Here is a 55,944-nt window from a genome sequence, read left to right on the forward strand (position 1 = left end):
CCGGCCGACGCGAGCGCCGCGGCACCGATGGCCGCGAGCCTGCCGCCGATCCGGCGACCGCACCGGCCGCGCCGGTCGGCCAGCGACGCACAGCCGGTCGTCGCCACGCCGCGGGACGACAACCACCGTGCGACGGCCCCCGCGAAAGCGGCGGACGCCGGCACCGCTCATTAACGGAGAAAGGCATGCAATTCGACAAGCGCGCCTGGCTCGACAAGATCAAGCAGATGTTCGCGGGCTTCGACCGCCCGCTCGCCCTCATCGTGTTCCTGCTGCTGTGCGTCGGCATCGTCACGCTGTACAGCGCGTCGATCGACGTGCCGGGCCGCGTCGAGGACCAGTTGCGCAACATCCTGCTGACGTTCGTGCTGATGTGGGTGATCGCCAACATCCCGCCGACCACGCTGATGCGCTTCGCGGTCCCGCTCTATACGTTCGGGGTCGCGCTGCTGATTGCCGTCGCGCTGTTCGGGATGACCAAGAAGGGCGCGAAGCGCTGGCTGAACGTCGGCGTCGTGATCCAGCCGTCGGAAATCCTGAAGATCGCGACGCCGCTGATGCTCGCGTGGTACTACCAGCGCCGCGAAGGCGGGCTGCGCTGGTACGACTTCGTCGCCGCGTTCGGGATCCTGATGGTGCCGGTCGGGCTGATCGCGAAGCAGCCCGACCTCGGCACGGGCCTGCTCGTGTTCGCGGCCGGCTTCTTCGTGATCTACCTCGCCGGCCTGTCGTTCAAGCTGATCGTGCCCGTGCTCGTCGCGGGCGTGATCGCGGTCGGCTCGATCGCCGTGTTCGAGGAACGCATCTGCCAGCCCGAAGTGCAGTGGCCGCTGATGCACGACTACCAGAAGCACCGTGTGTGCACGCTGCTCGACCCGACGTCCGACCCGCTCGGCAAGGGCTTCCACACGATCCAGGCCGTGATCGCGATCGGCTCGGGCGGCGCGCTCGGCAAGGGCTACCTGAAAGGCACGCAGGCGCACCTCGAATTCATTCCGGAAAAGCACACCGACTTCATCTTCGCGGTGTTCTCGGAGGAATGGGGGCTCGCCGGCGGGCTCGTGCTGCTGACGCTGTACATGGCGCTGATCGCGCGCGGCCTCTACATCGCCGCGCAGGGCGCGACGCAGTTCGGCCGGCTGCTCGCGGGCTCGCTCACGCTCGCGTTCTTCGTCTACGCGTTCGTCAACATCGGGATGGTGAGCGGCGTGCTGCCAGTCGTCGGCGTGCCGCTGCCGTTCATGAGCTACGGCGGCACCGCGCTCACGACGCTCGGCATCGCGATCGGGATGATCATGAGCGTCGGGCGGCAGCGGCGGCTGATGAAGAGCTGACCGCGCGGCCTGCACCGCGATACGCGAAAACGGCGCCCCGGCGCCGTTTTTCATTGGGCGAGGGCCGCTTACTGCGGCGGCGCGTGCGCCTTGCCTTGCTGCGCCGCGCCGGCGCCCGATGCCGGCGTCGGCGCCTTCAGCCGCGCACTCAGCTCCTTGAATTTCAGCCCGGCCGTCTCGTCGCCCTGCGCGGCCGCCGCCGCGTAATACGCGCGCGCGATGTTCAGGTTCTGCGCGACGCCGTCGCCGCCACGCTCGTAGAACGACGCGGTCACGTACTGCGCGACGGGCTCGCCCGCGTCGGCGGCCTGCTTGTACCACACGAACGCCTGCCGGTTGTCGCGCGGCGTGCCGCGCCCGTCGAGGAACTGGTTCGCGAGCGACAGCTCGGCCTGCACGTGCCCCTGCTTCGCGGCCCGCAGGAACCAGCGATGCGCTTCAGTCGGGTTGCGCGCGACGAACTCGCCGTCGTCGAACATCCGGCCGTACACGTACTGCGCATGCGACATGTTCGCTTCCGCCGCGCGCTTCAGCCAGCGCAGTCCTTCGTCGACGTTCGCCGTCACGCCTTCGCCCGTCAGCAGCATCATCGCGTAGTTGAACTGCGCGAGGCGATCGCCGCGCTCCGCCGCATCGTGGAACTGCACGAGCGCCGCGCGATAGTCGCCGGCGTTGTAGTCGGCGACCGCCGATTGCGTCTCGTGCGACGGATCGGGCTTCGCTTGCGGCGCGCCCTGCGCGGCGGCCGCCGCCCACACGGTCCACAGCCCGACCATCGCCCCGATCCGCACTCGCCTGCGGCACACAGCGCCTCCTCCGTTCATGACCGTACCTCCTGCAACGCCTGCCGCGTCGCGCGCAACAGCCAGCTCACGTCGGCCGATACCGTGATCATCCGGTATCCGGCGTCGCGATATTGGCGCGCGGCCGCCGTATCGCCGGCGAAGATGCCGACCGCGACCCCCGCCTGCTTGCCGGCCGCGAGCACGCGCGCCATCGCGGTTTCGACGTCCGGGTGGCGGATATCGCCGAGATGCCCGAGGCTCGCCGCGAGATCGGCCGGGCCGACGAACAGGCAATCGACGCCGGGCGTCGCCGCGATCCGCTCGACTTCGGCGACGCCGCGCGCCGATTCGACCTGCACGACCACCGCGACTTGTGTATTCGCCGTCTGCAGGTAGTCGCGGCGCATGCCGAATGCCGCCGCGCGCACCATGCCCGCCACGCCGCGCAGCCCGTCGGGCGATTCGGGCGACGGGAAGCGCGTGAGCCGCACCGCGTGCGCGGCGTCGTCGGGCGTCTCGATACACGGGAACATCAGCGTGCGCGCGCCGGCGTCGAGCGCGCGCTTCACGAGCCACGGCTCGCGCGCCGGCACGCGCACGACCGGCTCGCTCGGCAGGTGCGCCGCGGCGATCGCGCGCAGTTGCGACGCCACGTCGCGACTGTCGTTCGGCGCATGCTCCATGTCGATGCAGAGCCAGTCGTAACCGGCATGCGCGAGCGCTTCCGCGGCCGAGTCGCTGCCGAGCGACAGCCACAGGCCGTACAGCGGCTCGTCACCGTCGCGCAGGCGTTGTTTGAGGGAATTGGTGAGCGTGCTCATCGATACGGCCTCCGGGACGGAACGGCAATCGAACGGGACAAGCAACAGGCGCGGCGAAACGCACCCCGCCGGGCAATCGAAGCACGGCGGCGGCGGCAGATCGCGCGCCGGAGAACGTGAGTCGGGGCGGGACGGCCAATCTGACAGCGCGGGCCGCGCGATGGCTCACGCGAGCGTGTTTCGGTGCCGCACGACGATCATAGCGCGGCGGGTGCTCGATGCGGGAACAGACGGGGGAAGCCGTGCCGGCGCAGGACCAAGGGAAGCGACGCCGCCAGACGCGGTGACGGGCAGCCCGCGCCGGACGGCGGGCTGCCGGGGGGCAGGCAGGATCAGCGGCCGGGCTGGCGCTCGACGTCGGCCCAGCAGTTCGGCGTCTCGTACAGGCGCACGCGCTCGAGGCGCAGGTTCACGCCGTAGTGCGCGTCGTACACGTTCGCGAGGAGGTCGAACGCGATCGCCGCGAGGTTCTCGACGGTCGGGATCCGGTCGATCACGACCGTCTTGTGGTCGGCCATCTGCTCGAGGAACGAGCGCACGACGTCGTCGCGCGCATAGACCAGGAACGCGTGGTCCCACTTGCTGACGAGGTGCTCCATCGCGAGCGCCTTCACGTCGGCGAAATCCATCACCATGCCGCGGTCGGGCGCGCCCTCGGTATCGACGAGATCGCCGCGCAGCGTGATTTCGAGCACGTAGCGATGGCCGTGCAGGTTCCTGCACTGGCTGCGGTGATCGGGGATGCGGTGGCCCGCGTCGAATTCGAGTTTTCGGGTAATCAGCACGATGTCAAAAGCCGTGGCTCAAGGAATGTTCAGATATTTGTGGGTCTGCATCGACAGCCGCCACTGCGGATGACGCTTGCACCAGTCGATCGCGAGCTTCGTGTTGAGGTCGCGCGACGGGCCGTCCATCGGCTGCACGAGAAAATACTCGAAATCGAGCTTCGCGTAGTCGGCCAGCCGCTGGTTGTCCTGCGGCACGACGACCTTCAGTTCGTTGCCCTTCGTGACGACGAGCGGCGCATCGGCCTTCGGGCTCACGCAGATCCAGTCGATCGTGTCGAGCACCGGCAGCGAACCGTTGGTCTCGATCGCGATCTCGAAGCCGGCCGCATGCAGCGCGTCGACGAGCGGCTGGTCGAGCTGCAGCATCGGCTCGCCGCCCGTGCAGACGACGAAGCGGTGCGCTTCGCCGTCCGGCCACAGGCCGGCGATCGTCGCGACGAGCGCGGCGGCATCCTTGAACTTGCCGCCGTTCTCGCCGTCGGTGCCGACGAAATCCGTATCGCAGAAGCGGCACACGGCCTCCGCACGATCCTCTTCGCGGCCCGACCACAGGTTGCAGCCGGCGAACCGGCAGAACACGGCCGGCCGGCCCGCATTCGCGCCCTCGCCCTGCAACGTGTAGAAAATTTCCTTGACCGCGTAAGTCATCGTGCTTCGTCCGGCTCGCGCCGCTCGTTGTCGATCAGAATCCGTTGTCCATCAAGCGCTGCCCGCGCGAGCCGCGTCACAGCGGCGCTTCGGTCACCCGCTCGCCCTTCAGGTAGGCCTCGTAGCCGCGCTTGCGCAGCTTGCAGGCCGGGCATTCGCCGCAGCCGAAACCCCAGTCGTGCAGCTCCGCGCGCTCGCCCACGTAGCACGTATGCGTCTCGACGCGGATCAGTTCGACAAGCGCGTCGCCGCCGAGCTGTTCGGCAAGCTGCCAGGTCTGCGCCTTGTCGAGCCACATCAGCGGCGTCTCCAGCACCATGCGCGTATCCATCCCGAGATTCAGCGCGACCTGCAGCGCCTTCATCGTGTCGTCGCGGCAGTCCGGATAGCCGGAGAAATCGGTTTCGCACATCCCGCCGACCAGCACGCGCAGCCCGCGGCGATAGGCGATCGCCGCGGCGATCGTCATGAACATCAGGTTGCGGCCCGGCACGAACGTGTTCGGCAGGCCGTTCGCCGTCGTTTCGATCTCGATCGTACGCGTCATCGCGGTATCGCTGATCGCGCCGAGCACCGACAGGTCGATCATGTGATCGTCGCCGAGCCGGTCCGACCACGCCGGAAACGTGTGCTTCAGCGCTTCGCGCACGCCTTCGCGGCACTCGAGTTCGACGCGATGACGCTGGCCGTAGTCGAAGCCGAGCGTCTCGACCGTCTGGTAGCGTTCGAGGGCCCATGCCACGCACGTGGCGGAGTCCTGCCCGCCGGAAAACAACACGAGCGCGCCGTCTTTAGCGTCTGTCCGAATCACCGTGATACTCCGTGAATGTGTAGGCTCGCGTCGCACTGCGCCCCGAGGCCGGCTGCCGCCGGGCGGCCGACGCGGCCGGCCTGCGCCGGCCCGACCAGTATAGGCAGCGCGGTGGGCCGCGAATGCGGCGGCGCGCTTATACCGCTCATCGCGCGGCATCGTGGCCGCGCGCCACGGCAGGCGCGCCGCGGGCAGCCTGCCATGCGCATGAAGCGATGCGCTAAGTCATTGAGCGGGCACGGATTTTATCATGCCCCGGCGAATGCTGCCGGGCCCGCCGATCACGACGCGCGATATCCACCACAAACGAAAAACCCCAAGAACCTTCCGATTCTTGGGGTTTTAAATGCTGGTGGCCTGGGACGGAATCGAACCATCGACACGCGGATTTTCAATCCGCTGCTCTACCAACTGAGCTACCGGGCCAACGAAGAATGAAAGTATATCGAGCTATTCGCCCCCGAGCAAGTGCTTTCGCGAAATATTTTACAGCGCACCTTCGGACGGCTTCTTGCCGAGCTCGACGCCGAGCTGCTTGAGCTTGCGATACAGGTGCGTGCGCTCGAGGCCCGTCTTCTCCGCGACGCGCGTCATGCTGCCGTTCTCGCGCGCGAGGTGATATTCGAAGTACGCGCGCTCGAACGCATCGCGCGCCTCGCGCAACGGGATGTCGAACGGAATCGCGGCCGTCTGGCCCGCGAGGCCGAGCGCCGACGCCATGTCGTCGCCGAGCGTCGGCAGCGCCGCCGCGGACGCGACCGCCGCCGGCCCCGCGGCCTGCCCGCCGCCCGCCTTCGCCGCCGTGTTCGCGGACACCGGCGCGGCGCCGCGCGCAAGACCGTGCTCGACCGACTTCAGCAGCTTCTGCAGCGCGATCGGTTTCTCGAGGAAATCGAGCGCACCGATCTTCGTCGCCTCGACGGCGGTATCGATCGTCGCGTGCCCGGACATCATGATCACGGGCATCGTCAGCAGCCCCTGCGCCGCCCATTCCTTGAGCAGCGTGACGCCGTCGGTATCGGGCATCCAGATATCGAGCAGCACGAGATCGGGCGCCTGATTCAGCCGGTATTCCCGCGCGGCCTGCGCGTTCTCCGCCGCCTCGACGACATGTCCTTCATCGCTGAGGATCTCCGAGAGCAATTCCCGGATGCCCATTTCATCATCTACCACCAGGATGGTTGCCATTTACGCTGCCTTTGTCTGCTCACTTGCTTTTGTCTTGGCGGGAGTCGCCCCGTCCTGCGCACCGGGTTCGGCGCCTGGCGTATCGCTCGCCATCTGCAGGAACAGGATCGACACCTGCGCACCCTCGACGGTCTCGCCGTGCATGCGATTGCGCAGATCGATCCGCGCGCCGTGCTCGTCAACGATTTTCTTGACCGTGGCCAGCCCGAGCCCCGTGCCCTTCGCCTTCGTCGTCACGTAAGGCTCGAACGCGCGGGTCAGGATGCGTGCCGGAAAACCGGGCCCGTTGTCGGACACGGTCAGACGTACCGCGACGCGCGTTTTGCCCTCGGCGTCTGGGCCGCCATATTCTACTGTCTTGGTTTCGATCAACACACGCGGATGCGCGGACTCCGCAACCGAATCCTGCGCATTCTGCAGCAGGTTGTGAATCACCTGGCGCAATTGCGTCGCGTCACCGCGAATCACCGGCAGCGACGGCGCGAGTTCGGCGACGATCGGGTTCTTGCCTTCGCCGACGCCGTACAGCCCGAGCACCTCGCTCGCCAGTTCGTTCAACTGCAGGTTCGCGAGCACCGCCGGCGGCGTGCGCGCGTATTCGCGGAAATCGTCGACCATCCGCTTCATCGCGGCGACCTGGTTCACGATCATCGTCGCGCCGCGCTTGAGCACGTCCGCGTCGGGCGGTGAAAGCTTGTCCGACAGCTTCATCTGCAGCCGCTCGGCCGACAGCTGGATCGGCGTCAGCGGATTCTTGATCTCGTGCGCGAGCCGCCGCGCGACCTCGCCCCACGCGACCGAACGCTGCGCGGAAATCACGTCGGAGATGTCGTCGAACACGACGACGTAGCCGGACGTCTGCGGATCGTCGGCCTGGCCCTCGACCGTCGACACGAGCCGCGTGCCGCGCACGAGCAGCGTCAGCGGATCGGTTTCGCCCGGCACCTCGATCGCGAACTGCTGCTGCCAGTGGCCGCGATCGCCGCTGCCGCCGTCGGACGCCGCCTCGCGATCGGCGAACGCCTTGCGCACCATCGCGCCGAACCCGGCGGCCACGCCGATCCGGTCGAGCGTCGTGCCGATCAGCGAGTTGAACGGCTGCCGGAAGATCCGCTCGGCGCCGCGATTGGCCGTCGTCAGCCGGAACTGGCGGTCGAGCACGAACACGCCGGCCGTCAGGTTCGCGAGGATGCTCTCGAGATACGTCTTCGAATGCTCGAGCGCGATGCGGTTCTTCTCGACCGCGAGCCGCGCCTCCGACAACTGGCGCGTCATCGCGTTGAACGACTGCGTGAGGAAGCCGAGCTCGTCGCGCGTCTTGATCTCGCGCTTCGGCGTGTAGTCGCCTTCCGTGATCTCCTTCGTGCCCTGCGCGAGCAGGAACAGCGGCCGCGCGAGCTGCTGGCCGAGCGCGAGCGCGAGCATCATCGCGATGAAAGTCGCGAGGAACAGCGCGAGCGTCAGCGTGCCGATGTACATCTTGCGCAGGCCCGTGCGGCCGAGCGACTTTTCCTGGTACTCGCGGTACGCGCGCTGCACGGCGTCCGCGTTGTGCGCGAGGCCGGGCGGCACCGGCTGCGTGAGCTGCAGGAACCGCTCCGCCGGCTGCAGCAGCGACGTCGTCGCGTCGGGAATCGGCCGCACGACGCGCAGCCGCAGTGCGCCCTTCGCGCCGTGCGCACGCGGGTCGCCGTCGACTTCGCCCTCGATCGCCGCATACGCGCCGTGTTCGCGCGCCTGGCTCAGCATCAGCGGCGTCGGCAGGTCATCCGGAATCAGCGCCGCGAAATTGCCCGATGCCTGCGCGATGATGTGCAGGTCGGGCGCCGCGCCCGAGCCGCCGCGGCTCGGCTCGACGATCGTCGCGTCCTGCACCCCGAACTGGTCGCGCAGCCGCAGCAGCGTGAGCGTCGTGCCGTTCGTGTTCGCATCGACGCTCGCGAGCTGGTCGGACATCAGCCGCGCCTTCGTCTGCAGATCGGACAGCGACGCATCGAGCATCCCGCGGCCGAGGTTCAGGCCGGCCGTCAGCGCGGTCTCGACGTTCACGTCGAACCACGATTCGATACTGCGCGACACGAACTGGTACGACACGATGTAGATGATCCCGCCCGGCACCACGCCGACGAGCGCGAAGAACACCGCGAGCTTCGCGAGCAGCCGCGTGCCGAACTTGCCCTTCCTCAGGCGCACGACGATCATCCCGATCAGCCCGAGCACCACGAGCAGGAACACGAGCGCGACGACGATGTTCGTCGCGTACAGCCACGAGTAGTAGCGGTCGAAGAATTCGGTGTTCGCGCTCGCGGCCGCGAGCAGCACGAGCAGCAGCAGCGCGGTCAGCGCGACCGTCGAGACGATCACGCGGATGAGGAGACTCTTCCCGCTGGCCGCGCGGCGCACTTTATTTAGCACGTTCGGTCACCGTGAAGTTGAAGCGCTTCCAGTCCGACCCGAGCGTCCAGTCGCGGTTGTTCACGGCATCGACCTGGAACGGCTTCGGCATCAGCGCCGTATCGAGCTGCATCCGCACCGACGCCGTGTAGGTTTCGCCCGCGCGCACCTGGTTGCGGTCGATCACGTGCCACGACGTGATGTGCCGGACCACCGCGAGCGCATCCTTCAGCGACGGGAAGCCGAGCTGCAGGCCGCCCGTCGACACGCGGTATTCGCGCGTGAGCGGCTGGAACGACAGGCGGATCGTCTGCGTGACCGCCACCGGCTGCTCGTCGAACCAGTACCAGCGCGCGCGGCTCAGCTCGAAGTCCGTCGTGAAGTAAAGCGGGATGCCCTTGTTGACGGCATCCTCGAGGTTCGGATTCAGCTCGAAGTCGAACCGTGCGTCGAGACTCCAGCCGCTTCCGTCGGACTGGAGCGACGCGCGCTGCACGGCGATCGATTCGGCATGCGCCGGCCGGACGACGGCCAGACACAGCGTCAACGCGACCAGCAAGACGGCCGCGAGCCGAAGGGGAAAAAGGTGTTTGATCGTCACCGTTTCTGAAACCGCGCGTAGAAAAATCCGTCGTGATCGGTGTTCTGGTCGAGTGCGCCGGCGGCCGCCCGTCCCTGCACGCCGCCCGGCAGCAGTTGGCCGGGGGCGTCCAATCGTACCGCATCTTCACAGGCCGCTTCAAACCAGCGGGCCTGCAATTCGCCTTCCTCGGGGAAGATCGAGCAGGTCACGTAAAGCAGTTCGCCGCCCGGCTTCACGAGCGGCCACAGCGCCGACAGGATGCGACGCTGCTCCGCGACCAGCGCCGGGATGTCGGCCTCGCGGCGCAGCCAGCGGATGTCGGGGTGCCGCCGCACGATGCCGGACGCCGAGCACGGCACGTCGGCCAGGATGCGATCGAACGGACGTCCGTCGTACCACGCGTCAGGTGCGCCCGCGTCGCCGACGCACACGTTCGCGGCGAGCGACAGGCGCACGAGATTCTCGCCGATCCGCGCAGCGCGCGTCGGGTCGCTTTCGAGCGCCACGACGTCCGCATCGGCGAGTTCGAGAATATGGCCCGTCTTGCCGCCGGGCGCCGCGCATGCATCGAGCACGCGCATGCCGTCGCGCGCGCCGAGCCATTCGGCCGCGAGCTGCGCGCCCGCGTCCTGCACCGACACCACGCCGTCGGCGAATCCCGGAATGCGTTCGACCGGCAGCGCCGACGCGAGCCGCACCGCATGCCGGCCGATCGCGGTCGCGTCGATCCCGTTCGCACGCAGCGTGTCGAGATACGCGTCCACGCTCGCGCGGCGCGCGTTCACGCGCAGCGTCAGCGGACCCTGACGCTCGCCCGCCGCGAGAATCGCCTGCCACGCGTCGGGCCATGCGCGCTTCACCGCATCGACCCACCATTCGCGGTAATTCCAGCGCGCGACCGGGTCGTCCTGCATCGCGGCGACGAGCGCGTCGCGCTCGCGCAGGAAACGGCGCAGCACCGCGTTGACCATTCCCTTCGCGAACGCGAATTCGCGCCGCGCACCGATGACGGTGACGGCCTGGTCGACCACCGTGAACGCCGGGTACGCGGCCTCGTCCGCCGGGTCGAGCAGCAGCGCGAACGCGCCGGCGAGCACCGCGTGCACGTGCGCGGGCGGCGCCTTGCTGACGAACTTGCCGATCAGCCAGTCCGCGCTGCCCAGGCGGCGCATCGTCCGGTAGGCGACGTCCTGCGTCGCGCCGCGCGCGAGTGCCTGCGCACCGGACGGCATCTGCGCGAATACCGCCGACAGCGCCGCCGGCAACGCGGTGCCGCGTCGCACCGCATCGACCGCCTGCGCGGCCGCGTCGAGCGCGAAGCCGAGCGAATCGGGCGCCAGGTGCAGCGCAGCCAGGCGCGCCGGGCGGCCGGAGGAGGTCGGAGCGGAAGAACGGGGTCGTGTCATCGGTGCGGAATCGGCAAACAGGCGCGGCAATCGGGCGCGGCAATCGGGTGCGGCAATCGGGTGCGGCAAAGAAATGCGGCAAACGGCGGGATCGCAACCGCCAGATGGCCCGGCGATCCCAAACCGCGCATTGTAGCGTGCAGCCATGCCGCCCCTTTGGCCCCTTTACGGCGCGCACAAATGAAACACCCCGCAGCGCGAAGCATGCGGGGTGGCGAGCAACGCCGCGCGGCAACGGCCGCACGGGTCGCCGACGGTCACTCGAAGCGGCCGGTGCGCGCCATCTCCATCAGGCGCGCGATGCGCTCCTCGGTGGCCGGGTGCGTCGAGAACAGGTTCTGCAGGCCGCCGCCGTGCAGCGGGTTCATGATCATCATCTGGGCGGTGGCCGGGTGCGCCTCGGCCGCCTGGAACGGGATGCCCGCCGCATAGCGATGGATCTTGTCGAGCGCGGTGGCGAGCGACTGCGGATCGCCGGAAATCTGCGCGCCGCCGCGGTCCGCCTCGAACTCGCGGGCCCGCGAAATCGCCATCTGGATCAACGCGCCGGCGATCGGCGCGAGCAGCGCGACCGCGATCCCCGCGATCGGGTTGGCCGGCCGGCCGTTCTCGTCGCGCCCGCCAAAGAACATCGCGAAGTTCGCGAGCGCCGAGATCGCGCCCGCCATCGTCGCGGTGATCGTCGAGATCAGGATGTCGCGGTGCTTCACGTGCGCAAGCTCGTGCGCCATCACGCCGCGCATCTCGCGCTCCGACAGCACGCGCAGGATGCCCGTCGTCGCGGCGACCGCCGCGTGCTCGGGGTTGCGGCCCGTCGCGAACGCGTTCGGTGCGTCCTCGTTGATCAGGTAGACGCGCGGCATCGGCAGGTTCGCGCGCGTGGCGAGCTCGCGCACCATCCGGTAGAACTGCGGCGCCGTGTTCTCGTCGACTTCCTGCGCGTTGTACATGCGCAGCACCATCTTGTCCGAGAACCAGTACGAGAAGAAATTCATGCCGAGCGCGAACAGCAGCGCGATCGTCATGCCGCGCGAGCCGCCGATCATCCCGCCGATCACGATGAACAGGGCCGTGATCGCGGCCATCAGCATCGCCGTTTTGACCCAATTGAACATACCCACTCCTTATCCGTCAGGGGACCCGCCGCGCATCGCAGCGCACGGCGGAAAATTGTAAGCAATTTGTTAGATAAGGTCTCGCCGGAAAAATTCAATCTCAGCGTTGCGAAGCTGCAAGACGAAGGCCGAGGCCGACAAAAGCGCTGCCCACGGTACGGTCGAGCCACTTCTTGACGCCCGGCTTGCCGGAAAAGCGCTGCGTGACGCTGCCCGCCACCCACGCGACCAGGCTCGTCCACACCGTGCTCATCGCGACGAACACCGCGCCGAGGGTCAGGAACGCCCAAGCCTTGTGCGGGCTGTCGGCCGACACGAACTGCGGAAAGAACGATACGAAGAACAGCACGACCTTCGGATTCAGCACGTTGGTCCAGAAACCCTGCATGAACAGCTGGCGCAGCGGCTTGGCGGCCGCGGCCTGCGCGGCTTCGGCGCCCGACGGCGCGGCGGCCTGCTTCGCGATGATCATCCGCACGCCGAGATAGATCAGGTACGCGGCGCCAACCAGCTTGATCACCGTGAACGCGGTTGCCGACGCCGCCAGCAGCGCGGTCAGCCCGAACGCGCAGGCGAGCGCGTGGACGCAGCAGCCGGCCGAAATGCCGAACGCCGACATCAGCCCGGCACCGCGCCCCTGCGCGACGCTGCGGCCGACGATGTAGGCCGTATCGGGACCGGGCGTGATGTTCAGCAGGAAAACCGCGAACACGAAGAAGCCGAAATGGGTGATGCCGAACATGAAAACCTCGAAACCGGAGAGCGCAGGGAAATTCTACGCGCGGCTGGGGCCCCGCGCGACTCGGCCGTCCGGCCGGTTGCGCCGGGCCGGCAGACCGGGTCGAATGCCGCTCGGGCCGTGTCAGTCAGCGTCCGGCAGCGCGAAACGCTGGCCGGCGGCGAGCGGCGAACCGGCGAGGAATTCCCGCGCGGGCAGCCGCTTGCCGCCCGGTTTCTGCAACTGGGTCACGCGCAGCGCGCCGCTGCCGCATGCGACCACGACGCCTTCCGGCGCGGCTTCGACGATCGTGCCGGGGGCTGCGTCGGCATTCGTGCCGCGCGCCGCCACAGGCTCCGCGGCCCAGAGCTTGATGGCCGCGCCGTCGAGCGTCGCGACGCCGCCTGGGAACGGATCGAACGCACGCACCTGGCGCGCGAGCACGTCGGCAGGCTTGCGCCAGTCGAGCGCCGCTTCGTGCTTGCCGATCTTTTCCGCGTAGGTCACGCCGTCAGCCGGCTGCGGCGTCGCCGGCAGCGTACCGTCGCGCTCGAGCCGCACCAGCGCGTCGACGATCAGCCGCGCGCCGTCGGCGGCGAGGCGGTCGTGCAGCGTCGCCGTCGTATCGTCGGGCGCGATCGCGATGCGCGCCTCCTCGATCATCGCGCCGGTGTCGAGACCGACATCCATCTGCATCAGCGTGACGCCCGTCTCGGCGTCGCCGGCTTCGATCGCACGATGGATCGGCGCGGCGCCCCGCCAGCGCGGCAGCAGCGACGCGTGAATGTTGATGCAGCCGGCGCGCGGAATGTCGAGCACTTCCTGCGGCAGCAGCAGGCCGTACGCGGCCACCACCATCACGTCGTGCGGCGTCGCGCGCAGCAGTTCGATCGCGTCGGCCGCCTCCGCCGGGTACTTGCCCGCGCGGCGCAGCGACGGCGGCTGCGCGACGGTCATCCCGTGCTCGACGGCGTAGCGTTTCACGGCGCTTGCCTGGAGTTTCATCCCGCGCCCGGCCGGGCGATCGGGCTGGGTGAGCACGAGCGGCACCGGAAAACCGGCCTCGTGGATCGCGGCAAGAGCGGCAGCGGCAAATTCCGGCGTGCCGGCAAAAATCACGCGCAACGTATGGGTCATGACAGCGTTCGGAGTCGGGCTGGGCGCACGCGCATCACATCGCGCGTTCGAGTTTCTTCATCTTCGTCTTGATACGCGTCTGTTTGAGCGGCGACAGGTATTCGACGAACACGCGGCCCATCAGGTGATCCATCTCGTGCTGGACGCACACCGCGAGCAACCCTTCGCAGTCGAGCTCGAACGTCTCGCCCTGCTCGTTGAGCGCACGTACGCGCACGTGGTCGGGGCGCTCGACTTCGTCGTAGATGCCGGGCACCGACAGGCAGCCTTCTTCATAGGTCTGCTTTGCGTCGCTCGACCACACGATTTCCGGATTGATGAACGCGCGCAGCTCGTTCTTTTCCTCGGAGACGTCGATCACGATCACGCGCTCGTGCACGTCGACCTGCGTGGCCGCCAGGCCGATGCCGGGCGCCGCGTACATGGTCTCGGCCATGTCGGCGACGAGCTTGCGGATCCGGTCGTCGACCTTGTCGACGGGCTTCGCGACCTTATGCAGCCGCTTGTCGGGGTAATGAAGAATATTGAGCAAAGCCATGGTGTTCGGTATTCGGTGGAGCGGCGCGCCGCATCGGCCATCCGGCCGGCTGGCGCCGCCGCCGGGATGCAATGAAGATGAGGCGGATGCGTGGCATATCAATGCCGCGCATCGCGCCTCCTGCAATCGGCCGGGCGCCTGTGCGCACGGCCCTGTCGAGTATTTCGGATGATGAAAATTTTATCATGGCGCCACGCGCTCCGCTGGACGCCGCATTCGAGGGCAGGCTCATGTCCCCGCAAGCGCTGACGCCCGCCGCGCTGCGCGCATGGCTGCAGCTCGCGCATGCGCCCGGCCTCTCGGCCGCCGTGCTGCAGGCGCTGCTCGCGGCATTCGGCTCCCCGGCGGCATTGCTGTGCGCGCCCGGCGACGCGATCGCCGCCGTGAGCAGCCCCGCCGCCGCGCAGGCCGTGCGCGCGAGCGAGCGCGACGATCTCGATACGCGCACGAGCGCCGCGCTCGCGTGGCTCGACGGGCCGGGCAACGTGCTCGTCACGCTGAGCGACCCGGCCTACCCGCCGCGGCTGCGCGACCTGCACGATCCGCCTCCGCTGCTATATGTAAAGGGGCGGCTCGACCTGCTGCACGCAGGTGGCCTCGCCGTGGTCGGCAGCCGCCATGCGACGCCGCAGGGGCTCGCCGACGCCACGCATTTCGCGCACGCGTTGTCCGACGCGGGCCTCACGATCGTCTCGGGCCTCGCGCTCGGAATCGACGGCGCCGCGCATCGTGGCGGACTCGATGGCCGCTCGGGCACCGTCGCGGTGATCGCGACGGGCGCCGATCTCGTCTATCCGGCGCGGCACCGCGCGCTCGCCCACGAGATCGCCGCGCACGGCGCGATCGTGTCGGAATGGCCGCTCGGCACGCCGGCCCGCGCCGCGCATTTTCCGCAGCGCAACCGGCTGATCGCCGCGCTCGCGATCGGCGTGCTCGTCGTCGAGGCCGCCCCGCGCTCGGGCTCGCTGATCACCGCGCGGCTCGCGAACGAACTGGGGCGCGATGTGTTCGCGATGCCCGGTTCGATCCACGCCCCGCTCGCGCAGGGCTGCCACGCGCTGATCCGCGACGGCGCGAAGCTCACCGCGGCGCCGCTCGACGTGCTCGAGGAATACGGGCTGGGCGAGCCGGCCGCGCGCACGATGAGCGGCGCGGTGCGGGCCGGGAACCCTGGCCCGAACGCGGTTGACATTCGCCAGCCCGAAGCTAACGGCGTCGCGCAACCGGATCGCCCTGTCGCGCCCGCCGCACCGCCCCGCATCGAGGCCCCGCCACCGGGCAACCCGTCGGAACAGGCGGTGCTCGCGGCGCTGGGATACGGCCCCGTGACGTACGAATGGCTCGCCGAGCACAGCGGCCTGTCCGACGAGGTGCTGCATGGCGCGCTGCTCGCGCTGGAACTCGCCGGCCGCGTCGCGAGCGTCCCCGGCGGACGCTTCGCGCGGCTTGACGCGGCGCCCACCCCGTCCGCGCGGGGCGTGCTACATTCCCCGGCATAGGGGCGGCCCGGCCGCCGACGCTACTCAAGGAATGCCATGCCCGCGCTGAATCTCGACACCGACGCAGATCGGATCGCCGAGCGCCTCGCCGATCCCGGCACGTTGCTGGTCGCGTGCCTGTGCGCCGACTGGTGCGGCACGTGCCGCGACTACCGGGCCGCCTTCGACCGGCTCGCCGACGCGCATCCGGACGCCTGCTTCGCGTGGATCGACATCGAAACCCATGCCGACCGGCTCGACGATCTCGACGTCGAGAACTTCCCGACCATCCTGATCGAGGATGCCCACACCGCACGCTTCTTCGGCACGGTGCTGCCGCACGCGGCGATCGTCGAGCGCATGCTGTCCGACCTGAGCGCGGTGCCCGGTGCGCCTCACGCACCGAAATTGCGCGACGTCCTGAACGTCGAAGCCTGAATTCGCGGGCCGGCGCGGCGGTTTGGCGCAGGTTTGCGCGCCCCGCCGCGCCCGGCGCTTGCCGCCGTTGCGGCCCCCCACTATGATGAGCCGCTTTTTACACGCTGAGCCGCCGTCGCTGCGGCGTGTGCTATAAAGCGGTCGTAAAAGGGACCCACACCGGCGAACCCGGTCTACCAACACACACCTGTCATGTCCAAAGCACTGATCATTGCGGAAAAGCCTTCTGTCGCGAACGACATCGCACGCGCTTTGGGCGGCTTTACCAAGCATGACGAGTATTACGAGAGCGACGATTTCGTCCTTTCGTCCGCTGTCGGCCACCTGCTGGAAATCGCCGCCCCGGAGGAATACGAGGTCAAGCGCGGGAAATGGAGCTTCGCGCATCTGCCCGTCATCCCCCCGCATTTTGACCTGAACCCGATCGCAAAAAGCGAGTCGCGCCTCAAGGTGCTCACGAAGCTGATGAAGCGCAAGGATGTCGACCGCTTGATCAACGCATGTGACGCGGGGCGCGAAGGCGAGCTGATTTTCCGCCTGATCGCGCAGCACGCGAAGGCGAAGCAGCCGGTCCAACGACTGTGGCTGCAATCGATGACGCCGCAGGCGATCCGCGACGGTTTCGCGAACCTGCGCAGCGACTCGGACATGCAGCCGCTCGCCGACGCCGCACGCTGTCGCTCGGAAGCCGACTGGCTCGTCGGGATCAACGGCACCCGCGCGATGACCGCGTTCAACAGCAAGGGCGGCGGCTTCTTCCTGACCACCGTCGGCCGCGTTCAGACGCCAACGTTGTCGATCGTCGTCGAACGTGAGGAGAAAATCCGCCGCTTCGTCCCGCGCGACTACTGGGAAGTGAAAGCCGAATTCGCGTGCGCGGCCGGCTTCTACGAAGGCAAGTGGTACGACCCGAAATTCAAGCGCGACGAGTTCGATCCGGAAAAACGCGACTCCCGCCTGTGGAGCCTGCCGGCGGCCGAAACGATCGTCGCCGCCTGCCGCGACCAGGTCGGCACGGTATCCGAGGAATCGAAGCCGTCGACGCAACTGTCGCCGCTGCTGTTCGACCTGACGAGCCTGCAGCGCGAGGCGAACGGCCGCTTCGGCTTCTCCGCGAAGAACACGCTCGGCCTCGCCCAGGCGCTGTATGAAAAGCACAAGGTGCTGACCTACCCGCGTACCGACGCGCGCGCGCTGCCGGAAGACTACCTGTCGACGGTCGAGTCCACGCTCGAGATGCTCAAGGAGAGCCACAACTACCTGCCGCATGCGAAGCAGGTGCTCGACAAGGGCTGGGTGAAGCCGAACAAGCGGATCTTCGACAACTCGAAGATCAGCGACCACTTTGCAATCATCCCGACGCTGCAGGCGCCGAAATCGCTGTCCGAGCCGGAGCAGAAGCTGTACGACCTGGTCGTGAAGCGTTTCCTCGCGGTGTTCTTCCCGGCAGCCGAATTCCGCGTCACGACGCGGATCACCGAAGTCGCCGGCCATCACTTCAAGACCGAAGGCAAGGTGCTCGTCGAGCCAGGCTGGCTGCAGGTGTACGGCCGCGATGCCGAAGGCGCGGACGCGAACCTCGTGCCGGTGCAGAAGGACGAGAAGGTGAAGACGGACGAAATCGCCGCCGTCGCGCTCGTGACCAAGCCGCCCGCACGCTACTCGGAAGCGACGCTGCTGTCCGCGATGGAAGGCGCCGGCAAACTGGTCGAGGACGACGAGCTGCGCGAGGCGATGGCCGCGAAGGGCCTCGGCACGCCGGCGACGCGTGCGGCGATCATCGAAGGCCTGCTCGGCGAGAAGTACCTGCTGCGCGAAGGCCGCGAACTGATCCCGACCGCGAAGGCGTTCCAGCTGATGACGCTGCTGCGCGGCCTCGGCGTGAAGGAACTCACCGCGCCCGAGCTCACCGGCGAATGGGAATACAAGCTGTCGCAGATGGAGCGCGGCAATCTCGGCCGCGACGCGTTCATGCAGGAAATCGCCCGTATGACGCAGCAGATCGTCAAGCGCGCGAAGGAATACGATTCCGACACGATTCCCGGCGACTACGCGACCCTTCAGACGCCGTGCCCGAATTGCGGCGGCCAGGTGAAGGAAAACTACCGCCGCTTCGCGTGCACGAAGTGCGACTTCTCGATCTCGAAGATCCCGGGTAGCCGGCAGTTCGAGATCCCGGAAGTCGAGGAGCTGTTGCAGAAAAAGGAAATCGGGCCACTGTCCGGGTTCCGCAGCAAGATGGGCCGCCCGTTCTCGGCGATCCTCAAGCTGTCCTTCGACGACGAGACGAAGAACTACAAGCTCGAGTTCGATTTCGGCCAGGACCAGGGCGGCGAGGAAGGCGAAGCGCCCGACTTCTCCGCGCAGGAACCGGTCGGCGCGTGCCCGAAGTGCAAGGGCCGCGTGTTCGAGCACGGGATGAGCTACGTGTGCGAGCACTCGGTCGCGAACCCGAAGACCTGCGACTTCCGCTCGGGCAAGGTGATCCTGCAGCAGGAAATCACGCGCGAGCAGATGGGCAAGCTGCTGGCCGACGGCCGCACGGATCTGCTGCCGGGCTTCAAGTCGTCGCGTACCGGCCGCAACTTCAAGGCGTTCCTCGTGAAGCAGCCGGACGGCAAGATCGGCTTCGAGTTCGAGAAGAAGGAACCGAAGGCGGCCGCGGCGAAGAAGACGGCCAAATCGGCGACGAAGGATGCCGAAACCGTGACCGAAGGCGCCGAAGAGAAACCGGCGCCGGCGCGCAAGACCGCCGCCCGCAAGACGACGGCGCGCAAGACGGGTTCGTGACGGCCCGACCGCCGGGCGCCGCTTCGGGCGTGCCCGGCGCCGGCACGCAGCCATAAAAAAACGCGGATCGATCGATCCGCGTTTTTTATTTGCGCCGGCCGTAATGCTACCGGGCGCCGCCCCGTTACAGCGGCGACGGCACCGCCACGCGCGTGCGCGGCGAGCGCGCCACGCGCGGCTGCAGGTTCGGACCGGTCGATTCGGGGGGCTGCTCGGCACGCATCTCGACGCCGATCGGCGGCACCGTCGCGCTCTGCGCGGCCCATTGTTCGCCCATCGTCGCGTCGGTCGAGTGGCTAAAATGCTCGACGAGGTGGTCGATGAACGTCCGCACCTTCGCCGGCAGATGGCGCCGGCTCGGGTACGCGATGTTGATCTCGACCTGCGGCAGCCGGAAATCCGGCAGCAGCCGCACGAGCGCGCCGCGCGCGATGTCGCTGCCGATCAGGTAGCTCGGCAGGATCGCGACGCCCATCCCGAGCAACGCGAACTGGCGCAGCATCGCGGTGTTGTTCGCGACGATCACGTTGGTCGGGCGTACGCGCACTTCGCCGTCCGGCCCCGTGAACACGCGCTCGTCGCCCCAGTATTCGGTTGGCAGGCTCAGGGCCGGGTGTTCGGCGAGTTGCTCCGGATGAATCGGCACGCCGTGCTTCTCCAGATAGCTGGGCGTCGCGCACACGGTCATGCAGCCGGTGGTCAGGCGCCGCGTGACGATGCTCGCGCTACGCATCTGGCGCGTGACGACGATGCCGACGTCGAAGCCTTCCTCGACCAGATCGACCTGCCGGTCGACCAGCGTGAGATCCGGCACCACTTTCGGGAAATTCTCCGTGTACGACTGCAGGACGGGGGCGAGGTTGTGCAGGCCGAACACGACCGGCGCGACGATGCGCAGCGTGCCGACCGGCTCGTGATTGCGCGCGACGACCATCTGTTCGACATCCTCGAGCTCGTCGAGGATCTGGCGGGCACGCTCCAGATAGACCTGACCCGACTCCGTCAGGGAGAGGCTGCGCGTGGTGCGATTAAGCAAACGCGTGCCGAGCCGGCCTTCCAGATCGGCGACGTGGCGCGTCGCGACCGCGTTGGAGATATCCATTGCGCTCGCGGCCCGCGCGAAACTGCCGAGATCTGCAACCTTGACGAACACGCGCATCGACTGCAAATGATCCATAAACGACTCCTGCCGCTGTTACAACTTCAAAAAGATGAAGCAAATGCGTAATTCTCCTACGACAGCGGAAATGATGCAGAGTTGCTCAACAAGGGGCCGGTTGACGATAAAAATAGTCAAAAATCCTCGCCTTCTGCGGATACTTGATCCAATTATTCTGCTTGAAGCAACAATTGGGTGAACCTCGTCGAGTAAGCGGCCGAATCAGGAAAGACGTATTTGATGCGACACAACAGCGCGCCCCTTTGCACGGCGCGGGAGGAGCGCCCGGGATGGCGGGGGCCGATTGCGGCGGAGCGTAACAACCTGTTAAAAAGACACCATGAAGGCGGCCGACGTTGCATCATGTCGGCCCCGGCCGGGCGAGACGGCCGCGCAAGCTGCGCCGCCGCCCCTGCCGCTTTCAACGCGCGACACCCCGTTCACCATGAAAATTGCCATCCTCGACGACTACCAGGACGCCGTCCGCAAGCTGAACTGCTTCGAGATGCTCGCCGGCCACGACGTGAAGGTCTTCAACAATACGGTGCGCGGCCTGGGACAGCTCGCCAGCCGTCTGGCGGAAGTCGAGGCGCTCGTGCTGATTCGTGAACGGACCCCGATTACGTCGCAATTGCTCGCAAAGCTGCCGAACCTGCGCATGATCAGCCAGACCGGCCGCGTGTCGAGTCACATCGATCTCGACGCGTGTACCGACCGCGGCATCGCGGTGCTCGAAGGCACCGGTTCGCCGGTCGCGCCGGCCGAGCTGACCTGGGCGCTCGTGATGGCCGCCCAGCGCCGCATTCCGCAATACGTCGCGAACCTGAAGCAGGGCGCGTGGCAGCAGTCGGGCCTGAAAACGTCGGCGCTGCCGCCGAACTTCGGCCTCGGCCAGGTGCTGCGCGGCCAGACGCTCGGCATCTGGGGCTACGGCAAGATCGGCCGGCTCGTCGCCGGTTACGGCAAGGCGTTCGGGATGAACGTGCTGGTCTGGGGCCGCGAGCATTCGCTCGAAGCCGCGCGCGCCGACGGTTACACGGCCGCCGAGAGCCGCGAAGCGCTGTTCGAGCAGAGCGACGTGCTGTCACTGCACCTGCGTCTGCACGACGACACGCGCGGGATCGTGAAGCAGGAAGACCTGATGCGGATGAAGCCGACGTCGCTGCTCGTCAACACGAGCCGCGCCGAGCTGCTCGAGGAAAACGCGCTCGTCAACGCACTGTCGCACAACCGTCCGGGGATGGTCGCGATCGACGTGTTCGAAAGCGAACCGATCCTGCAGGGCTACAGCCTGCTGCGGATGGAAAACGTCATCTGCACGCCGCACATCGGCTACGTCGAACGCGAAAGCTACGAGCTGTATTTCAGTGCCGCATTCCGCAACATTCTCGCGTTCGACGACGGCGACATGTCGAGCGTCGCCAACCCGGAAGCGCTGACGCCGATCCGCAAGCGCTGATCGCACGGGCCGCGCACGTCGCGCGGCCCCCCTTGGTCAGGCGGCCACGCGGCCGCCCGTCATCGCGCCGACGCGCGTGAGGAAATGCTCGCCGTCGCGCCGCCCGAGATCGTACGCATGCCGCATCTGCGACGGGCTCGTGTAATCCCAGCTCGAAATCGGGACCTTGCTCGACGGCTGCACATACAGCCGCCGCTGCTCGCCATGCGCGACCGTGAACATCTGCGGACGCGGATACAGCCGCGTGACGAGCACCAGCACGTCGCCCGGCGACGGATCGAGCGCATCGACCGGCACGTTGTCGACCATCCCGCCGTCGAGCACCGGCCGCCCGCCGCGCCGCAGCACCGGCGTGAACGGCGGCGTGCAGGACGACTGCAGGATCAGGTCGGCGAGTTCGTCGACCTGCGTGCAGGCCTGCGCGCGCACGAATTCCGGCCGAAAGCCGAGCGTGCGCCCGAGCGTCGGGTGCAGCGTCTTGCGCACGTACTTTTCGATGTTGTATGCGACGAGGCCGGCGGCGACCGCGCTACGCGCGCCGAGCCAGCGCGGCACGTGCGACACGCCGATGCGGATCTCCGGCGCCGCGGCGAGCTTCGCGAACGGCTCGCCGTAGATGTCGAGCAGCGCCTGACGGTAGATCCGGTAATGCGGAAACACCGGCTCGCGCCCGAACAGGTTGCCCCAGTACGCGTTCTTCCGGTTGTGGCGCAGCGCCTCTTCGTAATAGCGCATCACCCACGCGGCGTCGCGCGTATACAGCATGCATGCGGTGGCCGCGCCGGCCGAGATGCCGGTGATCACGCGCGGGCGCAGGCCGAGGGCCGGCTGCGCGACGTCCCAGAAGCCGGCCTGCCACCAGCAGCGATTGCCGCCGCCCGCAAAGACGATCTGGTCGAACATCGCGCCGCTCAGCCGATGAGCGCGTAGGTCGACGTCGCGTGGACGGCCATCTTGCCGTCCTCGTCGAACAGCTCGACTTCGCCGAACACGAGGTTGCGGCCCATCCGCAGCACGCGCGCGGTAACCAGCACGTCGCCCTTGCGCACCGGACGCATGAAGTTCGTGTTCAGCGACACCGTCGTCATCGGCCGGAATTCGCCGAGCGCGGCCGAAATCGCGACCACCATCGCGGTGTCGGCGGCCGCCGTGAACACCTGGCCGCAGATCACGCCGCCCGAATGGCGGAACTCGCCGGAAAACGGCAGGCGCAGCGTGACGCTGTCGTCGCCGATCGACACGGGGACCAGACCCAGCGAGCGGACCCACGGGGCCAGCAGGCGATCCAGCAATTCGCGGACTGCGTTTTCGTCCATCTTCGAATGTCCAGAAAACGTTGCGCGACCGCCGCGCAACGCGTGTGGCGTCATCATACCGGGAGCGCGCAAACTGCGACCGCTCGTTACGGCGCGGACGGCCGCCTTTGCCTTGACGAAATATTTTAAGAAAATCTGCAGAAAGGGCTTGCCATGTCCTGAAAACACCGGCATAATCTTTCTTCTGTTGGGGGCGTTAGCTCAGTTGGTAGAGCAGCGGACTCTTAATCCGTAGGTCGAGTGTTCGAGTCACTCACGCCCCACCAGGAATTCCAAAGGCCGGTCAGCGAAAGCTGACCGGCCTTTTTCCGTTCTGGCGCGCCGCATTCGCGGCGTGCGCCTTTCACGGCGGTACACGACCGCGCGCCCGGCGCGCATCGTTTCCGCTAGAATCGTCCGACAAATATCACACGACCGGCGCCAAGCATCGTCGTTGGCCCGCCGGCACTGAGAGAGCATGGGACGTCAGACATGGAAGCATGTGAACGACGCGCGACCATTCAGAGGGCACGGTTGCGCCAATATCGGCCCGTCCGTCGCGATAGGCCGCTCACCCGGGCACACCCGAATCCGCGCGACGCACGAACCGGATCGCGTCATGCCGGGTAAGGGCGCGCGGGTCGCGCTGATGATCGGTATCGTCCTGTTCGTGCTGGCCGGCGTACTGGCCATCACCGCAAGCCAGGAACCCGGCCACCTGGTCCGCGCGCCGGGCACGGTCGTGCGTATCGTCCAGGACAGCGATGCGATGCGCGCGTACCGGCCGATCGTCGCGTACCTCGCGAACGACGGCCAGCGCCGCGAAGTCGCCGGCAATACCGCATCGCCAGTCCCCGCCTACGATATCGGCGAAAACGTCGACGTCCTGCTCGACCCCGACCACCCCGAGCGCCCCGCGCTGATCGACGATTTCACGCAACGCTGGTTTCCGGTGGCCGTGCCCGCGCTGCTCGCCGTCGCGGCGTTCGCGATCGGCGGCCTGCTGATTGCCGGCGAGCGTCGCCGCCGGCAATCGGACCCGGCGCCGCCCCGCACCGCACGCAAGCCGACTCGGCGCCGCTGGGATGTGGCGATCGTGCTGATTCCGATCGCGATCGGCACGGGCTTTCTCGCCGGCGCCGGCGCGGCCGGCCTGCGTCAGTGGCAGATCGTCCACCACTATGCGCGTTCGACCGGCCATGTGGTCGAGATCGCGAAAAACGGGCGGTCGTCGCGGTCGCGCACGGCGCCGTATTCGGCCGTCGTCGCGTTCACCACCGACAGCGGGCGGCTGATCACGTTCGCCCAAGGCTCGGCGTCGTCGCGCCCGGGCCTGCACGAAGGCGACGCAGTCAACGTGCTGTACGACCCCGTCACCCCCGAGCGTGCGCTCGTCGATCGCTTCTGGGATCGCTGGGGCCTCACGGCCATCCTGTTCGCGATCGGTGCGCCGTTCCTTGCAGCGGGGCTGTTCATCGCCGCGACGTTATGGCCCGACCACCAGCGGCCGCACGAAGCCGCTCAATGACGCACGCGCGGCGCGGCAACCGTCGCGACGCGCGCGTCACCGCTCCCTGAACGCCTCCACCTTCGCGCGATTCCCGCACGTGCGCATGTCGCACCAGCGCCGCCCGACGCCGCGGCCGCGGTCGACGAAGAACCACGTACACCGGCCGCACTGCCGCACGCGCGCGAAATCGTCGCTGCGCATCAGATGCTCGAAACCGAGCGCGACTGCGTCGATCCAGCGCGACGCGACACGCGCGTCGGGCCGCCACGCGAAGCGGCCGCCGACCGCGTCGAACGCGCTGCGGCCGATCGCTTCGCGGATCGCCACTGCGAGCCGGTCCGCCGCACGCGCGCCCGCGCTGCCGCCGCCTTCGGTCGTCAGGTGCGTGATCGCGGCGTACACGTCGTCGCGAAAGCGGTGCAGCGCCGCCAGCTCGCCGGGGCCGTCCTGCCGAGGATGACGCAGCAACCGCGCCAGATCGTCCGGCGTCAGCAATCCCGCCTTCCCTGCCCAAGCGCGCACGGCCGGCCAGTCGACAAGCTTCTCCTCGTCGCGTGTCTTGCCCGTGTCGGCCACCGTGTTGAGGAAGTCGAGCGCCGGATGACCGCCGACGAAATCGGCCGCGCTCCATTCGTGCTCATGTCGAGCCGGGTCGGATCGAGTAACCATTTATTTTCACCTATCGGTTTCACATCCGGACAATCCGGCGTAACCTGTTAACAACCGAAACAGGTTATCACGGAGAAGCCGATGCTCGAACTCGCGAACCGCTTCAATTTCGAAGGCCACCGGATTGCATGGGGCACGCTCGGCGAAGGCCCGCCACTCGTCCTTGTGCACGGCACGCCGTTTTCGTCGCAGGTATGGCGCCGGATCGCGCCGTGGCTCGCGCGGCGCCACCGCGTGTATTTCTACGACCTGCTCGGCTACGGCCAGTCCGACATGCCGGACGCGGACGTGTCGCTGGGCCGCCAGAACGCGCTGTTCGGCGCGCTGCTGAATGAATGGAAACTGTCGCGGCCGCGCGTGCTCGCGCACGACTACGGCGGCGCTACCGTGCTTCGCGCGCACTTTCTCGACGGCATCGCGTATGCGGATCTCACGCTCGTGAACCCGGTTGCGATCGCGCCGCAAGGGTCGCCGTTCGTGCGTCACGTCGCGCAGCACGAAGCCGCGTTCACCGGCTTGCCCGCGTACGCGCATCACGCGCTCCTGTCGGCCTATATCAGCCAGGCGGTCGCGCGGCCGTTGAGCGACGACGTGCTGTCGATCTACCGCGAGCCGTGGCTCACGCCGGCCGGGCAAGCCGCGTTCTATCGCCAGATCGCGCAGATGCGCCAGCGCTACATCGAGGAAGCGGAGGCCCGCTACGCGCCGCCGGACTTTCCGGTGCGCATCGTGTGGGGCGAGGACGACGTGTGGATTCCGCTCGAGCAAGGACAGGCGCTGGCCGATCGCATCGCGAACGGCACGCTGATCCGGGTCCCCAACGCGGGTCATCTGGTTCAGGAGGATGCGCCGGAAGCGATCGTCGCCGCCGTGCTCGATGGGGACGCACCGGGCTGAGCATCACCGCATCGCGTATCGCGTCAGAACACCGGCACGCCTTGCGCGAGCGTCGCGACGAACTTCGCGGTGCGCGGGTCGCGCGGCCGGCCGAATACGTCGCGCGATGCGCCGGCCTCGACGATGCGGCCATCGGCAAGGAACACCGCGTCGTGCGCGATCGACGCGGCCAGACGCAGGTCGTGCGTGGCCATCAGCATCGTCGTGCCTTCGCGTGCCAGCTGGCGCAGCACCTCGACCACTTCGACGGACAGCTCCGGATCGAGCGCCGACGTCGGCTCGTCGCACAGCAGCACCTGCGGCGACGGCGCGAGCGCCCGCGCGATCGCGACACGCTGCTGCTGTCCGCCCGACAACGTGGCCGGCCATGCGTCGGCCTTGTCCGCGATGCCGACCTTGTCGAGCAGCGCGAGCGCCCGTTGGCGCGCCTGTTCGCGCGGCCAGCGCTGCACGGTCACGAGCCCCTCCATCACGTTCTGCACGACGCTCAGGTGCGGAAACAACTGGAAGTTCTGGAACACCATGCCGGTCTGCTTGCGCACCGCGAACACCGCGTCGCGCGACGGCCGGTGCGCCGGCACGAAGTCGATGCGCGCATCGCCGACCACGAGCGCACCCGCCTCCGGCACTTCGAGCAGGTTCACGCAGCGCAGCAGCGTGCTCTTGCCGCTGCCGGATGGGCCGATCAGCGCCGTCACGCTCCCCGGCTGCAGTGCGAGGTCGATCCCGCTCAGCACGCGATGCGCGCCGAACGACTTGTCGATGCGTTCGAGGCGGATCATCGCAGCTCCGCGTGGAACAGCGCGTGGCGGCCGAAGCGAAGCTCCAGCCGGCGTTGCAGCGACGACAGCGCCGAGCTGAACAGCAGATAGATCAGCGCGGCTTCGGTATAGAGGATCAGCGGCTCGTAGGTCACGGCCGCGATGCGTTGCGCGGCCTGGAAGATTTCGGGCACGGTCAGCACGGCCGCGAGCGACGTGTCCTTCACGAGCGAAATGAATGAATTCGACAGCGCGGGCAGCGCAACGCGCGCGGCCTGCGGCAGGATCGCGCGGCGCAGCGCCTGCGCGCGCGTCATCGCCATCGAGTATGCGGCTTCCCACTGCCCCTTCGGGATCGACTCGATCACGCCGCGGATCACCTCGGCGTTGTACGCGCCGACGTTCAGCGAGAAGCCGATCACGGCGGCCGTCAGCGGATCGAGCACGATGCCGACGTTCGGCAACCCGTAGAAGATCACGAACAACTGTACGAGCAGCGGCGAGCCGCGGAACAGCCAGATATAGAACCGCACGACGGCCTGCGCCCAGCGCGGCCCGAACAGCCGCACGAGCGCCGCGCCGAACGCGAGCAACAGGCCGATCGCGAACGACGCGAGCGTGAGCGGAACCGTAAACACGAGCCCCGCGACCAGCAGGGGACGCAGCGATTCCACCATCAGGTGCAGCCAGGCCGGCATCGTTCAGTCTCGCGTCACGGCTGCGACACGTCGCGGCCGAAGTACTTCTGCGAGATCTTCGCGTAGGTGCCGTCCGCCTTGATGTCGGCGAGCGCCTTGTCGATCGCGGCCACCAGCGCGGGGCTGCCCTTGCGCAGCAGCACGCCGGACGCATCGCCCGCGCCGGTCTTGTCGGTCGCCGCGATCTTCAGTTTCGCGTCGGGCTTGTGCTTGCGGAAATCGAGGTACGACAGCGAATCGTTGATCGTCGCATCGACGCGCCCGGACGTCAGCAGGTCGATCGATTCGTTGAAGCCCTGCACGGGCACCACGTCCGCGCCGTGCGCGGCCGCGAGCTTGCCGAAATTGCTGGTCAGCGTGTTCGCGGATTTCTTGCCCTTCAGGTCGTCGAACGAGCGGATCGTCGTGTTGTCCGCGCGCACGATCAGCACCGCATGCGACGTGATGTACGGCGTCGAGAAATCGTATTTCGCCTTGCGCGCGTCGGTGATCGACACTTCGTTGACGACCGCGTCGTAGCGGTTCACGTCGAGGCCCGCGATCAGCCCGTCCCATTTGCCTTCGACGAACTGCGGCTTCACGCCGAGGCGCTGCGCGATCGCGGTTGCGATATCGACGTCGAAACCCGTCAGCTTGCCGGTCTCGTCGTGGTACGTGAACGGCGCGTAGGTGCCTTCGGTGCCGACGCGGAACACGCCGGACGACTTGATCTGCGACAGGTCGTCGGCAGCCAGCGCACTGGTGGCCGCGACGGCCTGCAGCAGCGCGACGACCAGGATGGAGCGGAGGAATTTCATGGTGCGGACCCCGAATGATTGGAGAGGATCGTCCCGCCTGCGCGCCTGCGCCGTGCGAGAGGTCCGCGAATTCTACCGATGCGTCGAGGCCCGGCAAAAACGCAAATCGGCTAACGATATGAGCCGATCGAATAACGCCCGCACCGGCCGCGATGCCGGCGCGGGCGCCTTACACATCGCTTACCACGGCAGCGAATACGTCTTCGTATTCGTGAAGCTCTTCATTGCTTCCTGCACGCCTTCCTTGTACCCGAGCCCCGAATCCTTCACGCCGCCGAACGGCGTCAGTTCGAGCCGATAGCCGGGCACCTCGCGCACGTTCACGCTGCCGACTTCCAGCTCGGTGATGAAGCGCGTGATGTGGTCGAAGCGGTTCGTGCAGACCGACGACGACAGCGCGTAGTCGGTGCTGTTCGACATCCGGATCGCTTCGTCGATGTCGCGAAAGCGCATGATCGGCGACACCGGGCCGAAGGTTTCATGCTTGACCAGCGGCATGTCGGGCGTCACGCGATCGACGACGGTCGGCGAATACAGCGCGCCGTCGCGCACGTTGCCGGCCAGCAGCCGCGCCCCGCGCGCGATCGCGTCGTTCACCTGCTGCTCGCAGAACTTCGCGGCCGCTTCGTCGATCACCGTACCCATGTCGACCGACGGATCGGACGGATTGCCGTACGACCACGCGCGCGTCTTCTCGACGACCAGCTCCGTGAAGCGATCGGCCACCGCCTCATGCACGAGCATCCGTTTGATCGCCGTGCAGCGCTGCCCCGAATTCCTGTACGAGCCCGACACCGCGAGCGTGCTTGCTTCGTCGAGATCGGCATCTTCCATCACGATGATCGGATCGTTGCCGCCGAGTTCGAGCACCGCGCGCCGGTAGCCCATCCGCGCGGCGATCGACTTGCCGATCGACACGCCGCCGGTGAACGTGATCATGTCGATCGCCGGGTTCGTGATCAGCTCGTCGGCGATCTCCTTCGGGTCGCCGGTGATCACCTGCAGCATCTGCGGCGGCAGGCCGGCTTCGTACAGGATGTCCGCGAACAGGTAGCACGACAGCGGCACCTTCTCCGACGGCTTCACGACGATCCGGTTGTTGGTCGCGACCGACGGCACGATCTTGTGCGCGACCTGGTTCATCGGGTGATTGAACGGCGTGATCGCCGAAATCACGCCGAGCAGCGGGTCGCGCTGCGTATACACGCGGCGCTTCTTGCCGTGCGGCGTCAGATCGCACGAGAAGATCTGCCCGTCGTCCTTCAGCACTTCGCCGGCGCCGAAGGTCAGCACGTCGGCCACGCGGCCGGCCTCGTACGTCGAATCCTTGATGCACAACCCGGCCTCGGCCGTGATCAACGCCGCGATCGCCGCGGTGCGCGCACGCACGATGTCGGCCGCGCGGCGCAGGATCGCCGCGCGCTCATGACGCGTGAGCGCCGGCCGGTACGCGCGCGCGACCGCGAATGCGCGGCGCACGTCGTCGAGCGTCGCCTTCGGCACGGTGCCCACCCGCGCGCCGTCGTACGGGTTGCGCACGTCGATCACCGCATCGCGGTAGATCTTTTCACCATCGATTCGCAGTGCTTCGCGACGAAGCTCGTGGACATCCGTCGATACTGCAGTGGCGTTCATGACTGTCTCCTGGCGGATGCGTCCGCGTCACTGCAGATGGTTGAGCGCGATGTCGACGATGTCGAAGTTGCGCAGCCGCGCGCGGCCGGCGACGTCTGGCGCAACCGGCTTGCTGAAGATCAGCGGCACGATCTGCTCGGCGATCCCGCCGTGCGAGCGCAACGGCACGTCGAGGCCCGACAGGTCGTGCTTGATGCGGCGCGTGCCGAGCACGACGTCGTGCTTCGAGATCACGATCAGGTCGCCCATCCGCGCGGGCGGCAATTCGAAGCGCGCGCAGCCTTCGGCGCCCGTCAGCACGACCTCGATGCCGTCGACCGCGGCGAGCCGCGCGCGCAGCGCCTCGGCATCGGCCGTCGCCGGCACGTAGACGGTCGCGAACGAACCGAGCGCGCCGTGGTGCACGACGTACGGATCGGTGATCGGCAGGATCACGCGCGCCGCATCGTGGCCGAGCCATTCGTCGAACAGCTCCTGCAGGTAGATCACGTTCGGCTCGCCGGTCGCGCCGTCGTGCTTCGCGTTCATCCCGTGATCCGCGGTGATCGCGACGATCGCGCCGAGTTCGTCGAGTCGCTGCAGGTAGATGTCCATCATCGCGTAGAACGCGTTCGCGCCGGGCGTGCCGGGGGCGCACTTGTGCTGCACGTAGTCGGTGGTCGACAGGTACATCAGGTCGATCGGGCGCGTCTCGAGCAGGCGCACGCCGGCCGCGAACACGAATTCGGACAGATCCGCGCTGTACACGCTCGGCACCGGCTTGCCGACCAGCTCGAGCACGTGGTCGATGCCGTTTTCGGCGATGTTCGCCTCGTCGGCCTTTTCCGACGAGAAGCAGATGCCCTTCAGCCCCTTGCCGAGCAGGCGGCGCAGCTTGTCCTTCGCGGTGATGACCGCGACGCGCGCCCCCTGTTCCGCGAAAGTCGCGAGCACGGTGGGCGCGACGAGGTACTTCGGATCGTTCATCAGCACCTCGGCGCCGGTGTCGCGATCGTAGAAGTAGTTGCCGCTGATCCCGTGGATCGCCGGCGGCACGCCGGTGACGATCGACAGGTTGTTCGGGTTCGTGAAGCTCGGCACCACGCACTCGCCCTTGAGCGCCGTGCCCGGCTTCAGCAGCGTGCGCAGGAACGGCGCGACGCCGGCCGCGGCGGCTTCCTCCAGATATTCGTATGCGCAGCCATCGACGCAGACGACCACCACGGGCTGGCGCATCCAGTTGTAGCGGCGGCCGTTCACTTCCACGGATACAGGCATTTCAGTCATGACGTTCAGTCCTTTCCGATCGAAGGGGTGAGCCGTCGGCGCCCGCGCCGCGCCGATGGGAAGTATTTCCAGGCTTGACATTAAAAGTGATGATTTGTAGATTGTCAACAACATGCAGAGAACAGAAAGCAAAGACTGACGGCTAACGTCCACGAAGGGAGGACCACCCAGCGGCCTCGTGTCGCGGCGCGGTTTTTATCAGGCGGTCAAAAAGCGCGGCTACATTGGGTATCGGGCAAGCTCGCCGAGGTCGACGCGTTCCGCGTCCGCTGCATCGGCCACTTCGACGAAGCCGGTATTCCGGGAGCGATCGCCGATACGCTGAAGGCGATGGGCGTGCGCCGCATGTCCGCGGAAGCGAGGGCCCGGCTCGACGAATCGGGCCGCGCTGCGACGCTGCCGTGCATCGCGGTGCGGCGGTGCCGATTTCGCGTTCGCACTGGTTTTCTTTTTCGCGCCGTGTGCGGCACGGCAACCTCACCCTCACTGGTACGACATCCGATGCGACCCTTCTGGATCGAACAAGCGCTGTTCAACGACGGCGACCTCGCCCCCGCGCTGCAAGGTGCGACGCAGGCCGACGTGTGTATCGTCGGCGGCGGCTTCACGGGCCTCTGGACCGCGATCCAGGCAAAGCAGCAGCACCCGGCGCTCGGCATCGCGATCCTCGAGGCCGACCTGTGCGGCGCCGGCGCGAGCGGACGCAACGGCGGCTGCCTGCTCACGTGGTCCGCGAAATTCCTGACGCTGCGGCGCCTGTTCGGCGAAGCCGAGGCGATCCGGCTCGTGAAGGCGTCGGAAGCGGCCGTGCAGCACATCGCCGATTTCTGCCGCGCGCAAGGCATCGATGCGGAGCTGCGGCTCGACGGCACGCTGTACACCGCGACATCGCGCGCGCAGGTCGGCACGCTCGCACCGGTGCTCGACGCGCTCGCCGCGTGCGGCGTCCACAGCTACGAACCGTTGCCGCCCGCCGAAGTCGCGCGCCGTTCGGGCTCCGTGCGCAATCTCGACGGCGTCTATTCGCCAATCGCCGCGACCGTGCATCCCGGCAAGCTCGTGCGCGGGCTGCGCCGCGTCGCGCTTGCGATGGGGATCCGGATCTACGAGCGCACGCCGATGCTCGACTTCACGCCCGGCCACCCGGCCGTCGTGCGCACGCCGGCCGGCAGCGTGAGCGCGGGCAGGCTCGTGTTCGCGATCAACGCATGGATGGCGAGCCGCTTCCCGCAGTTCGAACGGACGATCGCGGTCGTGTCGAGCGATATGGTCATCACCGAGAAATGTCCGGATCTACTGGAAAAGACCGGGCTGATGGACGGCGTGTCGGTGCTCGATTCGCGGATCTTCGTGCACTACTACCGCACGACCGTCGACGGCCGGCTGATGCTCGGCAAAGGCGGCAACACGTTCTCGTGGCGCAGCCGCATCGCGCCCGTGTTCGACCGCCGCTCGCCGTACGAGGCGCAGCTCACGCGCAGCCTGCGCGAATTCTTCCCGTCGCTGGCGGACGTGCCGATCACCGCGAGCTGGAACGGGCCGTCGGATCGCTCGGTGACGGGTTTCCCGTTCTTCGGCCGCCTCGATGGCGCGCCGAACGTGTTCTACGGCTTCGGCTATTCGGGCAACGGCGTCGGGCCGACCTACATGGGCGGGCAGATCCTGTCGTCGCTGGTGCTGGGCCTCGACAACGCGTGGACGCGCAGCCCGATCGTGCGCGGCCCGCTCGGCCATTTCCCGCCGGAGCCGATCCGTTATGTCGGCGCGCACGTCGTGCGCAACGCGATTCGTCGCAAGGAGCGCGCGGAGGACGAGAGCCGGCAGCCGTCGGCTATCGATACGTGGCTCGCGAAGTTTGCGAGCGCGGCGGGGAAGGCGGATAAGGCTTGAAATGTGATAAGGCGTGCTTGATGTTGTGGAGGCGGCTGCCGTGACACTCGCCCCGGGCCAGCGATCCGCCCGACAACCCCAGCAGCATAGAATGCCGCGATATTTATCGCGATGCAAGAGAACCGGCAATCACGATTTTCGCCCCCCTTCTTCGTGAAGGGAGTGGAATTTATCTCGTTTTCCCGAAAAACACATTTCAAGAAGTCCATCGTTGTTTACACGAGATGTCTTGACGGCCGGCATGCTTCGGAAAGCACTTCTCGGCTTCAGACGCGGATTCGAAACGCCACCGGACAAGTACCATTACTGGAATCTGAACCAGCATCGCAATTAAATTCTATTTAAATAACGAGATTAAGTTTCTCAAAAAAATTATTTGCTAGCATTCAGCCCATACATATTAAATAAGGGGCCAGCATGCTTCCTTCAGATTGTTTTCTATTAAGCGAGGATCTTTACCGCCTCGGCAATTCAACGAGCCCCAGATTGACTCATATCCGGCCCAGAGATATAACTATCGTTCAGATCAACGGCATCGACGTCGTGCAGTCGAACGGCAAGGGGATCAGTCTCTTCACCGCTGACGGCATCAAGCATCGCCCTGTCGGCGGATGGGTGTGGCGATTCAAAAAAGGGGCTTATGTTCCTGGCGATTTGCAGATCGTTCCGGACGGCAAAGATCACTATGTGATTGCTCCGTCGAGGAGCATGCCCCTTGACAAATACAAGGGACTTCTTGAAGAAATGGCTATGTTCGCCACGCGGGAATTCAACAAAAAATAGGAGTTCATATGGAAACCATGAAACTCGAACTGACAGCCAGCCAGGTCAAAATCGTCCTCGAGGCGCTTGCCGAAACAGACAAGCACTGGACCGAGATCTGCAACACATCCGACGACGAGGACGTCGCGGCCGATTACAGCAACGACCTCGTCCTGCTGCGAATCGTCAGAGACGAAATCACCCCAAAGGCGATCGCGGTATTCGGCTCCGACGTCGTCAATTTTGACCGAGTCTGAACCCGTCCGGCACGGCGAAGAAAGTGAACCTCGCTTAAACAGGAAAGAGCGCCGATCAATCATATCGGCGCCCTTTCGTCATCGATCTACCGGCCACACGTCCCGCGCCCGTTGTTCACGCCCCCGCCTTCTCCCGCGCCGCCTTGCTCGTCACCGGCAGCCCCTGCTCATGCATGCGGCGCATCCGCGCGAGACCATGCGCGACGTGCTCGCGCACGAGCGCGACAGCCTTGTCCTCGTCGCCGGCCGCGAGCGCCTGCACGATCTTGTCGTGCTCGGCCGCCGACACCGCGATCGCATCCTCCTCGGCCTCGATCGCCGCCTGGCGCAGCAAGCCGAGCTGGCGCACGAGCCGCCGGTAGGTATCGGTGAGATGCGTATTGCCGACACCGACCACCATCGCGTCGTGGAACTGCACATTCAGCTCGGTATAGCGCGTGACGTCGTGCGTCTTCGCCGCATCCTTCATCGACTGGATGATGCCCTTCAGCACTTTCAGCGTATCGGGCGAGATGCGCTTCGCGAGCGCGCGCGCGACCGACTCGTCGAGCATCGCGCGCACTTCGTAGATCTCCTCGGCCTCGCGTAGCGGCACGATGCGCACGGTCACGCCACGGTTCTTCTCGTTGCGCAGCAGGCCGGCCTGTTCGAGCGCGCGAAACGCCTCGCGCACCGGGCCGCGCGACACGTTCAGCTTGGTCGCGATATCGACTTCGTTGAGCTTTTCGCCCGGTGCGTATTCGCCGGACACGATTGCGCGCTCGAGCATGTCCTGGACGATCATCGCGAGCGACTGACTTTGCAGGAGTTCGATGGCGCTGAGGGCGTTCGGGGCAGTCATGGGCGGGCTGGCAGCGGGGTAGAGGTCAAAACGCGGGCGCCATATCGGCGAATGATCGTTGTATACCCCTCGCCCCGCCAAATCGTCAACAGTTTTCAGTTTCCAAAAGCCAATCCGGCGTACCGCTCCGCAATCGCAGCACCACGGGCACGCGGCGGTCGCGCGGTGCGGGCGAAGCCTCCCATATCGCGCGCCGCCTGCACCGCCGTCAGGCCGTGTGCTTCACCGGCCCCGGATCGCTGTGACTCGGCCGGCCCGTCTCGACGTGGCCCGCGAAGCGGCGCACGACCTTGTCGCCGCCGCCGCGCAGCGTCGTCGCGGTGATCGTCAGGTCGTACCAGCCGTGGCTCGACGACAGCTCGAAGTGCGCCTCGACGCGCTCGCCCGGCTCCAGCGTGTAGGTGCGCGCATGCGCATGGCTGTACGCGTTGTCGACCGTCACGCGGCACGTCGCGCGCCCGCTGTTGCGCAGTTGCAGATACACGTGGCGATTGCGCACGTCGTAGCCGATCTTCGCTTCGGGGTTCGCGTGGCGGCCATCCGCGGCGAGCCGCGTGTTGCCCTGGAATTCGCACAGATAGCCGTTCGGGCCGTAGGCGGCCAGATGGTAGTCGCCGCGCGCGGCCGACGTGCTCCATGTATCGACGAAACGGTCGCGCGCGGACACCGCGTAGCGGCGCGGCGGCGTCGCCGGGTTGCGGCGGTCGTACACGTAGAACGCGGCGCCGGCGTCGCCGGTGTTCGCGAAGTCGAGCGACACGGTGTCGTCATGCGCGCCCACGCGGCTGTGCACGAACAGCTCGTACGGCAGCGCGCGCGCCGGGCGCGTGCCGGGCTCCTGCGTCGGCATCGACTGCTGCGCGGGCACCTGGTACGCCTGACCGGCGGTGGCGATGTGTTGCGGCACCGTGAAGCTCACCGGGCGCGTATCCGGCCGCGCGGAGAAGTCGAACGCCGACGTGAGGTCGCCGCAGATCGACCGGCGCCACGCGCTGATGTTCGGCTCCTTCACGCCGAACCGCGCTTCGAGGAAACGCAGCACCGACGTATGGTCGAACGTCTCCGAGCAGACCCAGCCGCCCTTCGTCCACGGGGAAATGATGATCAGCGGCACGCGCGGCCCGAGGCCGATCGGCTGGATGCCGCCCGGGTCGGCGCCCGGCACGAGCGGGCTCATCTCGCCCGGGTACTTGTTCAGGTCGAGCAGCTCGTCGCCGAGATTCGACAGCAGGTTCGACGACACGATGCCCTGCCCGCCCACGCCGCTCGTGACCGGCGGCACCGGCGGCACGACGTGGTCGAACAGCCCGTCGTTCTCGTCGTAGTTCAGGATGAACACGGTCTTCGCCCACACTTCGGGGTTCGACGTCAGCGCCTCGAGCACCATGTTGATGTAGAACGCGCCGTCGGTCGGCGACGCCTGCGGGTGCTCGCTGTACTTGTACGGCGACACGATCCACGACACCTGCGGCAGCCGGTTGGCCTGCACGTCGGCCTTCAGCTCGGCGAGCGTGTGGTCCGACGCGCCCTTGTCGACCAGCGGGCCGCTCGCGCCTTCCTTCACCTGGAAGCGCTTGAAGAACATCAGCGAGTTGTCGGTGTAGTTGTCGGTCGGGTCGCCCGGGATGCCGGTGCCGCCCTGATACACCTTCCAGCTGATCCTCGCGTTCTCGAGGCGTTCCGCGTAGGTCGTCCACGTGTAGCCGTTCACGTCGTTGCGCTCGCCGATGCCCGGGCCGTTCGGCGCGCTGCCGTAGACGTTGCGCGAGTCGACCGTGCCGGTCCACAGGTAGATGCGGTTCGGCGCCGTGTCGGCGTGCGCGGAGCAGAAGTACGAATCGCAGATCGTGAATGCGTCGGCAAGCGCGTAGTGGTACGTGAGATCCTGGCGCTTCAGGTAGCCCATCGTCAGCACGTCCTGCTTCTGGTTCACCCACTGGTCCCACTGGCCGTTGTTCCAGGACAGGTGGCCGCTGCTCCAGCCGTGGTTGGTGCCCGGCTGGAATTCGGTCGTCTGCTTCGGATCGAGATAGAACGGCAGCACGTATGGCGCCGATGGATCGAGCCCGCGCGAATGGTAGTTCTTCGTGAACACCGACGCCGGCGGCTGCTGCCACACCGGCGCGCCGTTCGGCAGCAGGTGCGGGCGCGGGTCGTCGAAGCCGCGCACGCCGCGCAGCCCGCCGAAGTAATGGTCGAACGAACGGTTTTCCTGCATGAAGATCACGACGTGCTCGACGTCGCGGATCGTGCCGGTGCGATAGGCGGCCGGCATCGCCAGCGCATTGCGGATCGCGGGCGGGAAGCCCGCGTAGGCGGCCATCGCGCCGGCCGACTGCGCGGCGAGGCGCAGGAAATCGCGTCGATTGTTCGAGGACATGAAGAGCACCCTGTGGTCGGTGGGAGTGGGGGCGCCGGGCGAGCGGGCCGGCGATCTGGCGTCGCCGTTATTACCCCGCACCGGCATGTCCCTGCCGTGACCGGTTCCCGCAGGTTTCTTGCGGTCACCCCCAGCTTTTTTTCGAAGTCGCCCCCGACGCGCCTTTCATCCGGCCGACACACGCCCGCGCTACGCTGACGCGCGATGAAGAGGGGAGAGAAGCCGAGTCGTGTTCGATCAGCTGAAGGCGTTCCACGCGACCGTCCGGCAGGGCAGCATCACGCGCGCCGCGCGCCACCTGGGCGTGAGCCAGCCGACGATCGCCGCGCAGATCCGGCAGGTCGAGCAGGTGTACGGCGTCGAGCTGTTCTACCGCAGCGGCCGCAAGCTCGAAGTGACGCAGACGGGTATCGAGCTGCTGCCGCTCGTCGAGAAGATGATCGCGCTCGAGGCGCAGGCCGACATCATGCTGCGCAACGTCGGCGGCCTGTTCGAAGGCCATCTGCGGATCGGCGCGACGGGCCCGTACTACATCATGGACGCGGTCGGCCGCTTCTCGAGCGCGCACCCGTCGATCGCGCTCACGTGCCGGATCGGCAACTCCGACGAAATCCTGCAGGCGCTGCAGGATTTCCGCATCGATCTCGCGGTCTCGTCGCAGCGCAACGATGCCGACGGCCTCGAACGCAAGGTGATCTCGACCGATCCGCTCGTGCTCGTCGTGCACCGCCATCATCCGCTCGCGCGGTTCGATTCGATCGACGCGGCGCGGCTCGCCGACGTGCGGCTTCTGATTCGCGAGGCAGGGTCGGTCACGCGCCGCTGCACGGAGACGATCCTCGCAGCGGCCGGCGTCGCGGCCGCGTCGGTCGCGGAGATCGGCAGCCGCGAAGCGATTCGCGAGGCGATCCTGCACGGGGTGGGCGGGAGCCTCTTTCCGCTCGGCGAGGCCGAACGCCATCCGGACTTGCGCGTGATCGCGCTGCGCGGCGTCGACACGACGATCGACGAATACGTGTACTACCTGAAAGCGCGCCGCCAAAGCCCTGCGATCGACGCGTTCCTCGCGTGCATCCTGCCGGGCAGGGGCGAAGCGGCCGACGTGGCGGATCAAGGACAACCGGCGCGACGCGTGAACGCACGCTGACTGCCGCACGTTCGCCGGTTCCGCACTTGACTGGCGCTTTTCCCGCGCCTTCCGTCGTTTTCCTCGTGCCTTCCTTCTGTCGTGGCGCCGTGCGTCACTTCGGCAGCGCCGGAATCATCCAGGTCAGCACGTGCTGCTGCAGGAACACCAGCACGCCGAGCAGCAGCGTGAGGATCACGCTGTGCCAGAAGGTGCGTGCGAACACGACGCCTTCCTGCCCTTTCAGGTCCGTCGTCGACACGCCCGTCGCGATGTTCTGCGGCGAGATCATCTTGCCCATCACGCCGCCCGACGAGTTCGTCGCGGCCATCAGCACCGGATCGAGGCCGAGCTGCCGCGCGGCGACGACCTGCAGGTTGCCGAACAGCGCGTTGCCCGACGTGTCGCTGCCCGACAGGAACACGGCGATCCAGCCGAGCGACGCGGACACCAGCGGGAACAGCGCGCCCGTCGACGCGACGCCGGTGCCGAGCGTGTAGCTGATGCCCGAGTAGTTCAGCAGGTACGCGAGGCCGACGATCATCATCACGGTGACGATCGCGATCCACGTCTGCCGCCACGTCTTCACCACGCATTCGACAAACGCGCCGGGCCCGGTGCGCGTCAGCGCGGCCGTGATGATCGCCGACAGCAGGATCGCGGTGCCCGTGCCGAGCGGCTGGAAATCCCAGATCGCCGCATACGGCTTGTGGTACAGCGACACGTACACGGCATTGTGCAGGCCCGGCCACTTGATCTTCAAGTCGCCGATCGCCGCGATGTTCGCGTGCACCCACACGATCACGACCACCGACACGACGAGCCACGGCAGCCAGCCTCCGAAGCCCGCGCGCGCGGCGCCGGCCGCGGCCGGCACGCTGCGCGCGAGCGCGTATTGCGGATCGGGCTGCGGCTTCCACACCTGCAGGAAGCCGATCGTCACGATCAGCGACGAGAGCGACGACAGCACGTCGGTGAGCTGGTAGCCGAGGAAGTTCGACGTGACGAACTGCGCGATCGCGAAGCTGCCGCCGGACACGAGCAGCGCCGGCCACAGCTTCGCGATCGAGCGCAGTCCGCCATACGCGCCGACCACGTAGAACGGCAGCAGCAGCGCGAAGAACGGCAACTGGCGGCCGACCATCTGCGCGAGCGTCGCGGGCGGCAGCGACGTGACCGCGCCGAGCACGGTGATCGGCACGCCGAGCGCGCCGAACGCGACCGGCGCCGTGTTGAACAGCAGCGTATAGGTGAGCGCTTCGAGCGCGGGGAAGCCGAGCGCGATCAGCAGCGCGCTCGTGATCGCGACGGGCGTGCCGAATCCGGAGATCCCTTCGAGCAGACAGCCGAACGAGAACGCGACGACGAGCAGCACGAGGCGGCGGTCGTCGGGCAGGTTGTCGAGCATCCACTGCCGGAACTGGTCGAAGCGGCCCGACTTCACCGCGATGTTGTACAGCAGCAGCGCGTTGAAGACGATCCACATCACCGGCACGACCGCGAGCGCCATGCCGGCGCCGACCGCGTTGAACGCGAGCCCGGCCGGCATCCCCCACCCGCCGATCGCGACCGCGAGGCCCGCGACGAGCCCGGCGAGCGACGCCTGCCACGCGGGGCGGCGCAGCACGCCGAGCGCGACCAGCGCGACCGCGATCGGGATCGCGGCGACGAGGAACGACAGGAGCAGCGAGTGCGCGACGGGCGTCAACGGTTGTACGAAGACGATGCCGGGCGGGAGGGCGTCGGTGGGGTTCATCGTGTCTCCAGATGTCGACCCGAGTTGGCGCTTCAGCGCCTACTCGGGTCCCATGCCTTGTGCGGTCGACCCGAGTTGGCGCTTCAGCGCCTACTCGGGTCCCATGCCTTGTGCGGTCGACCCGGGTTCGCGTGTCGATGCGCCGGATTCGGTACAAAACGATGTCCTGCGGTCACGACCACGCTCGGGCGCTTGCGTACGCAACGACGCTGCGCGGCCAACCGATCGGTCGCTTAAAAGAGGTTAGGAGGCGCAACGCGCTTGTACAAGGGGGAGAAGCCCGATGCGGGCGAGCCGATGCGAACCGGCCGCCGCACGATGGCCGGCAGATGGCGCGCCGCTGTCGCGTTCGACAGGCAACCCGTCGTGACGGCTCACCGATGCGCGCAATGTTGCGCGACCGGAAAAGGTGACTGCCAGCCACGTGGATGTTTCGTTTGGCGTCCGAAGCCTAGACTGGCTGCATCGTTTCCGCCCACGTCGCCGATGGCGCGCACCGGGAACGCACGGAGCCAACACGATGAAGACGATGAAACACGCGGCATGCGCATGCGTACTGATGGGCGCGGCGCTCGTCGCTCACGCGCAAGCCGCGTCGACGCTCACGCGCGCGCAGGTCCGTCAGGAACTCGTGGCACTGCAGGCCGCCGGCTACCGGTCGAGCCTCGCAAGCAGTCCCGACTTTCCGCGGAACATGCAGGCGGTCATGCAGCGTGCCGCGCAGGCGCGCGGTGGGGATGACGCCGCCGGTTACGGCAGCGACGGCCGGGCCGACACGGCATCGGGCAAGCCGGCGCTGCCGCACGCAGTCGATCGCGGCACGTATGCGCATCACTGACCGGATCACTGACGGAACCGGATGGATCACGCGGCAGCGGCGCGGCGCACCCGGCGCCGGCCGCATGCGCGATCGTCACACGCTGAAGCGGTTCAGCGTATAGGCGCGATAGGCGGCAACGAAGGCGTCGAACGATCCCGCCTCCTTCGCTTCGAGCTCGGCCTGCTCGGCGAGCGACTTCGCGGCGAGCGCCTGCTCGGTCCGCAGCGTCTCGGCCGACGGCGGGCGCGCGCGAAAATGCGCGGCATGCGCCTCGCTCTGCGCGAGCGCGAACGCGAGGAACGACTGACCGTTCTCGCGCATCGTGCGCAGCACGCGCGCGGACGGCGTGCGCTCCGGATCGGCGAGCTTCTCGCGCTGCGCGGCAATCGCGCGCGCATGTTCGTCGCCGCCGCGGATTTCGTCGAGCCGGCGGCCGACGATCTCGATATCGGCCATCAGCTCGTCGGCCCACTGCTGCAGCGTGACCGGCTGGCCGTCGCGCGTCAGCGTGAGCCCCGGCTTGCGGCCGTCCAGCGTCACGTTGCCGAAATTCGCGTTCGCTTCCTTGTATGCGTCGCAGTCGAGCGGCGCGCTTTCGTCGAGCGCGCACGCGAGCAGGAACGCGTCGATGAAGCGCGCGGTCTCCAGCGCGATGCCGGTCGGCTCGAACGGATCGATGTCGAGGCAGCGCACCTCGATGTACTGCACGCCGCGCGACGCGAGCGCATGCAGCGGCCGCTCGCCCGAATACGTGACGCGCTTCGGCCGGATCGTCGAGTAGAACTCGTTCTCGATCTGCAGCACGTTCGTGTTGATCTGGATCCACTCGCCGTCGCGATGCGTGCCGATCGCCTCGTACGCCGGATACGGCTCGCTCACGGCCTTCGACAGCGCGTCGAGATAACCGGGCAGCGTGTTGTAGTCGACGTGCAGCGCGGCCTGGGCCGTCGTGTTCGAGTAGCCGAGATCGCTCATCCGCAGGCTGGTCGCATACGGCCGGTACAGCGTATCGGCGTCGAACGCGTCGAGCTTGTGCGGCTTGCCGCGCAGGAACTTCGTGTCGAGCACCGGCGACGCGCCGAACAGGTACATCAGCAGCCAGCTGCGGCGGCGGAAGTTGCGGATCTGCGCGAGATAGCGTTCCGACTGGTAATCGACGAGCGTCGCCGTCGACTCTTCGTCCGCGTGCAGGCGCCGCCACACTTCCTCGTGCAGCGAGTAGTTGTAGTGGATGCCGGCGATGCACTGCATCGTGCGGCCGTAGCGGTACGCGAGGCCGCGCCGGTACACCGTCTTCAGGCGGCCGATGTTCGACGTGCCGTAGTTGGCGATCGGGATCTCGTCGTCGGCCGGCAGCAGGCCCGGCATCGAGTCGTTCCACAGGATCTCGTCGCCGAGCGATGCATACACGTAGCGATGCAGATCGTCGAGGCGCTCGAGCGTGAGCGCGGCGTCGCGCTCCGCGGGTGTGATCAGTTCGATCAGCGCTTCGGAATAGTCGGTCGTCAGCGCCGGATGCGTGAGCGCCGAGCCGAGCGCGCGCGGATGCGGCGTGAACGCGATCATCCCGTCGCGCGTCACGCGCAGGCTTTCCTTTTCGATGCCGCGCAGGCCGTCGGGCAGATGCTGCCGCGTCGGGCCCGAGCTCAGCGCGTCGAGGCGATTCAGCAGCAGTTCGGACTGGCGGTGAGTCATGGTGTTCGACATGGAGACGCAAGTGCGTGACGGCCGCGCGCAGAATGCCGCGCGCGGCCGGCTGGATTGTTGGTCGCTTCGTTGGTAGCGGGCACTTTAACATCTCGCCGAAAGCCGCGCTTGAGGTGGCCGCGGGCACGGCGCGCGGGCCTGAGCGGGCGATCGGGCGGGGCCGGGCGCGGTAGCCGCGGGCCGCCTCACCGATTCCGGACGAGGCCGAGCGGCCCGCAGGTCGGCGGAATTCGTCGGATGAAACGTGAACGGCGAACGCGTGGCGGCAGATGCAACGGGCGGCCGAACGGATCGCGAAACGACGCGTGCGCCGACATCGCGCGCCCGACGTCCGGCCGGCGCCGGAGACGTGGAAGCGCCGTGACGGGCCGCGTCACGCCAACGCTTGCCGCAGGCCGGCACCGCTTGCGCGACGGGTCGCGGCACGACCTTCTCGTGGGCGCACCCGGCCGCGGGCCGCCGCGCTTACCCGCCGCGCGCGCCGCCCGCCCGGTCGGCCACTTCGTTCCACAGATGCAGCGCCGCATACGCGCGCCACGGCCGCCAGCCTTCGGTGCGGCGTTTCTGGGTGGCGAGCCGGTCGAGCGCCGGGTCGCGCGCGGCGATCGACTGCATCAGCACGAGATCGGATGCCGGCCAGGCGTCCGGGTCGCGCCAGGCGCGCATCGCGATGTATTCGACGGTCCACGGGCCGATGCCGGGCAGATCGAGCCACGCGCTGCGCAGCGTCGCGAGATCGGCATGCGCGCGATCGACCGGCACGTCGCCGGCCGCCACCGCGCGCGCCACGCCGGTCAGCGCCGCCACACGTTTGCCGGGCATCCCGATCTTGTCGAGGTCGCACGCGGCCAGCGCGTCGGGCGTCGGGAAACGCCACGCGGGCGCGCCGTCGTCTTCCGGAATGACGCGCTCGCCGGCCCGTTCGACGAGCCGGCCGACGATCGTCGTCGCGGCCTTCACGCTCACCTGCTGGCCGACGATCGCGCGCACGGCCAGCTCGAACCCCGACCATGCGCCCGGCACGCGCAGCCCCGGCGCGGCCTCGACGAGCGGCGCGAACCACGGATCGCGCGCGAGGCTGCCGCCGATCGCAGCCGGATCGGCGCCGAGGTCGAACATCGTCGCGACGCGCGCGGCGAACGCATCGTCGACGTGACGCGCGATCGCCCCTTCGACGGTCGCGATCAGGCAGTGCTTGCGCGGATGTTTCTTGACGGTGAGGCGGCCTGCCTCGCCGTGCAAATCGACGATCCGGCGATACACGCCGTCGGCAACCTGCTCGACGCCCGGAATCGCGCGCCCGCTGAAGAAGCGCAGCACGCGCGCCCAGTCGTACGGCGCCTTGTAGCGCAGTTCCATCTGCGCGGACGGCGGCACAGGGCCGCCGTTCGCGAGGGACGTAATCGTTGTTTTCTCGATGCTCAAACCGCGCTGCCCTCCGTCTCGGCTTCATCGTTGTGAACATGACGCGCCTCGGCCGCGAGCAGCGTCGCCTTGCGGCGCACGCCCCAGCGATAGCCGGCGAGCGCGCCGCCCTTCTGCACGACGCGGTGGCACGGGATCGCGAGCGCGACCGGATTCGACGCACACGCGGACGCGACCGCCCGCACCGCGCGCGGCGAGCCGAGCGCCTCGGCGATCTCCGAATAGCTGCGCGTTTCGCCGTACGGGATATGCGTCAGCGCTTCCCATACGCGCTGCTGGAACGCGGTCGGCGCGATGTCGAGCGGCAGGTCGAACGCATGCCGCGTGCCGTCGAGGTACGCGCGGATCTGCGTGACGAACGGCGCGAGCCGCGCGGACGATTCGACCAGTTCGGCCCGCGCGAACGTGTCCTTCAGCTCATTGACCAGCGACGCCGCATCGTCGCCGAACGCGATCCGGCAGATGCCCTGTTCGGTAGCGGCGACGAGCACCGTGCCGAGCGACGTCGACGCGGTCGCATAGTCGATCCGCAGGCCGGCGCCCTGACGGCGGAACGCGGACGGCGCCATCCCCAGCTCGCGCGGCACCGACGCATAGAGCCGCGACGGCGAGTTGAACCCCGCGTCGACGGCCGCCTGCGTGACCGGCTGCCCGCTTTGCAGCGCCTGCCGCAACGCGGCGCCGCGCTGCGCGGCCTGGTACTGCCGCGGCGACACGCCGACCACGCGCTTGAAGAGCCGCTGCAGATGGAACGGGCTCACGTGCACGGCGTCGCTCAACTGCTGCAGCGTGAGCCGCTCGGCCTGCGCGTCGAGCACCGCGCACGCACGATTGACGATCTCCAGCTCGCGCGGCAGCCCTTCCGGCTGGCAACGCTTGCAGGGCCGGAAGCCGGCCGCGCGCGCGGCCGCCGGATCGGCGAAAAAGGACACGTTCTCGCGACGCGGCTGCCGCGACGCGCAGGTCGGGCGGCAGAACACGCCGGTCGTGCTGACGGCATAGAAGAACGCGCCATCCGCATGCGGATCGCGCTTGGTCACGGCGCCCCAGCGGGCATCGTCGGTCGGATAGGCGGTTTTCATCTGAACCTCGCACGCTCTAGTGTAGATGGTGCCTACTCTAGCCATCGGCATATGCCGTCGCGCCCTGAATCTTGCTCTGTGATTCGTGTCGGAAAATCGGGGTCGCATCGATCGAAATAGCGCCGACGAAACGCGCGCGGCGGCCGCTCCAGCGCGGTTTTCGTCATCGTCCCGTCACCGTTTTGCTGCAGTGCGGATGCGACAAATCGCCGTCCTGACGTTTTTTTGCAATCGGAATATTGCGTCGCACCATCGCCGTGTGTATAGTTGGAACTGTCTCCTCCATGTCTCCTCCTGATATGGATTAAGCCCGTTCCGCACTGCGTGAACGGGCTTTTTTTCGTCCGTCGATTGTGCCGCGCGCCGGCCGGCAGTGCAGGCGCGATGCGTCTACACTCGATGCTCGTCGACTGCGAAGGAGTCCCCCGCTCATGAAACCCACCATCCGCGGAATCGATCACATCGTGCTGCGCGTGACCGACATGGCGGCGATGACGCGCTTTTACTGCGATGCCGTCGGTTGTCATGTGGAGAAGGAACAGCCCGACCTGGGCCTCGTGCAACTGCGCGCCGGCGACGCGCTGATCGACCTGCTGATGGTCGGCGGCCCGATCGACCGTCCCGACAGCGGCCCGCCCGGCACCGGGCGCAATCTCGATCACCTGTGCCTGCGCGTCGAGCCGTTCGATCCCGACGCACTGATCGCCCATTTCGCCGCGCATGGCGCGCGGCCGGGCGCGCCGGCCGAACGCTACGGTGCCGGCGGCTACGGGCCGTCGATCTACCTGTTCGATCCCGAAGGGAACATGGTCGAATTCAAGGGGCCGCCGGCCGCGCTCGGCTGACCGCGGCCGGCGCGCGGGCCCTTCCGGGCCCTTACGCGCCCTCGCGCGCCTTCAGCACCGTCCATTCGACCGCGACCGGATCGTGATCGGCGCTCGAGATCCACGCGGCGCCGTCCTGCACCGTGCACTGCAAGCGCATCGTGCGCTCCGCGAGCCGCCCGAGCGCGGCCGCGACGCCGTCGGCGAGCGACAGCACCTGCACGTTGCGCAGCCGTTCGACCTTGCTGCGCACGCCCTGCCACCAGATATCCGACGTCTTGCCGCCGTACGCGATCACCGTGACCTGTCCGGCTCGGCCGGCCGCCTTCGAGATGCGCCGTTCGTCAGGCTGGCCGGCCTCGATCCACACGTCGATCGCGCCGGTCAGGTCCTTCTGCCACAGGTCGGGCTCGTCGACGTCCGACAGCCCCTTGCAGAATTCGAGCCGCTCGTGCGCGAACAGCGCGAACGCGACGATGCGCACCATCATCCGGTCGTCGGTTTCCGACGGATGGCGCGCCACCGTCAGCGCGTGATCGGCGTAGTAATGCCGATCCATGTCGGCGATTTGCAGTTCGGCTTTGTAGATCGTGGATTTCAGCGCCATGCGGATACGGCCCGGGCGGGCATTCGGTTCGGTCGGGCCGTGATGATACCGAATGCGCGCCGCCCGGCGTGCGTCATGCGCCGTTCACAGCACAACGGCCCGGCATGCGCCGGGCCGTGTTCGGTTCGCGCCGCCCGCTCGTCGGGCCGGCGCGCTCGCGCGTCGTACGACGGCGCGGCGAATGGACGGTTACTGCTTGACGAAGCGCGAATCGGTCCAGAGACCTTGCTGGTCGCTATTGTCGGCGCTGACGAATTGCACGTCGCCCTGGTCGACCGCCACCACGCGGAAGCGCTGGCCTTCCGGCACCGACAGGCAGCGGAAGTCGTCGAAGTACTGCTGCTTCGCCTGCGACTTGCCGTCACGTTCGTGACTCAATACGGAGTCCAGATTGTCTTTCGACAGGCAGCCCCATGCATTCTTCGTCAGCTGGATTTCCTGCTTCGGCTTGACGGCCGAATCGCCGCCGGCCTGGGCAATCGACACAGCGCAAAATGCGCCGACAAGGGCAAAAAGGACACCGGTACGCTTCGTCATGTTCTGTCTCCAGGCTTGCGGGCACCAGGCTGGGTTAGCTATGTGTTTAAAGGTGATCGTGAACCCGCGTTTTTCACTTTAGAAGACCGGCAAACGATAGCAAGCACATTTGTTGTGCGACCGCAATAGCGGCGGATTGTCGCACCCCGTGCGCAAGCTGCTTTTGACGCGACGCGCGCGAGTGGCAAGCGCCGCCGAATTGCGGATAGGCCTTCGCCGCCGGGCGGAAACCGTTATCCGGCAAGGCTTTCATCAAAGTTACAATGCTGCGGTTGAACGGTTTGGATAATCCATTTCGCTGTCCGGACCATTTTGATGCATCGCACATAAAGTCATCCGAAACGATTCGAGTTTACCGTGGCGCACAATCGCATTTACCTGAAACAAGAAAAATGCCAGGTATAAGCGTATCCGTATTTATCCGTAGTTCCCCGCATCCATTCGGCGCCGCCGAGCCCCCGTCGCAAGCGCCTTTCGTCCGCGTGGCGTTTACCCTGCTTTATTCAGCCCGATTTGCTGGCGCTCGAAATAATCACGCTGGAAGATGCACATGCGATAAGCGTTGTGATACGCGCCATTCCCGAAAAATTCCTCCTTCAATTCCGCCTCGTGCTGGAATCCGCATTTTTCGTACACATGGATCGCCGCCGCATTCGACGTATCGACGATCAGGTAAAGCTTGCGCATGTTCAGCACCTTGAACGCATACTCGATCGCGAGGCGCGTCGCCTGGCCCGCGTAGCCGCGTCCCTGGCATTGCGGCGCGATGATGATCTGGAACTCGCCGCGGCGGTGGATGTAGTCGAGTTCGATCAGCTCGACGAGGCCGACCAGTTCGTCTTGCGCGTCGACCGCGACGAAGCGGCGTTCGCGCTGGTCGTGCACGTGGCGGTCGTACAGTTGCGACAGTTCCGAGAAGGTTTCGTACGGCTCCTCGAACCAGTAGCGCATGATCTTCGCGTCGTTGTTCAGCTCGTGGACGAAGCGCAGGTCCTGGCGCTCCAGCGGCCGCAGCGCGAGCGTGTTGGTGTCGTTCTGGAGTTGCATGGTCATGTCCCTTTTGATGCCGGTGCACACGCGGAACGCCCGCGCGGCGCGGCCGCGTCCGGGCCCGTTTCGCACTGTAAGAATTTGAACGCGGGCGCAGTTGAGAGCCTAGAATGGGAGCAAGGGTTCCTGCCACCGCAAGGAGGCTATCGTGATCGAGCAAGTCATACTCGGAATTTTCCTCGTGCTGCCGCTCGTCATCGTGGCTGCGCTGTTTTCCGACGAACTCTGGCAGGAGCATCGCCGCCAGCATCCGCGCGACGAGAACGCCCCGCACATCGACTGGAAGCATCCGTGGCGCCGCGTGCGGCGCGGGCACTGACCTCGATACCGCCGGTCCGCAGCCCGCGCCGGCCGGGCATCCGGGCCGGGTCGTATGCGATGCGGGTACAGCCCTTGCGCGCGATCCGATTCCCGCCCAACCCGCGAGACACCGACGTGAACGACAAGCCCGCCATTCCTCCGCACGATATCCCGAACGAAACGATTGATCTGCAGATCGCCGATGTGCTGGCGGCCGTCCGCTATCCGGCGAACAAGGATGCGATCGTCGATGCCGCGCGCGACGCCGGCGCCAGTAACGAGGTGCTGTCGATGCTCGACGGTCTGCCCGAACAGGACTACGCGGACGTCGATGCCGTCACGCGCTGCGTCGCCGGCAACTTCGGCCCGGGGCTCGGCATTTGAGCGGATGCCAATAACGCGATAGGATCGGGCCGCACCGGTCGCGCCGCGATCGGGATGCGTGCCGCCCGGCGCAAGATCGGGCGCTTCGCACGCGTGTCCGGGGGACCCCATGGAAGGCATCCTGATCCAGCACACGACGCAACGTCAGCTGTGGTTCGGCGCGCTGACGGCGCTCGTCATCCTGCTCACCCTCGGGATCGCCGCGCCGCACGCGAACGTCGCGCTGCCGCCCGTCGAGCCGTTCATGCCGATGTGCGCGCTCACCGTGTTCACGACCGCGAGCATCGCGGCGTTCTTCCTCGGCGCACAATTCACCGTCACGCGCCAGCCCGTGCTCGGGGCGCTCGGCGGCGCCTATGCGTTCACCGCGCTCGCCGTCGCGCTGCAACTGCTCACCTTTCCCGGCGTGTTCGCCCCGCATGGCCTGCTCGGCGCACGCCCGCAAAGCGCCGCATGGATGTGGATCTTCTGGCATGCCGGCTTTCCGTGCTTCGTGATGGCCGCGCTGTTCGCTCGCGAGCGACTGACGCGCACCCCGATCGGCGCAAAGGAGACGCGCCGCTGGACGATTGCGCTCGTCGGCGGCCCGGCGATCACCGCAGCGCTCCTGTGCGCGCTCGCGCTGAACGTCTCGCTGCCGCCCGCGTTCCATCCGCCCCGCGACGCTGCCGTGCTGCCCGTCAACGGCATTGCGCTCGTCGTGTGGATCCTCAATTTGCTCGCGCTCGTGGTCGTCGTGGTCACCGGCCGGCTGCGCACGACACTCGACCTGTGGCTCGCGATCGCGGTGCTCGCGTGTCTCACCGATACGACGCTGAACTTGCTGAGCACCAACCGCTTCACGGTCGGCTGGTATGTCGCGCGCGTGTTCAGCATGTTCACGCCCGGCGTGCTCGTGTGCGTGCTCGCGTGGGAAGTGACGATGCTGTATCAGCAGTTGTTCGAAGCGCACGCGACACTGATCCGCTCGTCCGCGCGCGACGGTCTCACGGGCGCGTTCAACCGCAGCCACTTCAACGATCATTTCCATACGCTGTTCCTGCAGGCGCGGCGGCAAGGCGAACCGCTGTCGCTGCTGATGGTCGACGTCGATCACTTCAAGGCGTACAACGATGCGTTCGGTCACGTGAAGGGCGATGCGTGCCTGATCGCCGTCGCGAATGCACTGGCCGGCGCGGTGCGGCGGCCCGCCGACATCGTCGCGCGCTACGGCGGCGAGGAATTCGCGATCGTGCTGCCGAACACCGGCGCGCGCGGTGCGCGCGTGGTGGCCGACGAAGTGCGCGACGCGGTGCTGCGGCTCGACCTCGCGATGCCCGACTCGCCGGCCGGACGCGTGAGCGTCAGCGTCGGCTGCGCGACCGTGTCGGCCGACGATCTGTCGACCCCCGACGCGTTGATCGAAGCCGCCGATGCCGCGCTGTATCGGGCGAAGGATACGGGGCGAAACCGGGTCGTCGTCGCCTGAAACGTCTGCTGTTTGGCCAATTGTTACGGTCATTGTGACCGGAATAATCCGCCGTTACGGATTGCGGCGCGGGGATACGATCGCTTACAGCCCGGGCCGGAGCCGCTCGCTATGCTGGATTTCATATTGAATCCGAGCAGGTGAACGCGATGAAGAAGACCCTTTTGCTGATTGCCGGCGTCGCCGTGTTGTTGAGCGGCTGTATCGTGGTGCCTGATGGTGGCGGGTATTACGGTGGTGGCGGGTATTATCACCATCATCGTCATTGGGATTAAGGCCTTCCGGCCGAGCACCACATCATTCCGGATGTTTGAATTCGTTTCGGCATCCGGCAATGACGATGCATGAGTACCAGCGCTGTTCGTACTCGATGGCACGCCGCCGGCAGTAACAATACAAAACCTAGCGAGATCCGTGTACGCCTTTAATTACAAGGATCGCATGCGGGCGCATCGATTTCGTGTACTAACTCGTGTACTAAAAACCCAAGGTGACCCGAGTTATCCACAGGGGTCTTCGCTCAGCACAATCCGCTCGCGTCGCCCGACCTGCTCCGCGTGACGGGCGGCGCGCAACTCGGCCTGCACGCGGCGATGCTCGTGCCGGCACTCACCGGAGTCGCGTCGGTGCCGCTGCTGTTCGTGTGCGGGCTCGCTGCCGCCGCGTGCGTGATCGTCGCGGCGGTCGGGCCGGTCGGCTTCATCGGGTTGATGGCGCCGCACGTCGCGACGATGCTCGGCGCGCGCCGGCATCGCACGCGGCGTGGCTCGCGGCCGCGTGGGGCGCGCTGATCCTCCGTGTCGCGGACCCCGCGGCTCGACGCGACCGCGTGCCGTGCGGACGTGCTGGCGCAGGTACGCGATACGGGGCCGCTGGTCAGTGTGTGTAGTAGACGATAGAGCTCGCCAGCCGCCCGGCAGGAGCCAACACGAATTCCGATTACCGATCCTTGAGAGCGATCAGTACATCGCGGTGCTCTACCACCACCTTTTGAATCGCCGCGATGACTTCCCGCCGTCCTTCCGGCGTGGCGACGCTGACCGACGATTTCGGCCGCACGAGCACACGTGGCTTGAGCTCAATGCCGTAGAGCTCCTTGATCCGATCTTTATCCATGGCTATCTCGCCGATCGATCAGTTGAGAGTCTTGAGATATTGCTCGAACTCCCATGCGTCGGCCACGGACACCTCGCCTAGACACGACAGATTGGCAACGGTGAGAAGTTGCCGGCCCGACACCACTGCATCCCGAGCGCGCTGAAGCTTCGCCTCGACTGTGCCCACCCATTTGACCCACTTCGTCAATTGGTCGTAGGTCAGGGTATCGACATCCAGCTCGGACAGTTCCTTGCACTTCATTTCCAAGTCGAGAACGAGTATCTCCCTCAAATCGTTCTCGCGATACAGCGCATCGAGATTACTGACCTGGCCGACGGGTTGGTCGATGATGAACGGACGCGGCACGTGGCGGCCGATGCGCGTCTCTTCCGCGTCCGCCTCTTCCTTGGTGGCCTGACGCGGGACCGTCACGATGCTGCTTCCCCTTTTGACCATGTCGCAGACGTATCGGACGATTTTTTCTGGAACTCCTTTATTCAGTTCCACGAGAGGGCGGGCGTGCCTGTAAACCCAGTCCGCACCTCTCTCCCCTTTACGAATTTCTTCGATGGTCTGCATCAGCTCATCCAGGCGAAAATGGAAGCTCCATAGCGCCTCGCGGTTTTCCTTTTCGGTGATATCGCGCTCGAACTGGCGGGACTTGTCGTTGAAATCCACACCGAAGTGGGTCCTCCCACAATCCTTTCCGATATTGGTTTCCAAGCCGCTCTTGGTCACAACGATGAAGCCGCGATTGTGCGGCGTATGGCAGCTCGATAAGCCACATCGCAATTTATCCTTGAACACGTAGCGGCCGATGATTTCCTTGAGCTCGTGCTGCTTCGGATCTAGATTGTCGGTGAATCCGGCCCGTTCGACGATGGTCGACCAGTCATCCACTCGGATGAGCTGCTTTTCGGTGTTTATCGTGATCAATGCACGCCTCGCTCGAGCTAAGTATCTCGCCTATGCGCCGTCGTTCGATTCCCGAGCGAGCAAACCCTAGCACGCTCAAAGAGCGTACTCACTCAGCTGATTGACCCAACCTGCCGCCCGCAGACATAAAGTGAGTACGCGCGCGACCCGCCTAGCTCAGATCCGGCTAGGAGCCGCTTTGCGATATGCCCTAAGCGAAACCACTGCGCTCGTCGACCGTCGTTCAAGGGCACGAGCTTGAGGCGCTACCAACAAAAGCAGTGCCTTCTTCATCTTCACCGACGCAGCAATTTGCTCAAGCGACATACCCAGCCGCTCAGACAAGAGTGATATGGCGCTGTCGAACAATTCCGGGCTCTCGTGAGGAATCTGAGAATCCTCGCGCTCGCCGTACCGCTCGCCCTTCGCAAACAAATGTCCGATCAGAGCGCGCTTGTACATATCCTCGGACAGAATCCCCAATTGGCGTGCTCGGTACAGCAATGCAGCCTTGCTAACACGCCAGCGCATTTTCATTTCTGACAGAGCAATCCAATTAATTTGCGTGCCGCCGCGTAGCGCCGGAAACTCCTTCGCAAACGAACTCCGCGGCAACAGGAATGCTGACGCAAAACGATTCGCCTCTGCTTCAGTCGCTTTGTCGCCAGTGCTTCGGCCGACATGGCCAACGAGATGGCCGATTTCATGAGCGTGGTCGAATCTGACCCGGCACGCAGAAGCGTCATTGCTATTCGTGACCACGATCGGCCGCGGTGCTGCAATCGAGAGCGCATCAATCCCACGCCCCGCGCTTTCAAACGTAGTTACTACAGCCCCAGCGTTTTCGACAACTCGAACCATATTCCCAATCGGCCCGACACCAAGCCCCCAGTGAATGCGGCATTTCTCAGCTGCACGTTCGGCGGCTTCCGGCGACCCAATATCGTGTTCCGGGAAGTCGACTCTCGGCAGCCTAAGCGTACCGTCGATGAAATCAACGATTTTTCGAAAAAGCTCCCCCGTAGCCATAGCGGCCTGCTTGTCCGTCGGCTTCGTTCCGATCAGCTTCCGAAAATGAAACACGTCCTCTCTCAACGCCTGCTTGTCACCTGCGAACAAGAACTCGGGTTCAACGTTGAGGAAGGACGCTAATGCATCAACCAGCTGAGACGTTGGCGTATCAGTTCCCGCCTCGATACGCTGGATATATTGCTTGGATTTCTCTACAGCCTCGCCAACGTCCGCCAGCGACAATCCCTGTGCGCAGCGAACGAGGCGAAGGTTTGCTCCATCAAATACGGCTGTCATTTCGCGTTGTCATTACCTGCACGCGGAGCGGACTCCTCGGATTCCGGGATATCTGCACGCGCGGGTGCTTGAGGCACCTCTGCCGGAAGTTGATCATTGACGTCACGGAGGACACGAACATGACCGTAACGCCACTCGCACACTGCCTCCTGCATGACGTTGTAGCCGACGAAATAAATCTCGAGCTCATCATCGTCCGTCAAAGGACGCTGAACGATAAAACGGAAGATCACCGGCTCGCGATCGTCCGGATCGAACAGTCGATCGGAATCGTTGCGGCGCCAAAAGCCCTTCTTTTTGGGAGTTTCGTGATCGTCCCGAAAGAACCGAAACGGAAGCCCACCGATCTCCAGCGTAACGTCCATCGCCGAGTTGGTCAGCTTCAGCCACGAATACTCGCCCGAAGTCGCCAGGCGAATAAGACGTTGGCGCGAGCGGCTGAAGAACAATGCACCCCGGCCGTAGTTACAATCGTCCTCGGAATCGAGAAGCGTCTCGACGCCGTAGAAGATTTCACGCAGATTCGAGGCAATCAGGTTCAGGCGGTCTTCGGACAAGGCGGCCTTCGACTTCCACGGCAATGGCATTTGCATCAGCGCTCACTTTTTCGGTTAATGGCGGAATCGTCAACCGGATATTGTCGGAAAATCCAATGATCGTCAACTAGGATCTGTTGCCGCGTTTACCCTGCTGATTGCAACTGCCGCTGGCTCGACATGCCGCACATTCGCAGAACATCAGTTCGGCATCCCGGTATTGCCGCCGCCGGTCTGCACGCCGCCATGCGTATGCGTGTGCACGCTCGTGCCCGGCGCGGTGACGTCCTGCACGATGTTGAGCGGCCCTTGCGTCGCCGCGTTGCCGCCGAGCCGCCCTTCGCCCTGCGTCATCTGACCGTCGATTTCCACCGCGGGCGCCGAGTTCGTGATCTGGCCGCCCGACGTCAAGCCGATAGTGTTATCGGCCAGCAGCACGATCGACGGCGCAGACATTTCCGCCATTGCCGCCAACCATGACGTACGCAAAGGCAATCATGGATTGCGCGCTTACCTCGAGCGGTTCCAGGTGAGCACGTTGCTCGACGCCGCAGACGCCAAGCGCCCACCTCACCCAAAGCAACAATGAATCATGACACCGCTGCTTTCCGCGTCGCGATGCAGAGCATCGTACGCAATCCGCTCGCGAGCCCCGAATTGCTCGGCGTCACGCAGGTCGGGAGGCTCGTCGCGTCGCTTCAATAGCAGGTAGGCGCTCAGTTCGCCGGGGCGCCGTTTTCAGGCTCGGCGAACGTCTTTCCGTCGTAGGTGTATCCGATACTCACGAACGTACCGGGCTCGACCAGCACGACGGTCGAGCCTTCCGGTGGCGTCCATTCGGTTTCACCGTCCCAGACAACAAGGTTCGTCACGAGGCCGTTTTCGACTACTGCGTAATTGGAAACTGTCATGTCATCACCAAAATAAGTTGGATCTCTGCTTATGCGAATTCGTACACGATAACAACGCCAGGTGCACCGGGTCCACCGGGTAGGCCGCTGCCTGTATTGACGTTGCATGCCCCGCCACCACCGGCACCGTAGCTACTTGATCCGAAACCGCTCAAACCGGTCCCCGCGCCGTTTGCCCCGCCCCCGAAGAAAGAGACGCCGCCCTTCCCCCCAAGGCCGACGGTCCCGACGCCCCAGACGAGACCCCAATCACCCATACCACCTTGGCCTTGCTCGATCAGAGCAGCGCCACCACCGGTCGAGATGGTCGTGGATCCGCCGCCCGGCGCAGCGGTACTCTGTCCCGCGACTGCGGCACTCGCCTGGCCGCCAGCACCGCCGCCGACGCTGAAATATGAGCCGAATGACGTCACGCCGCCTGCGCCTCCGGTAGTGCCGCCTGCTGAACCGCCTGAGCCGATGATGACGGAAGCGGACGCCGGAACAGCGGTAATGCGAACCTTCGCATAAGCCCCGCCTCCGCCGCCACCGCCGCACGACGTTTGGCTCGACGTTGCGGTCGCACCAGCGCCGCCAGCACCGCCGCCGACGCCTTCAGCGATGATCGAAGTCGTGCCGGGAGTCGGCGTATACGTTCCGCTCACGGTGAAGCGTTGCACGTTGATCAGCCGGCCAACGGCCTGACCGTATTGCATCGCGTGCTGGCTTTGCACGGCCGGAGCCACGCTCTCCGGCGGCTGCACGATGTTCGTGCCGTCTCCGCTGATTTTTTGTTGCCCGAACGCGAGCGCGACGCCCGTTCCTGCTGCCGTTTTGGCTGTCACCGTGAACGCGCCGGTCGT

56 protein-coding genes, 2 tRNA genes and 2 pseudogenes (2 of these 60 only partly in view) are annotated in these 55,944 nt (G+C 66.6%); 21 read left to right on the plus strand and 39 right to left on the minus strand.

Features of this window, described 5'->3' with window-relative positions; genetic code table 11:
• Both mrdA and rodA read left to right on the plus strand, forming a co-directional pair.
• Positions 1-174, plus strand: partial view of a penicillin-binding protein 2 gene (gene mrdA, locus CFB81_RS16085; protein ID WP_089435773.1) — the 3' portion only. Its footprint begins 2,109 nt before the window's first position; the window shows 174 of its 2,283 coding nt (coding positions 2,110-2,283); its start codon lies beyond the left edge, outside the window; it ends in the stop codon at positions 172-174.
• Between the two features lie 11 nt (positions 175-185).
• Positions 186-1,334: a rod shape-determining protein RodA gene (rodA, locus tag CFB81_RS16090; protein ID WP_050011130.1), complete on the plus strand. Its 1,149-nt coding sequence runs from the start codon at positions 186-188 to the stop codon at positions 1,332-1,334.
• A gap of 68 nt (positions 1,335-1,402) precedes the next feature.
• On the opposite strand, the gene CFB81_RS16095 is transcribed toward rodA, so the two are convergent.
• The 14 genes from CFB81_RS16095 to def form a co-directional block, all read right to left on the minus strand.
• The gene (locus tag CFB81_RS16095) at positions 1,403-2,158 is read right to left on the minus strand and encodes a tetratricopeptide repeat protein (protein WP_069618227.1); all 756 of its coding nucleotides are present in this window, start codon (positions 2,156-2,158) and stop codon (positions 1,403-1,405) included.
• Positions 2,155-2,940, minus strand: coding sequence for an HpcH/HpaI aldolase/citrate lyase family protein (locus CFB81_RS16100; protein ID WP_089435774.1), 786 nt, complete (start codon positions 2,938-2,940; stop codon positions 2,155-2,157). Before CFB81_RS16100 ends, CFB81_RS16095 begins: the two co-directional genes overlap by 4 nt.
• A gap of 332 nt (positions 2,941-3,272) precedes the next feature.
• On the minus strand, positions 3,273-3,725 hold the full coding sequence (gene queD / locus CFB81_RS16105) for a 6-carboxytetrahydropterin synthase QueD (RefSeq protein ID WP_006477472.1): 453 nt from the start codon (positions 3,723-3,725) through the stop codon (positions 3,273-3,275).
• A gap of 18 nt (positions 3,726-3,743) precedes the next feature.
• Positions 3,744-4,376 (minus strand): 7-carboxy-7-deazaguanine synthase, encoded by a 633-nt coding sequence (queE, locus tag CFB81_RS16110; RefSeq protein ID WP_050011126.1) that lies wholly within the window; start codon positions 4,374-4,376, stop codon positions 3,744-3,746.
• Between the two features lie 76 nt (positions 4,377-4,452).
• On the minus strand, positions 4,453-5,187 hold the full coding sequence (gene queC / locus CFB81_RS16115; RefSeq protein WP_089435775.1) for a 7-cyano-7-deazaguanine synthase QueC: 735 nt from the start codon (positions 5,185-5,187) through the stop codon (positions 4,453-4,455).
• 350 nt (positions 5,188-5,537) lie between these two features.
• Positions 5,538-5,613: transfer RNA gene (locus CFB81_RS16120), tRNA-Phe, on the minus strand.
• A gap of 60 nt (positions 5,614-5,673) precedes the next feature.
• Positions 5,674-6,375 carry a response regulator transcription factor EsaR gene (gene esaR / locus CFB81_RS16125; RefSeq protein WP_069618230.1) on the minus strand — a complete coding sequence of 234 codons (702 nt, stop codon included), beginning with the start codon at positions 6,373-6,375 and terminating at the stop codon, positions 5,674-5,676.
• Entirely contained in the window at positions 6,376-8,790 is a 2,415-nt protein-coding gene (esaS, locus tag CFB81_RS16130) for a sensor histidine kinase EsaS (RefSeq protein ID WP_089435776.1), read from the minus strand.
• Positions 8,780-9,370: a DUF4390 domain-containing protein gene (locus CFB81_RS16135; RefSeq protein WP_069618232.1), complete on the minus strand. Its 591-nt coding sequence runs from the start codon at positions 9,368-9,370 to the stop codon at positions 8,780-8,782. The genes esaS and CFB81_RS16135 overlap by 11 nt, the downstream gene beginning before the upstream one ends.
• Positions 9,367-10,758: a 16S rRNA (cytosine(967)-C(5))-methyltransferase RsmB gene (rsmB, locus tag CFB81_RS16140; RefSeq protein WP_089435777.1), complete on the minus strand. Its 1,392-nt coding sequence runs from the start codon at positions 10,756-10,758 to the stop codon at positions 9,367-9,369. Before rsmB ends, CFB81_RS16135 begins: the two co-directional genes overlap by 4 nt.
• A 257-nt stretch (positions 10,759-11,015) precedes the next feature.
• Entirely contained in the window at positions 11,016-11,873 is an 858-nt protein-coding gene (gene htpX, locus CFB81_RS16145; protein ID WP_011546484.1) for a zinc metalloprotease HtpX, read from the minus strand.
• Positions 11,874-11,973: 100 nt separating this feature from the next.
• Entirely contained in the window at positions 11,974-12,615 is a 642-nt protein-coding gene (locus CFB81_RS16150; protein WP_069618233.1) for a LysE family translocator, read from the minus strand.
• A 120-nt stretch (positions 12,616-12,735) separates the two neighbouring features.
• Positions 12,736-13,728 carry a methionyl-tRNA formyltransferase gene (gene fmt / locus CFB81_RS16155; protein ID WP_069618234.1) on the minus strand — a complete coding sequence of 331 codons (993 nt, stop codon included), beginning with the start codon at positions 13,726-13,728 and terminating at the stop codon, positions 12,736-12,738.
• Between the two features lie 34 nt (positions 13,729-13,762).
• The gene (gene def / locus CFB81_RS16160; RefSeq protein ID WP_006485794.1) at positions 13,763-14,266 is read right to left on the minus strand and encodes a peptide deformylase; all 504 of its coding nucleotides are present in this window, start codon (positions 14,264-14,266) and stop codon (positions 13,763-13,765) included.
• 185 nt (positions 14,267-14,451) lie between these two features.
• Here def and dprA point away from each other — a divergent pair, with 185 nt between their 5' ends.
• From dprA to CFB81_RS16175, 3 genes are all read left to right on the plus strand, one after another.
• A complete protein-coding gene (dprA, locus tag CFB81_RS16165; protein ID WP_179235965.1) occupies positions 14,452-15,765 on the plus strand; it encodes a DNA-processing protein DprA in 1,314 nt (437 codons plus the stop codon).
• 36 nt (positions 15,766-15,801) lie between these two features.
• Positions 15,802-16,182 carry a thioredoxin family protein gene (locus tag CFB81_RS16170; protein WP_089435779.1) on the plus strand — a complete coding sequence of 127 codons (381 nt, stop codon included), beginning with the start codon at positions 15,802-15,804 and terminating at the stop codon, positions 16,180-16,182.
• Between the two features lie 192 nt (positions 16,183-16,374).
• Positions 16,375-18,972, plus strand: a complete 2,598-nt coding sequence (locus CFB81_RS16175) for a DNA topoisomerase III (protein ID WP_069618237.1) — start codon at positions 16,375-16,377, stop codon at positions 18,970-18,972.
• Positions 18,973-19,096: 124 nt separating this feature from the next.
• Here the strand turns inward: CFB81_RS16175 and CFB81_RS16180 are convergent, their stop codons facing one another.
• On the minus strand, positions 19,097-20,149 hold the full coding sequence (locus CFB81_RS16180; protein ID WP_089435780.1) for a LysR family transcriptional regulator: 1,053 nt from the start codon (positions 20,147-20,149) through the stop codon (positions 19,097-19,099).
• A 427-nt stretch (positions 20,150-20,576) separates the two neighbouring features.
• On the opposite strand from CFB81_RS16180, the gene CFB81_RS16185 reads away from it, so the two are divergent.
• Entirely contained in the window at positions 20,577-21,590 is a 1,014-nt protein-coding gene (locus CFB81_RS16185; RefSeq protein ID WP_069618239.1) for a D-2-hydroxyacid dehydrogenase family protein, read from the plus strand.
• Positions 21,591-21,626: 36 nt separating this feature from the next.
• Here CFB81_RS16185 and CFB81_RS16190 read toward each other — a convergent pair whose 3' ends face one another.
• Positions 21,627-22,493, minus strand: coding sequence for a patatin-like phospholipase family protein (locus CFB81_RS16190; RefSeq protein ID WP_089435781.1), 867 nt, complete (start codon positions 22,491-22,493; stop codon positions 21,627-21,629).
• A gap of 8 nt (positions 22,494-22,501) precedes the next feature.
• A complete protein-coding gene (locus CFB81_RS16195; RefSeq protein WP_069618241.1) occupies positions 22,502-22,906 on the minus strand; it encodes a PaaI family thioesterase in 405 nt (134 codons plus the stop codon).
• 190 nt (positions 22,907-23,096) lie between these two features.
• Here CFB81_RS16195 and CFB81_RS16200 point away from each other — a divergent pair.
• Both CFB81_RS16200 and CFB81_RS16205 read left to right on the plus strand, forming a co-directional pair.
• Positions 23,097-23,172: transfer RNA gene (locus CFB81_RS16200), tRNA-Lys, on the plus strand.
• Between the two features lie 191 nt (positions 23,173-23,363).
• Positions 23,364-24,413 (plus strand): DUF3592 domain-containing protein, encoded by a 1,050-nt coding sequence (locus CFB81_RS16205; protein WP_089435782.1) that lies wholly within the window; start codon positions 23,364-23,366, stop codon positions 24,411-24,413.
• Positions 24,414-24,449: 36 nt separating this feature from the next.
• Here the strand turns inward: CFB81_RS16205 and CFB81_RS16210 are convergent, their stop codons facing one another.
• Entirely contained in the window at positions 24,450-25,064 is a 615-nt protein-coding gene (locus tag CFB81_RS16210) for a CGNR zinc finger domain-containing protein (protein WP_089435783.1), read from the minus strand.
• 81 nt (positions 25,065-25,145) lie between these two features.
• On the opposite strand from CFB81_RS16210, the gene CFB81_RS16215 reads away from it, so the two are divergent.
• Positions 25,146-25,961 carry an alpha/beta fold hydrolase gene (locus CFB81_RS16215; RefSeq protein ID WP_089435784.1) on the plus strand — a complete coding sequence of 272 codons (816 nt, stop codon included), beginning with the start codon at positions 25,146-25,148 and terminating at the stop codon, positions 25,959-25,961.
• 23 nt (positions 25,962-25,984) lie between these two features.
• Here CFB81_RS16215 and CFB81_RS16220 read toward each other — a convergent pair whose 3' ends face one another.
• From CFB81_RS16220 to phnA, 5 genes are all read right to left on the minus strand, one after another.
• Positions 25,985-26,743, minus strand: a complete 759-nt coding sequence (locus CFB81_RS16220; protein WP_089435785.1) for an amino acid ABC transporter ATP-binding protein — start codon at positions 26,741-26,743, stop codon at positions 25,985-25,987.
• Positions 26,740-27,420: an amino acid ABC transporter permease gene (locus CFB81_RS16225; RefSeq protein ID WP_089435786.1), complete on the minus strand. Its 681-nt coding sequence runs from the start codon at positions 27,418-27,420 to the stop codon at positions 26,740-26,742. Before CFB81_RS16225 ends, CFB81_RS16220 begins: the two co-directional genes overlap by 4 nt.
• Before the next feature lie 14 nt (positions 27,421-27,434).
• The gene (locus CFB81_RS16230) at positions 27,435-28,217 is read right to left on the minus strand and encodes an amino acid ABC transporter substrate-binding protein (protein WP_069618247.1); all 783 of its coding nucleotides are present in this window, start codon (positions 28,215-28,217) and stop codon (positions 27,435-27,437) included.
• 180 nt (positions 28,218-28,397) lie between these two features.
• The gene (phnY, locus tag CFB81_RS16235) at positions 28,398-29,852 is read right to left on the minus strand and encodes a phosphonoacetaldehyde dehydrogenase (protein WP_089435787.1); all 1,455 of its coding nucleotides are present in this window, start codon (positions 29,850-29,852) and stop codon (positions 28,398-28,400) included.
• Between the two features lie 27 nt (positions 29,853-29,879).
• Positions 29,880-31,118, minus strand: a complete 1,239-nt coding sequence (gene phnA, locus CFB81_RS16240) for a phosphonoacetate hydrolase (protein ID WP_089435788.1) — start codon at positions 31,116-31,118, stop codon at positions 29,880-29,882.
• A 501-nt stretch (positions 31,119-31,619) separates the two neighbouring features.
• On the opposite strand from phnA, the gene CFB81_RS16245 reads away from it, so the two are divergent.
• The 3 genes from CFB81_RS16245 (at position 31,620) to CFB81_RS16255 (ending at position 34,027) form a co-directional block, all read left to right on the plus strand.
• Positions 31,620-33,008 (plus strand): FAD-dependent oxidoreductase, encoded by a 1,389-nt coding sequence (locus tag CFB81_RS16245; RefSeq protein ID WP_089435789.1) that lies wholly within the window; start codon positions 31,620-31,622, stop codon positions 33,006-33,008.
• 417 nt (positions 33,009-33,425) lie between these two features.
• A complete protein-coding gene (locus CFB81_RS16250; protein WP_089435790.1) occupies positions 33,426-33,791 on the plus strand; it encodes a hypothetical protein in 366 nt (121 codons plus the stop codon).
• An 8-nt stretch (positions 33,792-33,799) separates the two neighbouring features.
• Positions 33,800-34,027, plus strand: coding sequence for a hypothetical protein (locus tag CFB81_RS16255; RefSeq protein ID WP_089435791.1), 228 nt, complete (start codon positions 33,800-33,802; stop codon positions 34,025-34,027).
• A gap of 115 nt (positions 34,028-34,142) precedes the next feature.
• On the opposite strand, the gene CFB81_RS16260 is transcribed toward CFB81_RS16255, so the two are convergent.
• Together CFB81_RS16260 and CFB81_RS16265 are read right to left on the minus strand one after the other, a co-directional pair.
• Positions 34,143-34,868, minus strand: a complete 726-nt coding sequence (locus tag CFB81_RS16260; RefSeq protein WP_069618251.1) for a phosphonate utilization associated transcriptional regulator — start codon at positions 34,866-34,868, stop codon at positions 34,143-34,145.
• Between the two features lie 208 nt (positions 34,869-35,076).
• Positions 35,077-37,248 (minus strand): phosphocholine-specific phospholipase C, encoded by a 2,172-nt coding sequence (locus tag CFB81_RS16265; protein WP_089435792.1) that lies wholly within the window; start codon positions 37,246-37,248, stop codon positions 35,077-35,079.
• A 229-nt stretch (positions 37,249-37,477) separates the two neighbouring features.
• Here CFB81_RS16265 and CFB81_RS16270 point away from each other — a divergent pair, with 229 nt between their 5' ends.
• A complete protein-coding gene (locus tag CFB81_RS16270) occupies positions 37,478-38,395 on the plus strand; it encodes a LysR family transcriptional regulator (protein ID WP_089435793.1) in 918 nt (305 codons plus the stop codon).
• A 94-nt stretch (positions 38,396-38,489) separates the two neighbouring features.
• On the opposite strand, the gene CFB81_RS16275 is transcribed toward CFB81_RS16270, so the two are convergent.
• Positions 38,490-40,130, minus strand: coding sequence for an L-lactate permease (locus CFB81_RS16275; RefSeq protein WP_089435794.1), 1,641 nt, complete (start codon positions 40,128-40,130; stop codon positions 38,490-38,492).
• 520 nt (positions 40,131-40,650) lie between these two features.
• On the opposite strand from CFB81_RS16275, the gene CFB81_RS16280 reads away from it, so the two are divergent.
• A complete protein-coding gene (locus tag CFB81_RS16280) occupies positions 40,651-40,968 on the plus strand; it encodes a DUF4148 domain-containing protein (protein ID WP_069618253.1) in 318 nt (105 codons plus the stop codon).
• A 75-nt stretch (positions 40,969-41,043) separates the two neighbouring features.
• On the opposite strand, the gene gshA is transcribed toward CFB81_RS16280, so the two are convergent.
• The 3 genes from gshA to ada all read right to left on the minus strand — a co-directional run bounded on the left by gshA (position 41,044) and on the right by ada (position 45,164).
• Complete coding sequence (gene gshA, locus CFB81_RS16285) at positions 41,044-42,657, minus strand: glutamate--cysteine ligase (protein WP_069618254.1); 1,614 nt, start codon at positions 42,655-42,657, stop codon at positions 41,044-41,046.
• A gap of 465 nt (positions 42,658-43,122) precedes the next feature.
• On the minus strand, positions 43,123-44,082 hold the full coding sequence (locus tag CFB81_RS16295) for a DNA-3-methyladenine glycosylase (protein WP_179235967.1): 960 nt from the start codon (positions 44,080-44,082) through the stop codon (positions 43,123-43,125).
• Positions 44,079-45,164 carry a bifunctional DNA-binding transcriptional regulator/O6-methylguanine-DNA methyltransferase Ada gene (gene ada / locus CFB81_RS16300; protein WP_089435795.1) on the minus strand — a complete coding sequence of 362 codons (1,086 nt, stop codon included), beginning with the start codon at positions 45,162-45,164 and terminating at the stop codon, positions 44,079-44,081. Before ada ends, CFB81_RS16295 begins: the two co-directional genes overlap by 4 nt.
• Before the next feature lie 431 nt (positions 45,165-45,595).
• On the opposite strand from ada, the gene CFB81_RS16310 reads away from it, so the two are divergent.
• Positions 45,596-46,009, plus strand: coding sequence for a VOC family protein (locus tag CFB81_RS16310; protein WP_069618257.1), 414 nt, complete (start codon positions 45,596-45,598; stop codon positions 46,007-46,009).
• Positions 46,010-46,040: 31 nt separating this feature from the next.
• Here CFB81_RS16310 and CFB81_RS16315 read toward each other — a convergent pair whose 3' ends face one another.
• The 3 genes from CFB81_RS16315 to speG form a co-directional block, all read right to left on the minus strand.
• A complete protein-coding gene (locus CFB81_RS16315) occupies positions 46,041-46,595 on the minus strand; it encodes a YaeQ family protein (RefSeq protein ID WP_069618258.1) in 555 nt (184 codons plus the stop codon).
• 189 nt (positions 46,596-46,784) lie between these two features.
• Complete coding sequence (gene sap1 / locus CFB81_RS16320) at positions 46,785-47,132, minus strand: surface attachment protein Sap1 (protein WP_069618259.1); 348 nt, start codon at positions 47,130-47,132, stop codon at positions 46,785-46,787.
• Positions 47,133-47,621: 489 nt separating this feature from the next.
• On the minus strand, positions 47,622-48,179 hold the full coding sequence (speG, locus tag CFB81_RS16325; RefSeq protein WP_069618260.1) for a spermidine N1-acetyltransferase: 558 nt from the start codon (positions 48,177-48,179) through the stop codon (positions 47,622-47,624).
• Positions 48,180-48,330: 151 nt separating this feature from the next.
• Here speG and CFB81_RS36105 point away from each other — a divergent pair, with 151 nt between their 5' ends.
• From CFB81_RS36105 to CFB81_RS16340, 5 genes and pseudogenes are all read left to right on the plus strand, one after another.
• A complete protein-coding gene (locus CFB81_RS36105; RefSeq protein WP_006489933.1) occupies positions 48,331-48,501 on the plus strand; it encodes a hypothetical protein in 171 nt (56 codons plus the stop codon).
• Between the two features lie 116 nt (positions 48,502-48,617).
• Complete coding sequence (locus tag CFB81_RS16330; protein WP_050011093.1) at positions 48,618-48,866, plus strand: DUF2795 domain-containing protein; 249 nt, start codon at positions 48,618-48,620, stop codon at positions 48,864-48,866.
• A 109-nt stretch (positions 48,867-48,975) separates the two neighbouring features.
• Positions 48,976-50,334, plus strand: a complete 1,359-nt coding sequence (locus tag CFB81_RS16335) for a diguanylate cyclase (RefSeq protein WP_089435796.1) — start codon at positions 48,976-48,978, stop codon at positions 50,332-50,334.
• Between the two features lie 149 nt (positions 50,335-50,483).
• Positions 50,484-50,609: a hypothetical protein gene (locus tag CFB81_RS36570; protein ID WP_006750105.1), complete on the plus strand. Its 126-nt coding sequence runs from the start codon at positions 50,484-50,486 to the stop codon at positions 50,607-50,609.
• A 252-nt stretch (positions 50,610-50,861) separates the two neighbouring features.
• Positions 50,862-51,154: pseudogene (locus tag CFB81_RS16340) on the plus strand (iron chelate uptake ABC transporter family permease subunit); the annotation flags it as partial.
• A 119-nt stretch (positions 51,155-51,273) separates the two neighbouring features.
• Here CFB81_RS16340 and CFB81_RS36110 read toward each other — a convergent pair.
• The 5 genes from CFB81_RS36110 to CFB81_RS16360 all read right to left on the minus strand — a co-directional run bounded on the left by CFB81_RS36110 (position 51,274) and on the right by CFB81_RS16360 (position 54,647).
• Positions 51,274-51,450 (minus strand): hypothetical protein, encoded by a 177-nt coding sequence (locus CFB81_RS36110; RefSeq protein WP_179235969.1) that lies wholly within the window; start codon positions 51,448-51,450, stop codon positions 51,274-51,276.
• Positions 51,451-51,468: 18 nt separating this feature from the next.
• A complete protein-coding gene (locus tag CFB81_RS16345; RefSeq protein WP_256976190.1) occupies positions 51,469-52,332 on the minus strand; it encodes a hypothetical protein in 864 nt (287 codons plus the stop codon).
• Between the two features lie 192 nt (positions 52,333-52,524).
• Positions 52,525-53,655 carry an ImmA/IrrE family metallo-endopeptidase gene (locus CFB81_RS16350; RefSeq protein WP_089435798.1) on the minus strand — a complete coding sequence of 377 codons (1,131 nt, stop codon included), beginning with the start codon at positions 53,653-53,655 and terminating at the stop codon, positions 52,525-52,527.
• Positions 53,652-54,248, minus strand: coding sequence for a hypothetical protein (locus CFB81_RS16355; protein ID WP_089435799.1), 597 nt, complete (start codon positions 54,246-54,248; stop codon positions 53,652-53,654). The genes CFB81_RS16350 and CFB81_RS16355 overlap by 4 nt, the downstream gene beginning before the upstream one ends.
• A gap of 144 nt (positions 54,249-54,392) precedes the next feature.
• Positions 54,393-54,647: a hypothetical protein gene (locus tag CFB81_RS16360; RefSeq protein ID WP_179235971.1), complete on the minus strand. Its 255-nt coding sequence runs from the start codon at positions 54,645-54,647 to the stop codon at positions 54,393-54,395.
• 156 nt (positions 54,648-54,803) lie between these two features.
• On the opposite strand from CFB81_RS16360, the pseudogene CFB81_RS35485 reads away from it, so the two are divergent.
• Positions 54,804-54,881: pseudogene (locus tag CFB81_RS35485) on the plus strand (iron chelate uptake ABC transporter family permease subunit); the annotation flags it as partial.
• A 26-nt stretch (positions 54,882-54,907) separates the two neighbouring features.
• Here the strand turns inward: CFB81_RS35485 and CFB81_RS16365 are convergent.
• On the minus strand, positions 54,908-55,102 hold the full coding sequence (locus CFB81_RS16365; protein ID WP_089435800.1) for a hypothetical protein: 195 nt from the start codon (positions 55,100-55,102) through the stop codon (positions 54,908-54,910).
• Positions 55,103-55,131: 29 nt separating this feature from the next.
• A protein-coding gene (locus tag CFB81_RS16370; protein WP_143328598.1) for a hypothetical protein crosses the window boundary here: on the minus strand, positions 55,132-55,944 show its 3' portion. The gene runs 564 nt beyond the window's last position; the window shows 813 of its 1,377 coding nt (coding positions 565-1,377); the start codon falls outside the window, past its right edge; it ends in the stop codon at positions 55,132-55,134.

The sequence above is a fragment of the Burkholderia sp. AU28863 genome (assembly GCF_002223195.1).
GTDB lineage: Bacteria > Pseudomonadota > Gammaproteobacteria > Burkholderiales > Burkholderiaceae > Burkholderia > Burkholderia sola.

Coding starts and splice junctions, on each gene's coding strand:
- rodA (WP_050011130.1), top strand. CDS start 186: ATGCAATTCGACAAGCGCGCCTGGCTCGACAAGATCAAGCAGATGTTC.
- CFB81_RS16095 (WP_069618227.1), bottom strand. CDS start 2,158: ATGAACGGAGGAGGCGCTGTGTGCCGCAGGCGAGTGCGGATCGGGGCG.
- CFB81_RS16100 (WP_089435774.1), bottom strand. CDS start 2,940: ATGAGCACGCTCACCAATTCCCTCAAACAACGCCTGCGCGACGGTGAC.
- queE (WP_050011126.1), bottom strand. CDS start 4,376: ATGACTTACGCGGTCAAGGAAATTTTCTACACGTTGCAGGGCGAGGGC.
- esaR (WP_069618230.1), bottom strand. CDS start 6,375: ATGGCAACCATCCTGGTGGTAGATGATGAAATGGGCATCCGGGAATTG.
- rsmB (WP_089435777.1), bottom strand. CDS start 10,758: ATGACACGACCCCGTTCTTCCGCTCCGACCTCCTCCGGCCGCCCGGCG.
- htpX (WP_011546484.1), bottom strand. CDS start 11,873: ATGTTCAATTGGGTCAAAACGGCGATGCTGATGGCCGCGATCACGGCC.
- CFB81_RS16150 (WP_069618233.1), bottom strand. CDS start 12,615: ATGTTCGGCATCACCCATTTCGGCTTCTTCGTGTTCGCGGTTTTCCTG.
- fmt (WP_069618234.1), bottom strand. CDS start 13,728: ATGACCCATACGTTGCGCGTGATTTTTGCCGGCACGCCGGAATTTGCC.
- def (WP_006485794.1), bottom strand. CDS start 14,266: ATGGCTTTGCTCAATATTCTTCATTACCCCGACAAGCGGCTGCATAAG.
- dprA (WP_179235965.1), top strand. CDS start 14,452: ATGGCGCCACGCGCTCCGCTGGACGCCGCATTCGAGGGCAGGCTCATG.
- CFB81_RS16170 (WP_089435779.1), top strand. CDS start 15,802: ATGCCCGCGCTGAATCTCGACACCGACGCAGATCGGATCGCCGAGCGC.
- CFB81_RS16175 (WP_069618237.1), top strand. CDS start 16,375: ATGTCCAAAGCACTGATCATTGCGGAAAAGCCTTCTGTCGCGAACGAC.
- CFB81_RS16180 (WP_089435780.1), bottom strand. CDS start 20,149: ATGGATCATTTGCAGTCGATGCGCGTGTTCGTCAAGGTTGCAGATCTC.
- CFB81_RS16185 (WP_069618239.1), top strand. CDS start 20,577: ATGAAAATTGCCATCCTCGACGACTACCAGGACGCCGTCCGCAAGCTG.
- CFB81_RS16190 (WP_089435781.1), bottom strand. CDS start 22,493: ATGTTCGACCAGATCGTCTTTGCGGGCGGCGGCAATCGCTGCTGGTGG.
- CFB81_RS16195 (WP_069618241.1), bottom strand. CDS start 22,906: ATGGACGAAAACGCAGTCCGCGAATTGCTGGATCGCCTGCTGGCCCCG.
- CFB81_RS16205 (WP_089435782.1), top strand. CDS start 23,364: ATGGGACGTCAGACATGGAAGCATGTGAACGACGCGCGACCATTCAGA.
- CFB81_RS16210 (WP_089435783.1), bottom strand. CDS start 25,064: ATGGTTACTCGATCCGACCCGGCTCGACATGAGCACGAATGGAGCGCG.
- CFB81_RS16215 (WP_089435784.1), top strand. CDS start 25,146: ATGCTCGAACTCGCGAACCGCTTCAATTTCGAAGGCCACCGGATTGCA.
- CFB81_RS16220 (WP_089435785.1), bottom strand. CDS start 26,743: ATGATCCGCCTCGAACGCATCGACAAGTCGTTCGGCGCGCATCGCGTG.
- CFB81_RS16225 (WP_089435786.1), bottom strand. CDS start 27,420: ATGCCGGCCTGGCTGCACCTGATGGTGGAATCGCTGCGTCCCCTGCTG.
- CFB81_RS16230 (WP_069618247.1), bottom strand. CDS start 28,217: ATGAAATTCCTCCGCTCCATCCTGGTCGTCGCGCTGCTGCAGGCCGTC.
- phnY (WP_089435787.1), bottom strand. CDS start 29,852: ATGAACGCCACTGCAGTATCGACGGATGTCCACGAGCTTCGTCGCGAA.
- phnA (WP_089435788.1), bottom strand. CDS start 31,118: ATGACTGAAATGCCTGTATCCGTGGAAGTGAACGGCCGCCGCTACAAC.
- CFB81_RS16245 (WP_089435789.1), top strand. CDS start 31,620: ATGCGACCCTTCTGGATCGAACAAGCGCTGTTCAACGACGGCGACCTC.
- CFB81_RS16250 (WP_089435790.1), top strand. CDS start 33,426: ATGCTTCCTTCAGATTGTTTTCTATTAAGCGAGGATCTTTACCGCCTC.
- CFB81_RS16255 (WP_089435791.1), top strand. CDS start 33,800: ATGGAAACCATGAAACTCGAACTGACAGCCAGCCAGGTCAAAATCGTC.
- CFB81_RS16260 (WP_069618251.1), bottom strand. CDS start 34,868: ATGACTGCCCCGAACGCCCTCAGCGCCATCGAACTCCTGCAAAGTCAG.
- CFB81_RS16265 (WP_089435792.1), bottom strand. CDS start 37,248: ATGTCCTCGAACAATCGACGCGATTTCCTGCGCCTCGCCGCGCAGTCG.
- CFB81_RS16275 (WP_089435794.1), bottom strand. CDS start 40,130: ATGAACCCCACCGACGCCCTCCCGCCCGGCATCGTCTTCGTACAACCG.
- CFB81_RS16280 (WP_069618253.1), top strand. CDS start 40,651: ATGAAGACGATGAAACACGCGGCATGCGCATGCGTACTGATGGGCGCG.
- gshA (WP_069618254.1), bottom strand. CDS start 42,657: ATGTCGAACACCATGACTCACCGCCAGTCCGAACTGCTGCTGAATCGC.
- ada (WP_089435795.1), bottom strand. CDS start 45,164: ATGAAAACCGCCTATCCGACCGACGATGCCCGCTGGGGCGCCGTGACC.
- CFB81_RS16310 (WP_069618257.1), top strand. CDS start 45,596: ATGAAACCCACCATCCGCGGAATCGATCACATCGTGCTGCGCGTGACC.
- CFB81_RS16315 (WP_069618258.1), bottom strand. CDS start 46,595: ATGGCGCTGAAATCCACGATCTACAAAGCCGAACTGCAAATCGCCGAC.
- sap1 (WP_069618259.1), bottom strand. CDS start 47,132: ATGACGAAGCGTACCGGTGTCCTTTTTGCCCTTGTCGGCGCATTTTGC.
- speG (WP_069618260.1), bottom strand. CDS start 48,179: ATGCAACTCCAGAACGACACCAACACGCTCGCGCTGCGGCCGCTGGAG.
- CFB81_RS16335 (WP_089435796.1), top strand. CDS start 48,976: ATGGAAGGCATCCTGATCCAGCACACGACGCAACGTCAGCTGTGGTTC.
- CFB81_RS36570 (WP_006750105.1), top strand. CDS start 50,484: ATGAAGAAGACCCTTTTGCTGATTGCCGGCGTCGCCGTGTTGTTGAGC.
- CFB81_RS36110 (WP_179235969.1), bottom strand. CDS start 51,450: ATGGATAAAGATCGGATCAAGGAGCTCTACGGCATTGAGCTCAAGCCA.
- CFB81_RS16350 (WP_089435798.1), bottom strand. CDS start 53,655: ATGACAGCCGTATTTGATGGAGCAAACCTTCGCCTCGTTCGCTGCGCA.
- CFB81_RS16355 (WP_089435799.1), bottom strand. CDS start 54,248: ATGCAAATGCCATTGCCGTGGAAGTCGAAGGCCGCCTTGTCCGAAGAC.
- CFB81_RS16360 (WP_179235971.1), bottom strand. CDS start 54,647: ATGTCTGCGCCGTCGATCGTGCTGCTGGCCGATAACACTATCGGCTTG.
- CFB81_RS16365 (WP_089435800.1), bottom strand. CDS start 55,102: ATGACAGTTTCCAATTACGCAGTAGTCGAAAACGGCCTCGTGACGAAC.